Origin of the sequence: Klebsiella sp. JN_Kp127 (genome assembly GCF_040062505.1) — a bacterium.
Lineage (GTDB): Bacteria > Pseudomonadota > Gammaproteobacteria > Enterobacterales > Enterobacteriaceae > Klebsiella > Klebsiella quasipneumoniae.
The window spans coordinates 1-57,320 of the sequence record NZ_JBEAHS010000004.1 but is presented as its reverse complement, the minus strand read 5'-3'; the positions used below and the strand labels follow the sequence as shown (position 1 = coordinate 57,320).

The 57,320-nt window shown below is 58.1% G+C and carries 51 protein-coding genes and 1 tRNA gene (1 of these 52 running past the window's edge); 24 read left to right on the top strand and 28 right to left on the bottom strand.

All coding sequences use genetic code 11. The features are described from left to right. The 4 genes from lldD to ABLV04_RS02880 all read right to left on the bottom strand — a co-directional run. Window positions 1–51, bottom strand: partial view of an FMN-dependent L-lactate dehydrogenase LldD gene (gene lldD, locus ABLV04_RS02895; RefSeq protein WP_004205042.1) — the beginning only. The gene continues 1,134 nt to the left of window position 1, outside the view; only the first 51 of its 1,185 coding nucleotides appear in the window; its start codon is at window positions 49–51; its stop codon lies beyond the left edge, outside the window. Next, window positions 51–824 carry a transcriptional regulator LldR gene (gene lldR / locus ABLV04_RS02890; protein WP_004205041.1) on the bottom strand — a complete coding sequence of 258 codons (774 nt, stop codon included), beginning with the start codon at window positions 822–824 and terminating at the stop codon, window positions 51–53. The genes lldD and lldR overlap by 1 nt, the downstream gene beginning before the upstream one ends. After that, window positions 821–2,476 carry an L-lactate permease gene (gene lldP, locus ABLV04_RS02885; protein ID WP_044525040.1) on the bottom strand — a complete coding sequence of 552 codons (1,656 nt, stop codon included), beginning with the start codon at window positions 2,474–2,476 and terminating at the stop codon, window positions 821–823. Before lldP ends, lldR begins: the two co-directional genes overlap by 4 nt. Before the next feature lie 281 nt (window positions 2,477–2,757). Then, window positions 2,758–3,120, bottom strand: a complete 363-nt coding sequence (locus tag ABLV04_RS02880; RefSeq protein ID WP_002922410.1) for a YibL family ribosome-associated protein — start codon at window positions 3,118–3,120, stop codon at window positions 2,758–2,760. A 272-nt stretch (window positions 3,121–3,392) separates the two neighbouring features. Between ABLV04_RS02880 and ABLV04_RS02875 the strand changes: the two genes are divergently transcribed. Next, window positions 3,393–3,617, top strand: a complete 225-nt coding sequence (locus tag ABLV04_RS02875; protein WP_044525039.1) for a hypothetical protein — start codon at window positions 3,393–3,395, stop codon at window positions 3,615–3,617. On the opposite strand, the gene mtlR is transcribed toward ABLV04_RS02875, so the two are convergent. From mtlR to mtlA, 3 genes are all read right to left on the bottom strand, one after another. Next, window positions 3,606–4,202, bottom strand: coding sequence for a mannitol operon repressor MtlR (gene mtlR / locus ABLV04_RS02870; RefSeq protein WP_002922401.1), 597 nt, complete (start codon window positions 4,200–4,202; stop codon window positions 3,606–3,608). The two genes, ABLV04_RS02875 and mtlR, sit on opposite strands and share 12 nt — an antisense overlap. Beyond that, a complete protein-coding gene (gene mtlD / locus ABLV04_RS02865; protein ID WP_023291346.1) occupies window positions 4,202–5,350 on the bottom strand; it encodes a mannitol-1-phosphate 5-dehydrogenase in 1,149 nt (382 codons plus the stop codon). Before mtlD ends, mtlR begins: the two co-directional genes overlap by 1 nt. A gap of 100 nt (window positions 5,351–5,450) precedes the next feature. Beyond that, window positions 5,451–7,358 (bottom strand): PTS mannitol transporter subunit IICBA, encoded by a 1,908-nt coding sequence (gene mtlA / locus ABLV04_RS02860; protein ID WP_023291345.1) that lies wholly within the window; start codon window positions 7,356–7,358, stop codon window positions 5,451–5,453. A 538-nt stretch (window positions 7,359–7,896) separates the two neighbouring features. Here mtlA and ABLV04_RS02855 point away from each other — a divergent pair. From ABLV04_RS02855 to selB, 5 genes are all read left to right on the top strand, one after another. Then, window positions 7,897–8,265, top strand: a complete 369-nt coding sequence (locus ABLV04_RS02855) for a DUF3302 domain-containing protein (protein ID WP_032454354.1) — start codon at window positions 7,897–7,899, stop codon at window positions 8,263–8,265. A 3-nt stretch (window positions 8,266–8,268) separates the two neighbouring features. Beyond that, window positions 8,269–9,405, top strand: coding sequence for an HlyD family secretion protein (locus ABLV04_RS02850; RefSeq protein ID WP_023291343.1), 1,137 nt, complete (start codon window positions 8,269–8,271; stop codon window positions 9,403–9,405). Window positions 9,406–9,497: 92 nt separating this feature from the next. Next, window positions 9,498–10,106, top strand: a complete 609-nt coding sequence (locus tag ABLV04_RS02845; RefSeq protein WP_004152043.1) for a glutathione S-transferase — start codon at window positions 9,498–9,500, stop codon at window positions 10,104–10,106. A gap of 105 nt (window positions 10,107–10,211) precedes the next feature. Then, window positions 10,212–11,600, top strand: a complete 1,389-nt coding sequence (gene selA / locus ABLV04_RS02840; protein WP_023291342.1) for an L-seryl-tRNA(Sec) selenium transferase — start codon at window positions 10,212–10,214, stop codon at window positions 11,598–11,600. Further along, entirely contained in the window at window positions 11,597–13,438 is a 1,842-nt protein-coding gene (selB, locus tag ABLV04_RS02835; protein ID WP_135719390.1) for a selenocysteine-specific translation elongation factor, read from the top strand. Before selA ends, selB begins: the two co-directional genes overlap by 4 nt. 73 nt (window positions 13,439–13,511) lie before the next feature. On the opposite strand, the gene ABLV04_RS02830 is transcribed toward selB, so the two are convergent. Next, entirely contained in the window at window positions 13,512–15,461 is a 1,950-nt protein-coding gene (locus tag ABLV04_RS02830) for a glycoside hydrolase family 127 protein (RefSeq protein WP_180266199.1), read from the bottom strand. A 9-nt stretch (window positions 15,462–15,470) separates the two neighbouring features. After that, a complete protein-coding gene (locus ABLV04_RS02825; protein WP_032454349.1) occupies window positions 15,471–16,871 on the bottom strand; it encodes an MFS transporter in 1,401 nt (466 codons plus the stop codon). A gap of 251 nt (window positions 16,872–17,122) precedes the next feature. Here ABLV04_RS02825 and ABLV04_RS02820 point away from each other — a divergent pair, with 251 nt between their 5' ends. Both ABLV04_RS02820 and ABLV04_RS02815 read left to right on the top strand, forming a co-directional pair. Next, window positions 17,123–17,938, top strand: coding sequence for a helix-turn-helix domain-containing protein (locus ABLV04_RS02820; RefSeq protein ID WP_032454348.1), 816 nt, complete (start codon window positions 17,123–17,125; stop codon window positions 17,936–17,938). Between the two features lie 110 nt (window positions 17,939–18,048). Then, window positions 18,049–18,534: a 4Fe-4S dicluster domain-containing protein gene (locus tag ABLV04_RS02815; RefSeq protein ID WP_023291340.1), complete on the top strand. Its 486-nt coding sequence runs from the start codon at window positions 18,049–18,051 to the stop codon at window positions 18,532–18,534. Window positions 18,535–18,576: 42 nt separating this feature from the next. Here ABLV04_RS02815 and avtA read toward each other — a convergent pair whose 3' ends face one another. Both avtA and ABLV04_RS02805 read right to left on the bottom strand, forming a co-directional pair. Beyond that, on the bottom strand, window positions 18,577–19,833 hold the full coding sequence (gene avtA / locus ABLV04_RS02810; protein ID WP_023291339.1) for a valine--pyruvate transaminase: 1,257 nt from the start codon (window positions 19,831–19,833) through the stop codon (window positions 18,577–18,579). Window positions 19,834–20,000: 167 nt separating this feature from the next. Beyond that, entirely contained in the window at window positions 20,001–22,034 is a 2,034-nt protein-coding gene (locus ABLV04_RS02805) for an alpha-amylase (protein WP_180266200.1), read from the bottom strand. A 313-nt stretch (window positions 22,035–22,347) separates the two neighbouring features. On the opposite strand from ABLV04_RS02805, the gene ABLV04_RS02800 reads away from it, so the two are divergent. Beyond that, window positions 22,348–23,166, top strand: coding sequence for a protein bax (locus ABLV04_RS02800; protein WP_060589859.1), 819 nt, complete (start codon window positions 22,348–22,350; stop codon window positions 23,164–23,166). Window positions 23,167–23,227: 61 nt separating this feature from the next. Here the strand turns inward: ABLV04_RS02800 and xylR are convergent, their stop codons facing one another. From xylR to xylF, 4 genes are all read right to left on the bottom strand, one after another. After that, window positions 23,228–24,406 (bottom strand): D-xylose utilization transcriptional activator XylR, encoded by a 1,179-nt coding sequence (gene xylR / locus ABLV04_RS02795; protein WP_023291336.1) that lies wholly within the window; start codon window positions 24,404–24,406, stop codon window positions 23,228–23,230. 233 nt (window positions 24,407–24,639) lie between these two features. After that, window positions 24,640–25,821, bottom strand: a complete 1,182-nt coding sequence (gene xylH, locus ABLV04_RS02790; protein WP_017900029.1) for a xylose ABC transporter permease XylH — start codon at window positions 25,819–25,821, stop codon at window positions 24,640–24,642. Continuing rightward, on the bottom strand, window positions 25,799–27,340 hold the full coding sequence (locus ABLV04_RS02785) for a xylose ABC transporter ATP-binding protein (RefSeq protein ID WP_180266201.1): 1,542 nt from the start codon (window positions 27,338–27,340) through the stop codon (window positions 25,799–25,801). Before ABLV04_RS02785 ends, xylH begins: the two co-directional genes overlap by 23 nt. A 64-nt stretch (window positions 27,341–27,404) precedes the next feature. Then, on the bottom strand, window positions 27,405–28,400 hold the full coding sequence (xylF, locus tag ABLV04_RS02780; protein ID WP_023291333.1) for a D-xylose ABC transporter substrate-binding protein: 996 nt from the start codon (window positions 28,398–28,400) through the stop codon (window positions 27,405–27,407). A 496-nt stretch (window positions 28,401–28,896) separates the two neighbouring features. Between xylF and xylA the strand changes: the two genes are divergently transcribed. The 4 genes from xylA to yiaA all read left to right on the top strand — a co-directional run bounded on the left by xylA (window position 28,897) and on the right by yiaA (window position 32,783). Continuing rightward, window positions 28,897–30,219, top strand: a complete 1,323-nt coding sequence (gene xylA / locus ABLV04_RS02775; protein ID WP_180266202.1) for a xylose isomerase — start codon at window positions 28,897–28,899, stop codon at window positions 30,217–30,219. A gap of 92 nt (window positions 30,220–30,311) precedes the next feature. Further along, complete coding sequence (gene xylB / locus ABLV04_RS02770; RefSeq protein ID WP_180266203.1) at window positions 30,312–31,766, top strand: xylulokinase; 1,455 nt, start codon at window positions 30,312–30,314, stop codon at window positions 31,764–31,766. A gap of 168 nt (window positions 31,767–31,934) precedes the next feature. After that, complete coding sequence (gene yiaB, locus ABLV04_RS02765; RefSeq protein ID WP_032454341.1) at window positions 31,935–32,306, top strand: inner membrane protein YiaB; 372 nt, start codon at window positions 31,935–31,937, stop codon at window positions 32,304–32,306. A gap of 33 nt (window positions 32,307–32,339) precedes the next feature. Next, window positions 32,340–32,783: an inner membrane protein YiaA gene (gene yiaA, locus ABLV04_RS02760; protein ID WP_044525027.1), complete on the top strand. Its 444-nt coding sequence runs from the start codon at window positions 32,340–32,342 to the stop codon at window positions 32,781–32,783. A 27-nt stretch (window positions 32,784–32,810) separates the two neighbouring features. On the opposite strand, the gene ABLV04_RS02755 is transcribed toward yiaA, so the two are convergent. Next, a complete protein-coding gene (locus ABLV04_RS02755) occupies window positions 32,811–33,806 on the bottom strand; it encodes an acyltransferase (RefSeq protein WP_048335541.1) in 996 nt (331 codons plus the stop codon). A gap of 179 nt (window positions 33,807–33,985) precedes the next feature. Between ABLV04_RS02755 and ABLV04_RS02750 the strand changes: the two genes are divergently transcribed. From ABLV04_RS02750 to ABLV04_RS02730, 5 genes are all read left to right on the top strand, one after another. Beyond that, on the top strand, window positions 33,986–34,285 hold the full coding sequence (locus ABLV04_RS02750) for a YsaB family lipoprotein (RefSeq protein WP_072096573.1): 300 nt from the start codon (window positions 33,986–33,988) through the stop codon (window positions 34,283–34,285). Window positions 34,286–34,412: 127 nt separating this feature from the next. After that, window positions 34,413–35,324 (top strand): glycine--tRNA ligase subunit alpha, encoded by a 912-nt coding sequence (glyQ, locus tag ABLV04_RS02745; protein ID WP_023291326.1) that lies wholly within the window; start codon window positions 34,413–34,415, stop codon window positions 35,322–35,324. Between the two features lie 9 nt (window positions 35,325–35,333). Beyond that, a complete protein-coding gene (glyS, locus tag ABLV04_RS02740; protein WP_023291325.1) occupies window positions 35,334–37,403 on the top strand; it encodes a glycine--tRNA ligase subunit beta in 2,070 nt (689 codons plus the stop codon). Between the two features lie 324 nt (window positions 37,404–37,727). Beyond that, complete coding sequence (gene hokA / locus ABLV04_RS02735; RefSeq protein ID WP_032454338.1) at window positions 37,728–37,880, top strand: type I toxin-antitoxin system toxin HokA; 153 nt, start codon at window positions 37,728–37,730, stop codon at window positions 37,878–37,880. Window positions 37,881–38,181: 301 nt separating this feature from the next. Beyond that, complete coding sequence (locus ABLV04_RS02730; protein ID WP_180266205.1) at window positions 38,182–39,801, top strand: ATP-binding cassette domain-containing protein; 1,620 nt, start codon at window positions 38,182–38,184, stop codon at window positions 39,799–39,801. Between the two features lie 98 nt (window positions 39,802–39,899). On the opposite strand, the gene cspA is transcribed toward ABLV04_RS02730, so the two are convergent. The 4 genes from cspA to ABLV04_RS02710 all read right to left on the bottom strand — a co-directional run bounded on the left by cspA (window position 39,900) and on the right by ABLV04_RS02710 (window position 42,536). Further along, window positions 39,900–40,112: an RNA chaperone/antiterminator CspA gene (gene cspA / locus ABLV04_RS02725; protein ID WP_000014594.1), complete on the bottom strand. Its 213-nt coding sequence runs from the start codon at window positions 40,110–40,112 to the stop codon at window positions 39,900–39,902. Window positions 40,113–40,365: 253 nt separating this feature from the next. Next, window positions 40,366–40,656, bottom strand: a complete 291-nt coding sequence (locus ABLV04_RS02720; protein WP_004205010.1) for an HTH-type transcriptional regulator — start codon at window positions 40,654–40,656, stop codon at window positions 40,366–40,368. Window positions 40,657–40,900: 244 nt separating this feature from the next. After that, window positions 40,901–42,256 (bottom strand): MFS transporter, encoded by a 1,356-nt coding sequence (locus tag ABLV04_RS02715; protein ID WP_023291321.1) that lies wholly within the window; start codon window positions 42,254–42,256, stop codon window positions 40,901–40,903. After that, a complete protein-coding gene (locus ABLV04_RS02710) occupies window positions 42,249–42,536 on the bottom strand; it encodes a hypothetical protein (RefSeq protein WP_064158052.1) in 288 nt (95 codons plus the stop codon). Before ABLV04_RS02710 ends, ABLV04_RS02715 begins: the two co-directional genes overlap by 8 nt. A gap of 160 nt (window positions 42,537–42,696) precedes the next feature. On the opposite strand from ABLV04_RS02710, the gene ABLV04_RS02705 reads away from it, so the two are divergent. Further along, window positions 42,697–43,407 (top strand): DUF3053 domain-containing protein, encoded by a 711-nt coding sequence (locus ABLV04_RS02705; RefSeq protein ID WP_002921929.1) that lies wholly within the window; start codon window positions 42,697–42,699, stop codon window positions 43,405–43,407. A 108-nt stretch (window positions 43,408–43,515) separates the two neighbouring features. On the opposite strand, the gene ghrB is transcribed toward ABLV04_RS02705, so the two are convergent. The 6 genes from ghrB to ABLV04_RS02675 all read right to left on the bottom strand — a co-directional run bounded on the left by ghrB (window position 43,516) and on the right by ABLV04_RS02675 (window position 49,479). Next, complete coding sequence (gene ghrB / locus ABLV04_RS02700) at window positions 43,516–44,487, bottom strand: glyoxylate/hydroxypyruvate reductase GhrB (RefSeq protein ID WP_180266206.1); 972 nt, start codon at window positions 44,485–44,487, stop codon at window positions 43,516–43,518. Window positions 44,488–44,511: 24 nt separating this feature from the next. Continuing rightward, entirely contained in the window at window positions 44,512–45,792 is a 1,281-nt protein-coding gene (locus ABLV04_RS02695) for an MFS transporter (protein WP_004205006.1), read from the bottom strand. 104 nt (window positions 45,793–45,896) lie between these two features. After that, window positions 45,897–46,832 carry a sugar kinase gene (locus tag ABLV04_RS02690; protein ID WP_147733967.1) on the bottom strand — a complete coding sequence of 312 codons (936 nt, stop codon included), beginning with the start codon at window positions 46,830–46,832 and terminating at the stop codon, window positions 45,897–45,899. A 3-nt stretch (window positions 46,833–46,835) separates the two neighbouring features. Beyond that, window positions 46,836–47,585 (bottom strand): xylose isomerase domain-containing protein, encoded by a 750-nt coding sequence (locus ABLV04_RS02685; RefSeq protein ID WP_049013063.1) that lies wholly within the window; start codon window positions 47,583–47,585, stop codon window positions 46,836–46,838. A 111-nt stretch (window positions 47,586–47,696) separates the two neighbouring features. Beyond that, entirely contained in the window at window positions 47,697–48,713 is a 1,017-nt protein-coding gene (locus ABLV04_RS02680; protein WP_023291318.1) for a LacI family DNA-binding transcriptional regulator, read from the bottom strand. 103 nt (window positions 48,714–48,816) lie between these two features. Next, window positions 48,817–49,479 (bottom strand): OmpA family lipoprotein, encoded by a 663-nt coding sequence (locus ABLV04_RS02675; RefSeq protein ID WP_023291317.1) that lies wholly within the window; start codon window positions 49,477–49,479, stop codon window positions 48,817–48,819. A gap of 166 nt (window positions 49,480–49,645) precedes the next feature. Between ABLV04_RS02675 and ABLV04_RS02670 the strand changes: the two genes are divergently transcribed. Beyond that, complete coding sequence (locus ABLV04_RS02670) at window positions 49,646–51,976, top strand: molybdopterin guanine dinucleotide-containing S/N-oxide reductase (RefSeq protein WP_180266208.1); 2,331 nt, start codon at window positions 49,646–49,648, stop codon at window positions 51,974–51,976. Here ABLV04_RS02670 and ABLV04_RS02665 read toward each other — a convergent pair. Then, the gene (locus tag ABLV04_RS02665) at window positions 51,945–52,385 is read right to left on the bottom strand and encodes an N-acetyltransferase (protein ID WP_180266209.1); all 441 of its coding nucleotides are present in this window, start codon (window positions 52,383–52,385) and stop codon (window positions 51,945–51,947) included. The genes ABLV04_RS02670 and ABLV04_RS02665 overlap by 32 nt on opposite strands. Continuing rightward, the gene (tag, locus tag ABLV04_RS02660) at window positions 52,363–52,944 is read right to left on the bottom strand and encodes a DNA-3-methyladenine glycosylase I (protein WP_064158048.1); all 582 of its coding nucleotides are present in this window, start codon (window positions 52,942–52,944) and stop codon (window positions 52,363–52,365) included. The genes ABLV04_RS02665 and tag overlap by 23 nt, the downstream gene beginning before the upstream one ends. Before the next feature lie 142 nt (window positions 52,945–53,086). On the opposite strand from tag, the gene ABLV04_RS02655 reads away from it, so the two are divergent. The 4 genes from ABLV04_RS02655 to ABLV04_RS02640 all read left to right on the top strand — a co-directional run bounded on the left by ABLV04_RS02655 (window position 53,087) and on the right by ABLV04_RS02640 (window position 57,283). Next, window positions 53,087–53,731, top strand: coding sequence for a lipase (locus tag ABLV04_RS02655; protein ID WP_023291313.1), 645 nt, complete (start codon window positions 53,087–53,089; stop codon window positions 53,729–53,731). 241 nt (window positions 53,732–53,972) lie between these two features. Further along, complete coding sequence (locus ABLV04_RS02650; RefSeq protein ID WP_180266210.1) at window positions 53,973–55,178, top strand: MFS transporter; 1,206 nt, start codon at window positions 53,973–53,975, stop codon at window positions 55,176–55,178. 242 nt (window positions 55,179–55,420) lie between these two features. Next, window positions 55,421–57,115: a kdo(2)-lipid A phosphoethanolamine 7''-transferase gene (gene eptB, locus ABLV04_RS02645; protein WP_023291311.1), complete on the top strand. Its 1,695-nt coding sequence runs from the start codon at window positions 55,421–55,423 to the stop codon at window positions 57,113–57,115. A gap of 91 nt (window positions 57,116–57,206) precedes the next feature. Beyond that, a tRNA-Pro gene (locus ABLV04_RS02640) sits at window positions 57,207–57,283 on the top strand. Window positions 57,284–57,320: the final 37 nt, after the last annotated feature.

Sequence of the window (57,320 nt, the reverse complement as noted above, 5' to 3'; positions counted from 1 at the left end):
CAGGATACGCTGGGCGGCGGCGCGATAGTCGCTGGCGGCGGAAATAATCATCACGAATTCTCCCTGGAATTATCAATAGCATCGCCGGGCAGGCGGGTAATTCGCGCCTGGCGGGCCTGGTCTTCATCAAAACGTTTAATGGTGGCGTGGACAAAACCTAAGTGGGCCATCATCGCCTGGCGCGCCGCCTCGGCGTCGCCGGCGACAATCGCCTCCATGACGGCCTGGTGCTGTTCGGTCAGGCGGGCAAAAACCGGCGGCACCAGATACATCCGCTGACGGCTCTGCTTGACGGAGGAGTGCAGCAGGTCGAAAAAGCCGCGCATGGTTTGCAGGAGCACCACGTTATGCGAGGCTTCGGCGATGGCCAGATGAAAGCGGACGTCCGCCTGCGAGGCGATATCCGGGTCTTCGCTCTGGGTCGCTTCAAAGCACAGGCGAATTTTTTCTTTATCGGCGTCGGTGGCCCGCATCGCCGCGTGCCACGCGGTGCTGGCTTCGATGGCGTGGCGGGCCTCGAGGATGTCGAAGCTGTAGTCAGGGTCATCGGCCAGCAGCGTCTTCAGCGGCTGGACGATGTTTTGCTCCGACCACGGCTCATGCTGAAAGCGGACGAAAGTGCCGCCGCCGCGACGGCTCAGCAGCACCCCTTCATTGACCAGCATCGCCAGCGCTTCGCGCAGGGAATTGCGCGAGACGCCGAGCTGAGCGGCGAGCTGGCGCTCGGCGGGCAGTCGCATGCCCGCCTCCAGCTGTTGTTCTTCAATCAGCGCCCGGACGCGACGCGCCACGTCGTCGGCCAGGCGTTTAGGCATCACTATCACGGTATCATCCAGGTTAAAACGTAGGCCTGCAGCGTAGTGATCAGACCCACCATGCAGGTGAAGATCAGGCTGTGTTTGACGGTAAAGCGGAACAGATCCGACTCTTTACCCACCAGGCCTACCGCGGCGCAGGCGATGGCGATCGACTGCGGGGAAATCATCTTGCCGGTGACGCCGCCGGTGGTATTGGCCGCGACCAGCAGGATATCGGAGACGCCAATCTGCTGCGCCGCCGTTGCCTGCAGCGCGGCGAACAGGGCGTTAGACGAGGTGTCCGAACCGGTCAGGAATACCCCCAGCCAGCCCAGGAACGGCGAGAAGAAAGTAAACGCGTGGCCGGTATGGGCCAGCGCCAGGGCCAGGGTCGACGACAGCCCGGAGTAGTTGGAGATAAAGGCGAACGCCAGCACCATGCCGATAGAGTAGATCGGCAGCGCCAGGTCCTTCAGCGTTCCGGCGAAGGTGGTCAGCGCGTCTTTCGGCTTCATGCGCAGCCAGACGATGGACAGCAGGGCGGCGAACAGAATGGCGGTGCCGGTTGCCGACAGCCAGTCAAACTTATAGATGGCGGCGTAAGGCGTCGCGGCGCTGACCACCGGCGGCATGCGGGCGACCATTTTGTCGAGGAACGGCACCGAAATATTGATGACGAAGTCATACATCGCGCCGCCCGGTGCGAACAGCGCTTTGAACGGCGGCACGCTCCACAGGGTCACGGTGGCGGTCAGGAACAGGAACGGCGACCAGGCGCGGATCACTTGTCCCGCGGTGTAGCGCGTGCGGGCCAGCGTCATATCCACCTGCGAGGCGCCGATATCGCCAAAGCGGAAGATGCGCACCGGCTGCCAGCGTTTGAGGAACAGGGTCAGGCAGACCAGGGAGACCAGCGATGAGATGATGTCCGGCAGCTCCGGGCCAAGGAAGTTAGAGCTGAGGTACTGGGCGATAGCGAACGAGCCGCCTGCGACCATCACCGCCGGCCAGGTCTCTTTGATGCCCCGCCAGCCGTCCATAATCGCCATGATCCAGAACAGCACGATAATGGTCAGGAACGGCAGCTGGCGACCCACCATCTGGCCGATGGCGAAGCTGTCGATACCGGTCACCTGACCGGCTACCAGGATCGGGATGCCCATCGCGCCGAAGGCCACCGGCGCGGTGTTGACGATCAGGCACAGGCCTGCGGCATACAGCGGGTTAAACCCGAGGCCGACCAGCAGCGCCGCGGTAATCGCCACCGGCGCGCCAAATCCCGCCGCCCCTTCGAGAAAGGCGCCGAACGAGAAGCCGACGATCAGCATCTGCAGGCGCTGGTCAGGCGTAATCGACAGGATCGACGAGCGGATAATGTCGAACTGTCCGGTCTTCACCGAGATTTTATAGACGAAGACTGCGGCAATAATAATCCAGGCGATGGGCCACAGTCCGTAGAAGAAGCCATACACCACCGAGGCCAGGGCGCGGTCCACCGGCATTTTATAGAACAGCAATGCGACGGCCAGGGCGATCGCAACGGTCCAGGTAGCGGCGAGATAGCCTTTCAGTTTGAGCTTTATCAGCGCAAAAAAGAAAAACAGAATCGGTAGCGATGCGATAAGACTGGATAACCAGATATTACCGGCGGGATCGTAGTTTTGTTGCCAGAGATTCATGCAGGGTCTCCATCGGGCCGCCAGGACGGGTGGGCTGAGTCTGCGCTCTTTGCCGACCCGTCGTAGGTAAAATTGGCCCGGCCAATTAGGGATAGCAGGGTTGATGACAACGAATGGTTAACCAGATGTTACTCTTAGGCAACGGGTTTGTGATGTATTTTGATGGATTTGTGAACTGCCGGGGGTAGATAAAATTATTGGTTGGACCAATCGGCCGGGCAGGGAACGAAAAAGGGGGGGGAAGGACAGAATAACCCTCTCCGAACGGAGAGGGCTGGGGATCAGAATTCGCTGCGGGCGAAACCGGTCATCTCTTTCAGGCCCATTTCCCGGCCCAGGGCGGTCATCGGATGGACGACCACCAGGCCGCGGACGCTTTTCTTCAGCTTACCCATATCGGCCTGCTCTTTTTTGGTAATCGCGCGGCGGAACGGCAGGCTCATCAGCTTCTGCGCCTCTTTGCTCAGCTTCTGGCTCTGGACGGAACGCAGACGTTCAATCTCCGTTTCCAGAGTGGCTTTTTCTTTCTCCAGCTCCGCGTATTTATCGGCAGCTTCCACCAGCGACAGCTCGGCCTGCTGGTGGCGGATGGCGTCGAGACGATCGCTCAGACGTTTGATTTCATTCTTTTCGACTTCTTTCATGGTGATTTGATCTGTTAATAAAGGGGCTTCATTCGCCTATAGTATGTGCCGTGACCGCTATTGTTGATAGCTATTTATCAAAAATTCGCCGTTTATCGCCGTCAGAATACAATACCTTAATCTGCTAATAATTTGAATTTTATAATTATTCCTTCCGATACCCGCGCTAATTTCATTTCTGTGAAGCCTGTCGGCAGATAAGCACGTTTTCCTTAACCCACGCCGGTGAATTGGCTAATGCTTAATCAGATTATTCCCAAAAGGAGGACGTGATGGCAAAGATCGGCGACGGCGTACCACGTTTAATCGACAAAGCGGTTGATTTTATGGCTTCCAGTCAGGCGTTTATGGAGTATTTGAAAAAGTCTCCGCGGCTGCAGCATGTACCGCGAGATATCCCTCAGGATAAGGAAGCGTTGTTTCTGCAGCGTCTGGAATATTATCGTCAGCTTTACCGGCCGACCTGCGACCAGACGGCGCCGGAATCAGAGCGTTGATTTCTGGAAGGCTTTTTTTAAGCTGATTCGTGAAATCAGCTCAGTCAGGGACAACACCATCGTTGAACGCACCATCTGCTGGTAACGCAGTTTCTGCATTGCCAGCAGTTCGGCGTCGCTGTCATCAAACTGCGGCGTTGGCGGCAGGGCGGCGACGCAGTGCAGTTCGCCGAACGGACCGATAATTTCGTCGTCGGTAAAGCTGTACTCATTGCCGTCGTGATTAAGCTCTTCGCGCAGGGCCATCAGCAGCTCGGCGTCTTCATATTCGGCACGACTTATCACCCCAAGGCCATAAATCAGCTTCAGGCGTACTGAGAGATCGCCGAGCGGCCCGCTGCCCTCCAGCAAGGGCTCGACGGCGTATTTCACCGCGTAGTCGTCTTTACGGAACACCTGAAGCACCAGAATATTGACCGCTTCCGTTAACAGCTCGACGGTGGCGATCAGGAAGCTTCGTACGGTTTTGCCAGCATTCAGACGCTCAAGCACACGGTTTTCAAATGCTTGTGTTTCTTCCATCATTGCCTGCATATCTGACAGGAGTCGTAATGGGCGCGACGTCGGCCGCGCCAGGTTGTGCATCATTTTACCGCGTTATAGTCGTTAACGGCCTCCGCGACGACATCGCTTGCCGCGTCAAGGCCGGAAATCTGCGCCAGCGCGGCCTGCGGCCCTTTGTCGGCGATCAGTGTCGCCAGCTCCTGCGCCTGCGGATCGTCTTCGCTACGGAAATGCATCGCCGCCGCAATCCCTTTCACCAGATTGCGGTGCGGCAGGCCGTATTCCAGCGTACCCAGCAGCGGCTTAATTAAACGGTCGCCGGCGCTCAGTTTGCGCAGCGGCTGACGGCCTACGCGCTCGACATCGTCTTTCAGGTACGGGTTCTCGAAACGGCCAAGAATTTTCTGGATGTAAGCCGCGTGCTTCTGCGGGTCAAAGGCGTAGCGTTTGATCAGCACCGCGCCGCTCTCCTCCATCGCGCCCTGCACGACGGCCCGAATTTTCTCGTCGAGGATCGCGTCGCGAATCGTCTGGTGGCCCGCCAGTTTTCCGAGGTAGGCGGTTATAGCATGCCCGGTGTTCAAGGTGAAGAGCTTGCGTTCGACAAATGCCATCAGGTTATCAGTTAATTCCATTCCCGGGATGGTCGGCAGTTCGCCCTTGAACTGGGTTTTATCGACGATCCATTCGCTGAAGGTTTCCACGGTGACTTCCAGCGGGTCATGGGTAGCGGACGCCGATGGCGGCACAATACGGTCAACGGCGGAGTCGACGAAGCCGATATGGGTTTCCACCCAGGCCTTATCTTCCTCCGCCAGGGCGTTAAATACGTGGCCTTTTAACTGCGTGGTGCCGCGCACCATGTTTTCGCAGGCGATAATGTTCAGCGGGCGTTCGGTGCCCTGCGCCTTGCGCTTCGCCAGCCCTTTGGCGATGGCCGGGGCGATGCGCTCAAGAACGACGGGACCGACGGCGGTGGTCACCAGGTCGACGCTGGCGATCAACTCCACTACCTCGTCGCCAATGCTGCTGACGGCATTCACGCCGGAGACGGTATCCACCTGCTCATTTTCGCCAACGACGTGAACCTGGTAGCTATGACGGGCATTCAGGGCATCAAGTACGGTCTGATTGACATCGGCAAACGTCAGGTCGATGCCCGCGTCGGCCAGCAGTTTACCGATAAAGCCACGTCCGATATTACCTGCGCCAAAATGTAATGCTTTCATAGTATTAACCTTCAATTAATGTTTTTACCTGAGAGGGCTGGGGTGAGGCTTTTTCCCTCACCCCAACCCTCTCCCAAAGGAGAGGGTTGGATAGCGCTGATTATTTATTCAGCAGCGCCAGTACGTCGTCGACGCTGGTGGTTTTCGCCAGGCGCTCAATCACCGTTTCGTCATCCAGCGCATTGGTCAGGCTGGTAATCACCTGAATGTGCTCGTTGTTGCGGGCGGCGATGCCGATCACCAGGCGGGCAACATCGTCTTCATCTTCCCCAAAGCGCACCCCTTCCGGGTACTGGCAGAAGACGACGCCGGTTTTCAGCACGCGGTCTTTCGCTTCGATGGTGCCGTGCGGCACCGCGATGGACTCGCCGAGATAGGTCGAGGTCAGTTTTTCGCGGTCCAGCATCGCCTGCACATATTCCGGCTCGACGTAGCCGCCTTTCACCAGCTGCTCGCCGGCGAAGCGAATGGCTTCTTCTTTGGTGGCCGCTTTGCGACCGAGGAAGATGTTATCCGCACCCAGCTTGAACAGGTTTTTGTCCGTATCATCAAAGCTGTCTTTCAGGCTATCGGTGACTTTAACTTCGTTGTCGATGTGGCGCTGGGCCGCCACCAGACGCTCGGTCAGGCTGGTGTACAGACCGCTGTCGAGGAAGTTGGTCAGCGAAATATGCTGCGCCTGCGGTACCTGGCGCATGGCGCGCTCGGTCAGGTCGCGGTGGGTGATCACCAGGTCAACATCCGGCGGCAGGTTATTGATGGCGCTGTTGGTGACCGAGATGTTGCTCAGGCCGGCATCCTGCACTTTCTTGCGCAGTACCCCGGCGCCCATGGCGCTGGAGCCCATCCCGGCGTCGCAGGCGACGATGATTTTACGCACATGGCTCAGGTCGTTGGTGACATTGCCAGCCGCCAGCGGGTTGGCGCCTTTGGATTCCGCTTTCATGTCATGCATACGACGGGTCGCGGCTTCGATATCGTCTTCTTCTTTGACTTTGCTGGTCTTGAGCAGAACCGCAGAGACGACGAAGGAGACCGCCATCGCGGCGATAATGGCTGCGATGTTCGCGAAGTAGGCCCCTTTCGGCGTCATCGCCAGCACCGCCAGGATAGAGCCCGGGGAAGCCGGAGAGACCAGACCGCCGTTGAGGATGGTCAGGGTGAAGACACCGGTCATCCCGCCGAGGATAACGGCCAGGATCAGACGTGGGTTCATCAGCACGTACGGGAAGTAGATTTCATGGATACCCCCCAGGAAGTGGATGATAGCCGCCCCGCCTGCAGACTGTTTAGCGCTGCCGCGGCCAAAGAACATGTACGCCAGCAGAACGCCCATCCCCGGACCCGGGTTAGCTTCAATCAGGAAGAAGATGGATTTACCCAGCTCGTGGGACTGCTGAATACCCAGCGGCGAGAAGATACCGTGGTTGATGGCGTTATTGAGGAACAGGATTTTTGCCGGTTCCACGAAGATAGACGCCAGCGGCAGCATGTCGTGCGCCACCATGAAGTTAACGCCAGCCGCCAGAATTTTCGACAGAACTTCTACCGCCGGGCCGATGCCGAGGAAGGCGAGAATGGCGAGGATCATCCCGATGATGCCGGCGGAGAAGTTATTCACCAGCATTTCAAAACCGGATTTGATCTTACCGTCTACCCAGTTATCGAATTTCTTGATGCAGTAGCCGCCCAGCGGGCCGGCGATCATGGAGCCGAGGAACATCGGCATATCCGCGCCGACGATAACGCCCATGGTGGTGATCGCCCCGACCACGCCGCCACGTTCGCCGCCGACTAATTTACCGCCGGTGTAACCGATCAGCAGCGGCAGCAGGTAGGTGATCATCGGACCGACCAGCTTCGCCAGCGTTTCGTTTGGCAACCACCCTGTCGGAATGAAAAGCGCGGTGATGATACCCCACGCGATAAACGCGCCGATATTCGGCATCACCATATTGCTGAGAAAACGACCAAAGCTTTGCACTTTGATCTTGATATCGGATGACATAAAACACCCCTTCTTCTGTTTTGCGTATCGCGCAGGCTAAAAGCCCGAGGTTTGTTGTTAATGTGGCGGCAGAGGTAGCCGGGCCCTGATTGATAGTGCGAAATCTGGCACTGAATCGTTTAGCTGTCCAGCCAGCGCCCTTAAGTGTGAGTTAGATCACATGAATATAGGGGGCGGAGCGGGTTTTGTAGTGATTGCGATCACATAATAGCTGTGTAAAAAAACAACAGACCGCCGTTTTTGCCGCTAATCTGCGTTTTTGTGTGATATTTGTCACAATTTTGTTTCGTGTTTTTGTTGTTTGTTTGTGATTTTGATCACAAAGAATTTCACGGTGGATTTTTACCGCTGTGATCTCGGCCCGGTTTTGCGGCCAGGGCGAGGCGGCGCTGTAACTAAGCAACCATGTTTGTTAAATAACTTTTTTCCGCCGGATGGCAAAAATGAAAGGGGTGAATTATGCTCAAATCAGCGGTCCGGATATCAGTGGGCCGTGATTAAAATTCATATAAATTATTAGCGTAAAGCCGAGGGAATTATGTTTCTCAATTATTTTGCGCTGGGCGTTCTGATCTTCGTTTTTCTGGTCATTTTTTATGGAATTATCATTATTCACGATATTCCTTATTTGATTGCCAAAAAACGCAACCACCCCCATTCCGATGCTATTCATGTCGCCGGATGGGTCAGTCTTTTTACTCTCCACGTCATCTGGCCGTTTTTATGGATATGGGCCACGCTGTACCAGCCTGAGCGCGGTTGGGGCATGCAGCATAAGGCGAATACGGATCCCGACGAACCTGAAAAAGAGACGGATATACAACAGCTTCGCCAACGACTGAGCGACCTTGAACATCAGGTGGCGGCCATCCAGCGGCCACAGTCCACCGCTGCGGCGGAGAAATAAACTATGGATCTGTTGATCATTTTGACCTACGTGGCCATCGCCTGGTCGATATTTAAAATCTTCAAAATACCGGTTAATAAATGGACGGTTCCCACCGCGGCGCTGGGGGGCGTATTTATTGTTAGCGCGCTTATTTTATTAATGAACTATAACCACCCTTACACCTTTCTGGCGCAAAAGGCGGTAATATCTATTCCTATTACGCCGCAGGTGACCGGGGTCGTCAGCAGCGTCACCGACAAAGCGAATCAGCGCGTCGAAAAGGGCGAGGTGTTATTTACCATTGACCCGGCGCGCTACCAGGCGCGGGTCGATCGCCTGCAGGCCGACCTGGTGACAGCGCTGCACAGTATTAACACCCTCAAGGCGCAGCTCTCTGAAGCCCAGGCCAACACCACCCGCGTGTCGGCGGAACGCGATCGCTTATACAAGGACTATCAGCGCTACCTGAAAGGGAGCCAGGCGCGGGTGAATCCGTTCTCGGAAAGCGACATCGATAACGCCAGGCAGAATTATCTGGCCCAGGACGCGCTGGTCAAGGCGTCGGTGGCGGAGCAGGCGCAGATCCAGAGCCAGCTGGATAGCATGATCAACGGCGAACAGTCGCAAGTGGCCAGCCTGCGCGCCCAGCTGGCGGAGGCGAAATATAATCTCGATCAGACCACCGTGCGGGCGCCCAGCGATGGGTATATCACTCAGGTGTTGATCCGTCCGGGGACCTACGCCGCCTCGCTGCCGCTACGGCCGGTGATGGTGTTTATCCCCGAGCAAAAACGGCTGATCGTCGCCCAGTTCAGGCAAAATTCGCTGTTAAGGCTGGAGAAGGGCGACGACGCGGAAGCGGTGTTTAATGCCCTGCCCGGACAGGTGTTCCACGGTAAACTGGTGAGCATTTTACCGGTGGTGCCCGGGGGGACCTATCAGGCGCAGGGGGCGTTGCAGTCGCTGACCGTAACGCCGGGCAGCGATGGCGTGCTGGCGACCATCGAGCTCGATCCGAATGCCGAAATTGATGCGCTACCCGATGGCATCTACGCTCAGGTGGCGGTCTACTCCGACCATTTCGCCCACGTTTCGGTGATGCGTAAAGTGCTGCTGCGCATGACCAGCTGGATGCACTACCTCTATCTCGACCATTAATGCGATCGGCGGCAGGTTGAGCGGGATGCTCACCTGCCTTTTACCTCGCCCTGAGCCATACTCATATCTTTGTTGGCGATAAGGAGCAGGCTATGAAACTGATCGGCAGCTACACCAGTCCCTTTGTGCGCAAAATATCGGTGATCCTGCTGGAAAAGCGCATCCCTTTTGAGTTTGTCAACGAATCCCCCTACAGCGAAAGCAACGGCGTGGCGCGCTATAACCCGCTGGGCAAGGTGCCGGCGCTGGTGACGGATGACGGCGAATGCTGGTTTGACTCCCCGGTTATCGCCCAGTATCTCGAGCTGCTGGGCGTGGCGCCGCCGATGATCCCCGCCGATCCCAGAGCCGCTCTCAGGATGCGCCAGCTAGAGGCGCTGGCGGATGGGGTGATGGAGGCCGCCCAGGCGCTGGTGCGCGAAAAGGCTCGCCCCGCGGCCCAACAGTCAGAGCAAGAGCTGCTCCGTCAGCGGGAGAAAGTGGCGCGCGGCCTCGACAGGCTGGAAGCCTGTGCGGCGGACGGGACGCTGCGCGGCGACGAGGTCAATCTGGCGACCATCTCCACGGCCTGCGCCATCGCCTATCTGAACTTTCGCCGGGTGGCGCCGGGCTGGTGCGCCACCCGGCCTCAACTGGTGAAGCTGGTGGATGCGCTGTTCCAGCGCGCCAGCTTTGCGCGCACCGAACCGCCGCGGACTTGACCCAGACAGGTAACAGTTTGCGCAAGGAGGCGTTACAATCGCCGCTGATTGTTGACTCCCTCTCCCGTCGGGAGGGGGGAAAATAACTTACCGCCAGGCCCATTGATGACTACCGAAATTCGTGCGCTTTATACCCGGCTTCCGGCCATTGACCGCTTACTCCGCGACCCCGCTTTTTCCTCCCTGCTGACGCAGCACGGCCATTCGCAGGTGGTGACGCAACTGCGCCAGATGCTGGACGAGGCGCGGGAACAGATCCGCCAGTGTCAGACACTGCCTGACTGGAGCCATGACTGGCTGAGCGCCTGCGCGCAGCGGCTGACCGCCAGAAGGCAGAGCGCCCTGCGTCCGGTGTTTAATCTCACCGGTACGGTGCTGCACACCAATCTCGGGCGCGCCATCCAGGCTGAGGCGGCGGTGGAGGCGGTCGCCAGCGCGATGCGCGCGCCGGTGACACTCGAATATGATCTCGACGACGCCGGGCGTGGCCATCGCGATCGCGCCATTGCCGATCTGCTGTGCCAGATCACCGGCGCGGAAGATGCCTGTATCGTGAACAACAACGCGGCGGCCGTTCTGCTGATGCTGGCGGCTACCGCCAGCGGCAGGGAGGTGGTGGTCTCCCGCGGCGAGCTGGTGGAGATCGGCGGGGCGTTCCGCATCCCCGACGTGATGCGCCAGGCGGGTTGTCAGCTGCACGAAGTGGGCACCACCAACCGCACCCATGCCAAAGACTATCGCCAGGCGGTGAATGACAATACCGCCCTGCTGATGAAGGTCCACACCAGCAACTACAGCATTGAAGGCTTTACCAAAGCCGTCGACGAAGCGGAGCTGGCGGTCATCGGCCGCGAGCTGGACGTCCCGGTGGTGGCCGACCTGGGGAGCGGGTCGCTGGTGGATCTCAGTCAGTATGGCCTGCCCAAGGAGCCGATGCCGCAGGAGATGATCGCCGCCGGGGTGAGCCTGGTCAGTTTCTCCGGCGACAAACTGCTTGGCGGCCCGCAGGCCGGAATTATCGTCGGCAAACGCGCGCTGATTGCCCGCCTGCAAAGCCATCCGCTGAAGCGGGCCCTGCGCGCGGATAAAATGACCCTCGCGGCGCTGGAAGCCACGCTGCGCCTCTATCAGCATCCGGAAGCGCTGCGGGACACCTTACCGACGCTGCGCCTGCTCACCCGCCCGGCGGACGAAATCCGCCGGCAGGCCGAACGTCTGCAGCCTGCCCTGGCGGCACACTATGCTGATTTTGCCGTCAACGTGGCAGCCTGCCAGTCGCAGATTGGCAGCGGCTCGTTACCTGTCGACCGTCTGCCTGGCGCGGCGTTGACCTTTACCCCGCATGACGGCCGCGGCAGCCGGCTGGAGGCGCTGGCGGCCCGCTGGCGCGCGCTGCCGTGCCCGGTGATTGGCCGCATTTATGACGGTCGGCTCTGGCTGGACCTGCGCTGTCTGGAAGATGAAACCCGGTTTATGGAGATGTTGTTACGATGATTATTGCCACCGCTGGACATGTTGACCACGGCAAAACGACGCTGCTGCAGGCGATAACCGGCGTAAATGCCGATCGTCTGCCGGAAGAGAAAGCGCGGGGAATGACGATCGATCTCGGCTATGCCTACTGGCCGCAGCCGGACGGGCGGGTGCTGGGATTTATTGACGTGCCCGGGCACGAAAAGTTTTTGTCCAACATGCTGGCGGGGGTGGGAGGGATCGACCATGCGCTGCTGGTGGTGGCCTGCGATGACGGCGTGATGGCGCAAACCCGCGAACACCTGGCGATCCTGCAGCTGACCGGAAAGCCGACGCTGACGGTAGCGCTCACCAAGACGGACCGCGTGGCGGCCGCCAGGGTGGCGGAGGTTCAGGCGGAGGTCGAGCAGACCCTGCGCGAACTGGGCTTTGACGCCGCCGCTTTCTTCCCCACCGCGGCGGTGGATAACATCGGTATTGCCGAACTGCGCAGCCATCTGCTGCAGCTTGCGGAGCGCCCCCATCCACAGCAGCGGCGTTTTCGCCTGGCGCTGGATCGCGCCTTTACCGTCAAAGGGGCGGGGCTGGTGGTCACCGGGACGGCGCTCTCCGGCGAAGTTCGGGTCGGGGATACTTTGTGGCTCACCGGCGTCAACACGCCGATGCGCGTCCGCGGCCTGCATGCCCAGAATCAAGCGGTTGAGCAGGCGCACGCCGGGCAGCGCATTGCGCTGAATATTGTCGGCGATGCGCAGAAAGAGGCATTGCACCGCGGCGACTGGCTGCTCTCCTCACCGCCGCCGGAGCCTGCAGAGCGGGTGATTGTCGAACTGCAGTGCCATACGCCGCTCAGCCAGTGGCAGCCGCTGCATATTCACCACGCTGCCAGCCACATCACCGGCCGGGTGTCGCTCCTGGAGGGCGGCCTGGCGGAGCTGGTGCTGGATACTCCGCTGTGGCTGGCGGATAACGACCGGCTGGTGCTCCGCGATATCTCCGCTCGCTTGACGCTGGCCGGCGCACGGGTGGTGACGCTGGATCCCCCGCGCCGCGGCAAGCGTAAACCGGAGTATCTGCAGTGGCTGCACGCCCTGGCGGCGGTCGGCGCTGACGATGTACAGGCCCTGGAGCTGCATCTGCAGCGGGACGCCGTCCGGCTTGAGCGCTTCGCCTGGGCGCGGCAGCTGAGTGAAGCCGGAATGGCGGCCTTGATCCAGCGACCGGACTATCTGCAGGCCGGACAGCGCCTGCTTAGTGCGCCGCTTGCCGCCCGCTGGCAGCGAAAATTGCTGGATGCCCTGGCGCGCTACCATGAGCAGCATCGCGACGAGCCGGGCCCTGGCCGGGAGCGCCTGCGCCGCATTGCGCTGCCGATGGAAGAGGAAGCGCTGGTGCTGCTGCTGATTGAGCAGATGCGCGAGAGCGGATTAGTCCACAGCCATCACGGCTGGCTGCATCTGCCCGAGCATAAAGCCGGGTTTACCGACGAGCAGCAGGCGGTCTGGCGGAAGGTGGAGACCCTGTTCGGCGATGATCCCTGGTGGGTGCGCGATCTCGCGCGCGAAGTCCATGTTGAAGAGTCCCTGATGCGCGCGGTGCTGCGCCAGGCGGCGCAGCAGGGGATGATTACCGCGATCGTCAAAGATCGTTACTACCGCAACGATCGCATTGTGCAGTTCGCCCAGCGGGTGCGCGAGCTGGATCAGCTGCGCGGCTCAACCTGCGCGGCGGATTTTCGCGATACCTTAAACGTAGGGCGGAAGCTGGCGATCCAGATCCTCGAGTATTTCGATCGGATTGGCTACACCCGCCGTCGCGGCAACGATCATATCCTGCGCGATAAAGCATTGTTTCTTTAATCATTAACGCCTGTTCCCCGGCGGACAGCGAACGGTGTGTTGCCGGGGAAGAGGGGGCGCGTTGTGCCTGGCCTTATTCGGCTTCCCGAACCCAGATACGCATTTCGCCTTCTCCGCGGTTTGCCCAGCTAAACCAGGGAATAAAGGTCAACGTCTGTGAATGGGGGGTGGCCAGAGGGTGATCGTAGCTCCACAGCTTCTGCGCATCGGCGTTTTCTGCATGTTTTCTGTAGCCTGGGGCCTGAATCAACATTTTGTGAGCAAACAGCCCCTTTCCTTCAAACACCGTGAACCTGGCATCGCGTGGCAGCAGTAGGTTATGCAGCGCCTCACCGTTATCAGCTTGTTCAAGACAATAAACCAGTGGACCGCGTTGCAGCGCCACCTGGCCTGCCTGGTGGCGAACCAGCGGATTACCATATACCCGGCGAACCGGCATCGGCAACGTTAGCATCAGGGTGTCGCCTTCCTGCCAGAGATGTTGGATATGCAGATAGCCCTGGCGTATATCCTGCGTGACCGGCGCGCCGTTCAGGGTGAGCTGTGCCCCCTCGCACCAGTCCGGGAGACGCAGCGCCAGCGTATGGTTCAATGCTGACGGAGACTCGATGACAATTTTGACCTGTTCCTGCCAGGGATAGTCACCGCTGATACGCAGACGTAACGTCTTTTCTCCTACCGGGATCTCAGCCTGATTACCGACGTAGAGATTGATATACAACGCCTCTTCGCGTGGCGTATAGATATAATGTCCCAGCGAGGTCAGGAGACGAGCGATATTCGGTGGGCAACAGGCACAGCCGAACCAGCGCTGACGAACAGGCTTAACATGGTCATAAATATGATTGAATTTTAAAGCCTTGGGCTGCACTTCCAGTGGGTTGACGTAGAAGAAATGTTTACCGTCCAGCGCCATACCGCCCAGAACGGTATTGTAAAGTGCGCGCTCCATCACATCAGCATATTGGCTGTCGGCTTCCAGTTCCAGCATGCGGCGCGCGAACATCATCAGCCCGATAGAGGCGCAGCTTTCCGCATAAACGGTATCATTCGGCAGATCGTAATCGCTGCTGAAGGCTTCCCCGCTGCTCTGTGAGCCAATGCCGCCCGTAATATACAACTGACGCTGGACCATGTTTTTCCATAACCGCAGGCAGTCCTGGCGTTTGCCTTCGTTCTTGCTCAGGCGTGCAAGGTGCGCTACGCCAGTCATTAAATAAACAAAGCGAACCGCGTGACCCACAGCGGTGGTCTGTTCGGCAAGCGGCAAATGCGCCTGGCTGTAGGGTTTATCCATCACCATCCACGCCGGCCCATAGGTATTCCAGAAGGAAGTTTTGCCGCGTTTTTCATATTCGATGTCATAGAAATGCGGCTGTGTTCCACGCTGTTCAACGAAGTAATTAGCCAGCGCCATATAGCGTGGTTCCTGAGTCACATCGTACAAACGCATTAACGCCAGCTCTATTTCAGGGTGTCCCGGGTAGCCGTGCAGCTGATTGCCGTCCGGACCAAAGATGCTGTCGATATGATCGGCGAGGCGACATACCACCTCCAGCAGGCGGCGTTTACTGGTTGCCTGGAAGAATGCCACCCCAGCCTCAATCAAGTGACCGGCACAGTACAATTCATGGCATTCGGCGAGATTGGTCCAGCGTTCCCCGGGCGCTTTCACCGTAAAATAGGTGTTCAGATAACCATCTTCACATTGCGCGGCGGCAATCAGCTCAATCACCTCGTCGGCGGTTTTTTCCAGTTCCGCATCTGGCTTCTGACACAATGACCAGGCGACTGCCTCCAGCCATTTCGCCACATCGCTGTCCTGGAACACCATTCCGTAGAATTCCCCTGCCTGCTGACCTGCGGCGATACGGAAGTTTTCTATCGCATGGCTGGGTTCAGCCTCGGCGATCCGGTCATTGAGGGCCTCCCACTGATAGGGAATGACGACATCACGCACCAGTTGCTGATACTGACCCAGAAACGGATCGTTAACTTTCAGTTTGTGCAGATCGACTTCCATGATTTCTCCTTAAGACTGAATGTGACGTGCGCGCAGATCGGTTGCAATGCGCGACATCATGGGATTGTTGAGCTTACAGGCGCGGATAGCGAAGGCCAGCAACAGATGGAACAGCGCGGGCAGCAGGGTTTCCATCGCCGTGATCCCCGATAGTGAGGATGGAGTCTGGTTGCTGGCGCCGGGTTGATAAGCAACGTAGATAAATACCAGGCTGATAATGCCCGCACTGGAGGCCCATGCCAGCTTGATAAAGAACAGGTTGAAAGCAAAGTTCATCCCTGACGAACGGACACCCGTCTTCCATTCACCATAATCATCAGAGAAGGCCATCAACGAAAAATGCAGCGGTAGGGTAAAGCCCAGGATGATGCCATTGCCGAGAATGACCGCCAGCCATAGCGTTTGCCAGGACGGACCGGTTGGCAGGAACCACATCCCCACCGCCAGTAAGGCCAATACCAGATTGGTGTAGTAATAGAGCTTGACGGTATCAACGTGGCGCGACAGCCAATTGACGATCGCGGCGCCCAGAATCGAGGAAAAGGTGACCATGGTGAAAAACAGCGATGTATAGCCAGTAGAGCCGCCCAGTACATAGGTAATAAAGTACATGTAGCCGCCACCGCGAATGTTAAACACGTTGATCAACAGGAATGACATCGCCAGCATGAGTAACAACTGATCGTTTTTACGCAGACCGGCGATATGTTCGCGCAGGGTGAATTTGCCGAGCATCTCCAGGGAAACACGCTCACGTACCCAGAAAAAGCAGCACAAAAACATCACCGCCGCGATGGCGCAGAGTACGCCGACACCATACTGATAACCCTGGGCGGTATTCCCCTGACCGAGCGCTTTAACCAACCACGGCAGGCCCACGGAGACCAGGAATCCTGCCACGCCGCACAGTACAAAGCGCCATGCCTGGCAGGATATCACCTCGCTATGGCGAGTGGTCATCGTATTAATGAGCGCGCAGTAGGGGACGTTAATCGCGGTATAGCTGACTGAAAGCAGCAGGTAAGTGCCGAAGGCCCAGGCGATTTTTACCCCCATGCCGGCATCCGGCACGGTAAAGGTCAGCACCCCGATCGCTGCAATAGGAACCGCAATCCATAGCTGCCAGGGGCGAAAACGTCCCCATCGGCTTTGGGTCCGATCGGCGAGGACGCCCATGATCGGATCGGAAATAGCATCAAACACGCGCAGCGCAAGGAACAGAGTACCGACCAGCGCCGGGGTGAGCCCAAAGACGTCAGTATAGAAAAAAGTGAGAAAGTTCATGATCAGGCAGGTGATGACCGTTCCACCGGCGTCGCCCAGACCATAGCCTATTTTTTCACGGAGAGATAATTTGGCGTCCTGCACGTGCTTCGTGAGGTCGCTTGTCGTAATCGGAGCCGTAGTCATAAATAACTCCCGAAGATGATGTTCAGAATTATTCCGCTGTCTGACCGGCGGACATTTTTTGTCTTTTGCAAATACATTAATTATTTTGCACCGAATAAACGAGGCAACAAGGGAAGGGAAAAGTATAAAAAGAGGACGATTCCGACTTCGTCATAAAAGTGTGATTCCGATCCGAAAAGGCGTTAATTTATGATTAATAATCAGTTGGAAAGAGATTTTTTATCGTTTCGTTAGCGGAAAATTAAATATATATGCTTGAATTATCCATGCCTCTCCCGATTCGCGTACAAAATGGCGGCTTATTTATTTCCCGTGGCGTCGGCAGTCATCCGGCGCGTAAACTGCAGTCCTGGGAAATTATTTTTGTCGAAAAGGGGACGTTAACGATTTGCGAGGAGGGTGAAATATTTAACGTTAATGCAGGGGAGAGTTTACTGCTGTGGCCAGAACGTTCTCATGTTGGGGTGGGGGAATTTCCCGCCGACCTGAAATTTTATTGGCTGCATTTTGAAGTATTAACGGACAATGTCCGGTCTCTGCCGCCTGCGCTGCTTAACGTTCCGCAACATACCCGCGTCAGCGATCCACAATACATTATTTCGCTGTTTCGCCAGTTTCTTCGTGAACAGGAGAATATTCACCGCAGCCTGGCGCTGGAGCTCCTGTTATTGCTGATACTGCAGCAGATTGCCGCGGCGGCAAGCGAAAAACCGGACGACAGTCCCGGCGCTGCGCTGGCCTGGAAAGCGCAGCAGATCATCCATACTCGTTACCACTTGCCTGTTTCAGCATCGACGCTGGCGAAAGAGCTGCACTGTAATGCGGACTATTTAGGACGCGTCTATCGTCACGTTTTTCGCGTGACGTTGACCGAAGCGCTGCATCGTCAGCGGGTCAGAGCGGCGGAAAAGCTATTGATCAGTGATTCACTGTCGTTGACCGAAGTCGCGAGCCAGTGCGGCTTTAATGACGTCGGTTATTTTCGCAAGATCTTTCGCAAGCACACCAGCCTCACGCCTGCAGCCTGGAAGCGCCGCTACTGTAAGGAGCACATTAATTCAGCGTAATGAAAAATCACTTGTGCTAGTGACTAAAAACAGCGCTGATTCCATTCAGGATCAAAGCGCGGGCAGGGATTATTCTGGCACCCTGCGGTTTTATCCCCAGGGAGCAGAGGATGAACCGGTTTCTTATTGCCAATGCCCAGCAGTGTATTGGCTGTCGTACCTGTGAAGTGGCCTGCGCGGTGGCGCACCAGCAGGCGCAGGATCTCTCCATGCTGTCGACAGGCCATTTCACGCCGCGTATCCGGGTGGTGAAAAGCGGCGAGATATCAACGGCGACGGCCTGTCGGCAGTGCGAGGATGCGCCTTGCGCCAGCGTCTGCCCGCAGGGGGCGATTCGTCGGGAGGAGGACGTTTGGTGGGTCGATCAGCGCCGCTGCATCGGCTGTAAAAGCTGCATGGTGGCCTGCCCGTACGGCGCAATGACCGTCACGGTGGTGAACCAGCAGGCGCAGGCGCTGAAATGCGATTTATGTCACCACCGCGCCGAGGGGCCGGCCTGCGTAGCCGCCTGCCCGACGCAGGCGCTGCGGGTGATGGCTCCCGCGGAGCTGGAGGCGCTATGCGCGCAAAAACGCCAGCGGCTGGCGCTGGCGTGAGCGGGTCCGCTAACGGGCGTTTCCCGTCAGCGGCGTCAGGGATTAGGCTTCCTGTTCGCGCCAGGCGAATTCAACCTCTTCGGCGAGAATTTTCACCCCAGCCTCGATTTTTTGCGGGTCCGGCACATAGTTCATGCGCATGCACTGGTGGGTATGCGGCCACGGTTTATCGAGTCCCGGGAAGAAGAAATCTCCCGGCACCATCAGCACGCCGCGCTTTTTCAGCCGCTGATACAGCAGCTCGGTGGAGATCGGCAGATCCTTAAACCACAGCCAGAGGAAGATCGCCCCCTCCGGTTTGTGAATAAGGCAGCGCTCCTCCGGCAGATAGCGGCGAATAATGGCGATGGTCTCCTGCACCCGCTGGTAATAGAAGGGTTTGATCACTGTCTCTGACAGGCGCAGCAGATCCTGACGTTTAATCATTTCACACATCATTGCCGGCCCGATACCGCCGGGCGCGAGGCTGATAATGCCGTTCATGTTGCTGATGGCGGTGATGATTTTCTCGTTGGCGATGATAATCCCGCAGCGGCTGCCCGGCAGGCCCAGCTTGGACAGGCTCATACACAGCACGATGTTCGGATTCCACAGCGGTCGGGCGTCGCTGAAAATAATGCCCGGGAACGGCACGCCGTAGGCGTTATCAATCACCAGCGGGACCCCATGCTGATTCGCCAGCGCATCCAGTTTGATCAGCTCTTCATCAGTGATGACGTTGCCGGTCGGGTTGGTGGGACGCGAGACGCAGATCATCCCGGTCTCTTCCGTCACCTGCAGATGCTCAAAATCAACGTGGTACTTGAACTGGCCTTCCGGCAGCAGTTCGATATTCGGCCGGGTGGCAACGAACAGATCCTCTTCCAGGCCGGCATCGGCATAGCCGATATATTCCGGCGTCAGCGGGAACAGCACCTTACGGGTGGTGCCATCTGCCCGACGGCCTGCGAACAGATTAAACAAGTAGAAAAATGCGCTCTGGCTGCCGTTTGTTAGCGCAATATTCTGTGGTTCGATCTCCCAGCCCAGCTCGTCGCGCAGCATCTTCGCCAGCAGGCTCAGCAGCTCGCTTTTGCCCTGCGGACCATCATAATTACAAAGCGCATCAAGGGCTTTGCCATTATCCAGCATGTCGGAGAGCAGCTGCTGGAAGTAGTCATTCATCTCCGGGATCTGAGCGGGGTTGCCGCCGCCCAGCATAATAGCGCCCGGCGTGCGCAGACCGTCATTAAGGTCTTCCATCAGGCGGGTAATGCCTGAATGACGGGTGAATTTGTCGCCGAAAAGGGAAAATGTCATCGCGAATCGTCTGTCGGTGGTTCTGGAAAGTGGCTAACCATAACGCCAGCGCCAGCGTGGTGCAAATCGAAGGGAAGGGGGATGTTTTTGTTTTTATCCTGTGAATCGATATTTTATCAGCGTATTGTGCTGACTGGCTCCCCGCCGGGCAGGGAGCCACTCCTGCTTTACTGCTGTTGTCCGGCCCAGATGACCATCACTTTGTCTTCACCGCTCTCGCGCACGAATCCGTAACCCCGCGGCATTGACAGCGTTGTCTGTTTGCCCATACCGATCGCCGGATGGCGCGCGCGGAACTGGCCGATCTTCTGCCAGTGGGTAACGCTGCGGGCCGCTTTACCGTTGACATCCTGCCAGTTCATCTCTGAACGGGTGCCCTGCAGCGGGTCCGAGCCGGTGGGGCCGAACGGGCGTGACGACTCGTCACCATAGAAGATCTGCACGGCGCCAGGGGCCAGCAGCAGCAGCTCTGCCGCCGTGGTGCCGCCTTCGCGGAACAGGCGCGTATCGTGCGAGGAGAGGTAGCTCAGGACGTTAAAGCTCTGCAGCTTGTCCGCCATTTGCTGCCAGGTGAGGTCAATGTTGGCCATGCAGTTAGCCGCTTTCGCCGCCTGGTCCTGGTAGTCGAAATTGATCATCGCATCAAAACCGTGGCGATAGTAATCGCTCTCCATCACCCCGTGTCCCCAGGCTTCGCCGGTCATCCAGAACGGCGCCGCATCCAGCGCTTTATCCGGATTAGCTTTCTTCCACTCCGCCAGCGCGGCGGTGGCCTGGGTTTTTAACTGCTGCCAGGCGTCCATCTCCACATGTTTAGCGGTATCGACGCGGAAGCCGTCGATGCCGTAGTCGCGCACCCACTGGCTCAGCCAGTGCGTCAGGTAGTCGCGCGGCGTATAGCCCGGGATCGCTTTCGCCGCAGTGTCCGGTTTATGGCTGTAGAAGTTCGGCAGGCCCGGTGCCTCCTTCGATTCGGTTTTCAGATCCGGCAGGAAGGCCAGCGACATGGTGAGATCGTCATAGCCCGGGTTGTCGTAATCGCCGATATCGGTGCGGATCCACTTCTTGCCCCACCATTTCTCCCATCCGGCTTTATCGCTGAAGTTGATATAGTCGTTAAAGCTGTGCCAGGTCTGGCCCGCGCCGGGCTTCCAGTCCGTCCAGCGCTCGCCGAGGGTTTTTTTCAGCTCATCCCCTTGCAGATACAGAGAGCCGAACTGGAATTCCTGCATGTCGGCCAGGGTGGCGTAACCGGTATGGTTCATCACCACGTCGAACAGAATACGTATTCCGCGCTTATGCGCTTCATCCACCAGCCGACGGAGATCGGCTTCGGTCCCCATATTGGCGTCCAGTTTCGACCAGTCCTGGGTGTAATAGCCGTGGTAGGCGTAGTGTGGGAAATCGCCTTTCGTCCCGCCGCCGACCCAGCCGTGGATCTGCTCGAGCGGGGAGCTGATCCACAGGGCATTGACCCCCATCTGCTGCAGATAATCCAGCTTGCTGGTTAATCCCCGCAGGTCGCCGCCGTGGAAGGTGCCGATCTCCTGCATGCCGTCTTTGTGTCGGCCATAGCTATTGTCGTTGGCCGGATTACCGTTCACGAAGCGGTCGGTCAGGACGAAGTAGACGGTGGCGTTGTGCCAGTCGAACGGCGCCGGCGCGGCCGTCTCGGCGCGCTCGAGCAGCAGCAGACCATTGCTGCCGAAGGCGGGCTGCAGCGTGATTTTGCCGCCGCTGACGGTCGCGACATTGCCGCTGTAGAAATCGCGAACTTTGCTGCCCTCGGGGAAGGTTTTACTGACGTCGAGGGTGAGAGGTTTTCCATCCCACTTCGGACACTGGCGGATCTGCGGCGCCGCGGCGCTGGCCTCTTTTTCTTCCAGCGAAATCATCATCGTCGGCGTGCCGGAGCGGGTATCCACTTCCAGGGTATACAGACCCTGGCGGAAGATGCGCCATTGCGGCGGCGTGCCGCGACAGGGTTCCATGGAGAGCATCTGGTTGAGCTTAATGCCGCCGGAAGGCTGCCAGCACTGTTGGTCAAAATTTAGCTGCAGGGGACGTGTACCCTTCTCAACCACTTTCTGGCTGATGAAGCGACCCGTCCCTTCTTCGGTAAAAGCAGGGAAGTCGGCGGTAGTCCAGGCGGCAAAGGCCATCCCAGGCACGAATAACGTGGCAAGCGCAGCGAGTTTCATTGCGGGATCCTTGAGCGGTTTTTAGCTAGTGTGCCTTGTTGCCGCGCGACTGAACTCCTCCCGGCGGACGTTTTACCAGGAGGATGAAAAGGGGTGAGTGACACCGCTCAAAAAATAGGCTAAAAATGAGACGAAGCTAGCATTTTCGCGCTAGCGATGCGGCGCAGAAACCGATTTCAGATGACAGCAATTCGGAATTGGACTATTTCTGTTGATGCTCTCAGTGCGTATTTTTGATACTATTAGCGATTCAGCTATCGTTTTTTTGTGAAAAACAAGGTGTTGGAATGCATATATCCGACCAGGAGACCTGATGATATCGAATCCCATACGACGATATGGGGCCGCCATACTTATGTTACTAACCTGCGTCTTTTCAGGTAGTGTGTTGGCAACAACGCACACAGCAACAAAGAGTCATAAAGCCCCAACGGTTAAGAAGATAAGTAGTACTAAGGTAAGCAGTAAACAAGAGTATTCTCGCAATAGTGTAAAGAGCAGTTCACTTCCTGACTTGCGAAAATACCCTTCCGGAACACCAAGGAAAAAAGCGTTTCTCCGGACGGTCATGCCTTATATTACCAAGCAGAATCAGGCGATTACTGCGGATCGTAACTGGCTTGTATCCAAGCAGTACGATGCTCGCTGGTCGCCGAGCGAAAAGGCGCGCCTGAAAGACATCGCGACACGTTATAAGGTGAAGTGGTCAGGCAATACGCGTCATGTGCCCTGGAACACGCTGCTTGAGCGTGTCGACATTATTCCGAACAGCATGGTCGCGACCATGGCGGCGGCGGAAAGTGGCTGGGGTACTTCCAAGCTGGCGCGTGAGAACAACAATCTGTTCGGCATGAAGTGCGGCGCTGGTCGCTGCCGCGGCGCGATGAAAGGCTACTCGCAGTTTGAGTCGGTGGAGCAGTCGGTGCAGGCTTACGTCACAAACCTGAACACTCACCCGGCCTATTCCTCTTTCCGCAAATCGCGCCTGCAGCTGCGCAAGGCGGATCAGGAAGTAACGGCCAGTACCATGATTCATAAGCTGAAGGGCTATTCGACCAGAGGGTCGAGCTACAACAACTATCTCTTCGCGATGTATCAGGATAACCAGCGGTTAATTGCCGCGCACATGTAATGTGCTTATCTACGTGATTATTCATGCCCGGCGCGCAAGCCCGGGCATTTTTCTTTGCTCTCTACATCATGACTTCGCTGTGCCGGTCACGGTACTCCTTCGGCGTCACGTCGTACTCTTTCTTAAACACCGAATAGAAATATTGCAGCGACGGGTAGCCGCACATTTGTGAAATTTCATTGATCGACAGGCTGGTGGATACCAGCAGGCTGCGCGCCTTTTCCAGTTTCTCGCTGTGGATCACCGTGTGGATGGTCTCCCCGACCTCCTCTTTAAAGCGTTTCTCCAGGTTGGAACGTGAAATGCCGACGGCGTCGAGCACCTGCTCCACCTTGATGCCTTTACAGGCATTGTTGCGAATGTAATGCATCGCCTGAATCACGGAGGGATCGTTTAACGACCGGTAGTCGGTGGAACGTCGTTCAACGACGCGCATCGGCGGGATCAGCTGGCGCTGCAGCGGGAGCGCCTCGTTATTCAGCAGCCGGTGGAGCAATTTTGCCGCCTGATAACCCATCTGGCGGGTGCCCTGGGCGACGGAGGAGAGGGCGACGCGCGAGAGGTAGCGGGTCAGCTCCTCATTATCGATGCCAATAACGCACAGTTTCTCGGGCACCGGGATATGCAGCAGCTCGCAGGCCTGCAGGACGTGGCGGGCGCGCGCGTCGGTGACGGCGATAATGCCGGTTTGCGGCGGCAGCGTTTGCAGCCAGTCGGCGAGCCGGTTTTGCGCGTGCTGCCAGTTTTCCGGCGCCGTCTCCAGCCCCTGGTAGACCACGCCGCGGTACTTCTCCTTCGCCACCAGCTGGCAGAAGGCATACTCGCGCTCTACCGCCCAGCGTTTACCGCTGGAGGTGGGCAGTCCGTAAAACGCGAAGCGGTGTACCCCTTTTTCCTTCAGATGAAGAAAGGCGCTTTCCACCAGCGCGGTGTTGTCCGTGGCGATATAGTGGACCGGCGGGTACTGCTCTGGCTGATGATAAGAGCCGCCGACGCCGACGATGGGGACGTTGACATCGGCCAGTAGCTTTTCGATTTCGGGATCGTCATAGTCGGCGATAACGCCATCGCCTAACCACTCTTTGATGTTTTCGATTCGTGCCCGAAAATCCTCTTCAATAAAGATATCCCACTCCAGCTGAGAGGCCTGCAGATACTCGCCGACACCCTCAACCACCTGGCGGTCATAAGCTTTGTTGGCGTTAAATAACAGCGTAATACGGTGACGCTTTTCAAACATAGATGATGTTCCTGCTCTAACCCCGGTCATACCCCTTCATTCATGATGTTGCCGATGGCCTGGCTTTCTCATTCACCCCAGCCACGTACGCGATACGCGGCTGGGATGCGCCGTCTGCAACCCGAATGCTGTTGGGTATACACTACCGGCTAATGCCCGAGATATTTCAAGCGCCTTATGGCGAAGTTTGGTGGTAGCGCAAAGAATTCAGACATTCTTCAGAGAGCGCTTCCTTACGCGCGCCGCTTGGTGGCGGAGTCCATCCACACCGCCAGCAGCAAAATGGCGCCTTTGACGATATATTGCCAGAAGGTGGCGACGTCCATCATGCTCATGCCGTTATCCAGGGCCGACATAATAAACGCCCCCATTACCGCCCCGGCGACACTGCCGATACCGCCCGCCAGGCTGGTACCGCCGATGACGCAGGCGGCGATGGCGTCCAGTTCGGCGATGTTGCCCGCCGAGGGGGAGCCCGCGCCAAGGCGCGAGCTGAGGATCAGTCCGGCAATGGCGACCATCAGGCCGTTAATGGCAAACACCGCCAGCTTGGTACGCTCGACGTTAATCCCGGACAGGCGTGCCGCCTCCAGGTTGCCGCCGATGGCGTAGATGCGGCGGCCAAAGGCGGTGCGAGTGGCCATGAACAGGCCTGCCAGCAGCAGGGCGGCGAGGATCAGTACCGGCGTCGGCACGCCGCGATAGTCATTGAGCAGCCAGATTGCGCCCAGCACAATCACCGCGGTAATGGCCTGGCGGCCAACGGCCGCGGTGGAGGACGCGGTCGCCAGACCTAACGCCTGACGGCGCATTCGTCCGCGCCACTGCCAGATAATGAACGCCGCCATGCCGACAACGCCGATGCCAAAGCCAATGCCATCTGGCAGGTAGCTTTGGCCGATCTGCGCCATCGCCGGGCTGGTGGGCGAGACGGTGGTCCCGTTGGTGATGCCGATCAGAATGCCGCGAAACGCCAGCATCCCGGCGAGGGTGACGATAAACGAGGGGACCTTGCGATAGGCCACCCACCATCCGTTCCACGCGCCGAGCAGCAGCCCCATCACCAGCGTCACCAGAATGGTGAGCGGCAGCGGCCAGCCGAGCCAGACGTCAAAGATCGCCGCGGCGCCGCCCAACAGCCCCATCATCGAGCCGACGGAGAGGTCGATTTCTGCCGAAATAATCACAAACACCATGCCGACGGCGAGGATGCCGGTGATGGCCGTCTGGCGCAGCAGGTTGGAGATATTGCGCGCGCTCAGGTAGGCGCCATCGGTAACCCAGGTGAAAAACAGCATAATGACGACGATCGCGGCGATCATCACGAAGACCTGGAGGTTCAGCCCCTTCAGCGCCGGCAGGGCGGTGGGGGCGGTTGGGGTAAGTTTGATTTCAGACGACGTGTTCTTCGACATGGCGTTCGCTCCTCAGCGCGGCTTCCATCACCTGTTCCTGGGTCAGATGTTGATTAACCAAATTGGCTTTTAGCCTGCCTTCGTGCATGACCAGCACCCGATCGCTAAGACCAAGCACCTCGGGCAGTTCGGATGAAATGACAATGACCGCGATGCCCTGCTGCACCAGCTGGTTAATCAGTTTATAAATTTCATACTTCGCCCCGATATCGATGCCGCGGGTGGGTTCGTCGAGGATCAGAATGCGTGGATTCAGCAGCAGACAGCGGGCCAGAATCGCCTTTTGCTGGTTGCCGCCGCTCAGGCGGCCAATCGCCAGCTCCGGCGAGGAGGTTTTAATTTTCAATCGCTGAATGGACTGCTCAATACAGTGCTGCTCGGCGGCGTCGTCCAGGCTGCTCATCGCGCCGGTGAACTGGCTGAGCGCCGCCAGGGTAATGTTCTTACCCACCGCCATCACCGGCACGATGCCGTCTTTTTTGCGGTCTTCCGGCACCATGGCGATGCCGTGGCCAATGGCCTGCTGACAGTTATTGATGCTGACCGGCTGGCCATCAATGAAGATCTCCCCCTGCCAGCGCCCCGGCCAGACGCCGAACAGGCACTGCACCGCCTCGGTCCGTCCGGCGCCGACCAGCCCGGCGATGCCGAGGATCTCCCCGCGATGCAGGGAAAACGAGACGTCGTTGACCCGTTTAATATGACGGTTTACCGGGTGCCAGGCGGTTAAATGTTCGACCCGCAGGATCTCCTCGCCGTGGGCGTGCGGTTCGCTGGGATAGAGCGCGGTGAGCTCCCGGCCAACCATCATGGTGATGATGTCGTCTTCGCTCATGCCGCTGGCGTCGCGGGTGCCGATATGCTGGCCATCGCGGATCACGCAGATCGTATCGGAGATCGCTTTGACCTCATTGAGCTTGTGCGAAATATAGATGCAGGCGATATCGTGGTTTTGCAGATCGCGAACGATCGCCAGCAGCGTCGTGGTCTCTTGTTCGGTTAAGGAGGCGGTTGGTTCGTCGAGGATCAGCAGGCGCACCTGTTTATTCAGCGCCTTGGCGATCTCCACCAGCTGCTGCTGACCGAGGCCGAGGTCGCCGACGCGGGTGTCGGGCGAAATAGGCAGATTGACCTGCGCCAGCAGCTTCTGGCAGCGCAGCGTCATGGTTTCATAATCCAGCAGGCCGTGGCGGGATATTTCGGCGCCGAGGAAAATGTTCTCCAGCACGGTGAGATGTTTCACCAGCGCCAGCTCCTGATGAATAATGGCGATGCCTTTGCGTTCGGTATCGCGAATATGGTTTGCCTGCAGCGTTTCGCCGGCAAAAATAATCTCGCCCTCATAGCTTCCGTGCGGATAGATACCGCACAGCACCTTCATCAGCGTCGATTTTCCCGAACCATTTTCACCGCATAACGAGACCACCTCGCCAGCGTTCAGGCGCAGGCTGACATTGTCCACGGCCTTAACGGCGCCGAAGGTTTTGGTGATGTTCTTCATTTCGAGTAGCCAGGCCATAAAGACTCCGCAAAAGTGATATCCGGCGGGACGAAAATGACGCCCCGTAGCGGGGCGTCAGCCATTACAGTTCACTCTTTTTATGGAAACCGTCTTTAATCACCGTGGCGTCGATATTCTCTTTATTCACTTCAATTGGCGTTAACAGGCGCGAAGGGACATCTTTTAAGCCGTTATTCAGCGTGGTGTCAGACTTCGGCTGCTTATCGTTGCCCAGCTCAACGGCGATTTCGGCGGCGTTGGTGGCCAGGGTGGTAATCGGTTTATAGACGGTCATCGTCTGGGTACCGGAAATAATGCGCTTCACGCCCGCCAGGTCAGCATCCTGACCGGAGATCGCCACTTTGCCTGCCAGCCCCTGGGCGGTTAAGGCCTGGATGGCGCCGCCGGCGGTTGCGTCATTGGAGGCCACCACCGCATCGATTTTGTTATTATTCGCCGTCAGCGCGTTTTCCATTATTTTCAGCGCGTTTTCCGGCAGCCAGCCGTCAACCCATTGATCGCCGACAATCTTAATTTTGCCCTCATCGACATACGGCTTGAGGATCTTCATCTGGCCGGCGCGGAACAGCTTGGCGTTATTATCCACCGGCGAGCCGCCCATCAGAAAATAATTACCCTGCGGCACTTTGTCGACCAGGCTTTGCGCCTGCATTTCGCCGACTTTTTCATTGTCGAAAGAAATATAGAAATCAATATCGGCATTATTAATCATGCGATCATAGGCCAGCACTTTAATACCTTCCTGCTTGGCCTCTTTAATAACGTTACTGAGCACCTGACCGTTATAAGGAATAATGACCAAGACATCGACGCCGCGGTTGATCATGTTTTCAATTTGCGACATCTGCGTTTCTTCATTGCCATTGGCGGACTGGACAAAAACTTTGGCGCCTAAGGATTCCGCTTTATTGACGAAAATATCGCGGTCTTTCTGCCAGCGTTCCAGACGCAGATCGTCGATGGCCATGCCAATCTTCACTTCTTTCGCCATCCCCGCCATGCTGGCGAGCAGGAGGGAGCTGGCGCAAAGCGTAAGGCAAAGGTTCTTTATCTTCATAATAACGATACCTTTTTTGTAAGGGTAGGTAAGACGAACGGAAAAATAATGTTTGATACATGAGGTTGCGGATACGTTACAGATTCTTAACGCGGAAAGCAGGGCTGGCAATTACCGGTTCTTATTTTGCAGTTATGAAATTTCGTTTAATGCGCAAATTATGACGGCGATCGTATTTTATTCATGCACACTCTTATTATTGCACTGGACCTCTCTGACAGGACGGCAGAAGAACGCGCCGATATTATTTTTTGCGAGCTGGCGCACGTTTGTGGATTCTCTCAATGGCGGTGTGAAATAACGTAATTGAGGAAAATGAAAGCGAAATTCTATATTGGCTTAAACCCGTCATACTTCAAGTTGTAGGTGTGTTGGTGACATTCGTTGCTTCGCCCCCTGGTTATCGGGGACTCGCGCTCCTGCCGCCTTCCTGCAACTCGAATTATTTAGGGTACCTGATTGGTTATTCGCCGCATCTCTGAATATGGAGTTCTCTATGCAGACCTATTTCGATCAACTCGATCGCGTTCGTTACGAAGGCCCGAAATCCGCTAACCCGCTGGCTTTCCGTCATTACAACCCGGATGAACTGGTGCTGGGCAAACGGATGGAAGATCATCTGCGTTTTGCGGCCTGTTACTGGCACACCTTCTGCTGGAATGGCGCCGATATGTTTGGCGTGGGCTCCTTCGACCGCCCATGGCAGCAGCCTGGCGACGCCCTGGAGATGGCCAAACGCAAAGCCGATGTGGCGTTCGAATTTTTCCATAAACTCAACGTGCCTTACTACTGCTTCCACGACGTTGACGTCTCGCCGGAAGGGAGTTCGCTCAAGGAGTACAGCAATAACTTCGCCCGGATGGTCGAGGTGCTGGCGGAGAAGCAGCAGCAGAGCGGCGTCAAGCTCCTGTGGGGGACCGCAAACTGCTTCACCAACCCGCGCTACGGCGCCGGCGCGGCCACCAACCCGGACCCGGAAGTGTTTAGCTGGGCGGCCACCCAGGTGGTTACCGCCATGAATGCCACCCATCAGCTGGGCGGCGAAAACTATGTCCTGTGGGGCGGTCGCGAGGGCTATGAAACCCTGCTGAATACCGACCTGCGCCAGGAGCGTGAACAGATTGGCCGCTTTATGCAGCTGGTGGTGGAGCATAAGCATAAAATCGGCTTTAAAGGCACGCTGCTGATCGAGCCCAAACCGCAGGAGCCTACCAAGCATCAGTATGATTATGACGCCTCTACCGTGTACGGCTTCCTCAAGCAGTTTGGTCTGGAAAAAGAGATTAAACTGAACATTGAAGCCAACCATGCGACCCTTGCCGGCCACTCGTTCCATCATGAGATCGCGACGGCCATCGCGCTGGGGCTGTTCGGTTCCGTCGACGCCAACCGCGGCGATCCGCAGCTGGGCTGGGATACCGACCAGTTCCCGAACAGCGTCGAAGAGAACGCGCTGGTGATGTATGAAATTCTCAAAGCGGGCGGCTTCACCACCGGCGGCCTCAATTTTGATGCGAAAGTGCGCCGTCAGAGCACCAACAAATACGATCTGTTCTACGGCCATATCGGCGCGATGGATACCATGGCGCTGTCGCTGAAGGTCGCGGCGCGGATGATCGAAGACGGTGAGCTGGATAAACGCGTGGCCAAACGCTACGCCGGCTGGAACGGCGAGCTGGGGCAGCAGATCCTTAACGGGCAGATGACCCTCAGCGACATTGCCCAGTACGCCGCTCAGCATCAGCTGGCGCCGCAGCATCGCAGCGGCCAGCAGGAACAACTGGAAAACCTGGTCAACCATTATCTGTTTGACAAGTAATCATGCGGCGGCGCCCGGCGTGACCGGGACCGCCACCAGGATGCTCTGTTCGCGCCACGCTCAGCCGTGGCGCGCGTTTAAGGAGAGGTAGTATGTATATCGGCATCGATCTGGGGACATCGGGCGTCAAAGCCATTCTGCTCAATGAGCAGGGTGATGTGGTGGCATCGCATACCGAAAAACTCACCGTCTCGCGTCCGCATCCGCTGTGGTCGGAACAAGATCCCGAGCAGTGGTGGCAGGCTACGGACACGGCGATGAAAGCCCTGGGCGCGCAGCATAGTCTGCGCGACGTGAAGGCGCTGGGGATCGCCGGGCAGATGCACGGCGCCACCCTGCTGGATAAATCGCTACAGGTGCTGCGTCCTGCCATTTTATGGAATGACGGCCGCTGCGGCGAAGAGTGCCAGCTGCTGGAGGAAAAAGTCAGCGCTTCCCGGCAGATCACCGGCAACCTGATGATGCCGGGCTTTACGGCGCCGAAGCTCTTGTGGGTGCAGCGCCACGAGGCGGCGGTGTTCAGCCAGGTCGATAAAGTGCTGTTGCCGAAGGATTATCTGCGTCTGCGGATGACCGGCGAGCTTGCCAGCGATATGTCTGACGCCGCCGGTACCCTGTGGATGGATGTCGCCCGACGCGACTGGAGCGATGAGATGCTCGCCGCCTGCGATCTCAGCCGGGACGCGATGCCGGCGCTGTTTGAAGGCAGCGACGTCACCGGGCAGCTGCGTCCGGAGGTGGCGCAGGCGTGGAATATGCCACAGGCGCTGGTGGTGGGGGGCGGCGGCGACAACGCCGCTGGCGCGGTCGGGGTCGGCATGGCCGATGCCGGTCAGGCGATGCTGTCGCTGGGCACTTCAGGTGTGTATTTCGCGGTCAGCGAAGGGTTCCTCAGCAAGCCTGAAAGCGCAGTGCATAGCTTTTGCCATGCGCTGCCGGGCCGCTGGCATCTGATGTCGGTGATGCTCAGCGCGGCCTCCTGTCTGGACTGGGCGGCGAAATTAACCGGTCTCGCCAGCGTGCCGGCGCTGATTGCGGCGGCGCAGTCAGCCGACGAGAGCGCTGGTCCGGTGTGGTTCCTGCCCTATCTGTCGGGCGAACGCACGCCGCACAACAACCCGCAGGCCAAGGGCGTCTTCTTCGGCCTGACGCATCAGCATGGGCCGGCAGAGCTGGCGCGGGCGGTGCTGGAGGGGGTGGGCTATGCGCTGGCGGACGGCATGGACGTGGTTCACGCCTGCGGCATCAAGCCGCAGAGCATCACCCTTATCGGCGGCGGGGCGCGTAGCGCTTACTGGCGACAAATGCTGGCGGATATCAGCGGCCAGCAGCTCGATTACCGTACCGGGGGCGACGTCGGCCCGGCGATGGGGGCGGCCAGGCTGGCGCAGCTGGCGGTGCACGGCGAAGCCGACCGCGCCGGGCTGTTGACGCCGCTGCCGCTTGAGCAAGCGCATCGCCCGGACGATCGCCGAGTGGCCCACTATGCGCCACAGCGGGAAACCTTCCGCCAGATTTATCAGCAGCTGAAACCGCTGATGTCATAGCCTCAGTCCGTCCGGCAACGCCGGGCGGATTACTTCCCTGAATGTCCCGGCTACATCCATCCAAAAAAGCGTATTTGTTTATTCCGAAATCTCCGTTTGGCCGTGCGTAACCTGAGGCATCGCCGGGGGAGTCGGTCATAATCAGCCCCTGTCGACCAGGGAGGTGAGATGAACACAAAACGCAATATTGCCAGGGTGATGATGGCAGCAGGATCGCTGGTTTATCTGCTCGGTATCTGGCGAACCTGCCCGTTGTTTAGCGGTAAAGGTTATTTTCTCGGCGTACTGGTGATGGGGATGTTTGCCGTCCTCGCCCATCAGCGCGCCAGACGGTGGCAGGAACAGGACGACGGTTTTATTGCCTTATGCCGGTTGGTGCTGCTGCTATCGGTCGGCCTGCTGCTAGTGGGCGCCTGGTATGTGCCGGCAGGCTGGCATGAAAAAGCCGTCTATATCGCGGCATGGTTTGTCTGCTTATATGGCGCATCGGCAACCCCCGAACGGATCCGCGTCGCCTGCGCGATGCAAAAAACGGAATAAGCGCCATCCGTGGGCGCGTAAGAGGTAAAAGTAATGGAAAACAAGCACGCGACGTATTCTCCGGCCTTTCATTTAATCTCCTGGATTGCCCTGATCGGCGGCATCGCCACCTATCTGGTCGGCCTGTGGAATGCGGATATGCAGTTGAATGAAAAAGGCTATTATTTTGCTGTCCTGGTGCTGGGGTTGTTTGCCGCAGCGTCTTATCAGAAGACGGTGCGCGATAAATATGAAGCCATTCCGACCACCGCGCTGTACTACACCACCTGTCTGGTGGCCTTCGTCATCGCCGTTGGCCTGCTGGTTATCGGGTTGTGGAACGCCAGTCTGCTGCTCAGCGAGAAAGGGTTCTATGGACTGGCGTACTTTTTGAGCCTGTTTGGCGCCGTTGCGGTGCAGAAAAACGTGCGTGATGCCTGGGACCCGACCCGTGTAAGAGAGCCTCTCAGCGTGCAGGAAGAGGGGCCTGAACTGTGAGTCGGGCCCGCTCTCGGCGGCAGGTCGTTAACTGACCAGCCGCCGGCTATCAACCCGCTGCACCAGGCCGGACAGCAGCAGGCTGCCGAGCAGGGCGGCGCTGAAAATCCACACAATATCCAGCAGCGGCCAGCGGCTCAGTTCCAGATGGCTGGCGCGCAGCGCATGCACAATCAGGGCATGGAAGCCGTAAATTCCCAGAGAATGACGTGCAATACATTCGATACCGGGCAGGGGACGCGCGTTCAGCCAGTTTTTGGCGAGCGTCAGCAGGGCGACCGCGCAAACGAACACCGCCGGCCCGCAGTAGAGATACCAGGTGTCGCCGAAGTCCCCGCGCCAGCGTAGCTCATGCAGCGTGCCGCGGGAGATGACCCACACGGCGGCGAGGAACAGCGCGGCGCAGAGCGGGGTCAGCCATTTTTTATCGGTATCCAGGGTGCCAATGGCCCTGCCCAACACGCCGTAGAGCACGTAATAAAAGGTGTCGCCATTGATATAGAGGTTGACCGGCAGCCACTCAATCCCGGCGGCTTTGACGCCAACCATGTTGGGGTTGGCCAGAATGCCGAGGATCGCCATCAGCGCCAGCAGCATTTTGCCGTTGACGGATTTAACCTGAATAAGCGGCGAGAGCAGATAGATAACGGCGATAGCAAAGAAAAACCACAGGTGGTAGAAGACGGGCTTCTGCAGCAAATTCTTTAACGACAGCTCGACGTTGATATGGGTAAACAGCGCGATATATAGCAGAGACAGCGCGCTATAGAACGCAATGCACAGGCCAATCCGCCAGAAATGGCGCGGCTGAGCGCTGCGTTCCCCAAAAAACAGATACCCCGAGATCATAAAAAACAGCGGCACGCTGACGCGGGAGGCGGAATTGAGCAGATTGGCGATATCCCATTGCAGCAGGGTAATCGCATGCGGATGAGTGATATACCAGCTGGTACTGTGGATCATCACCACCATCATGCAGGCAATGCCGCGCAGGTTGGTGATCCAGTGTATCTTTTCTTGCATCAGTCCCTCAAAGTCTACTGGCGATATAAGGTCTGACCCGCCTTATACCCCGGTGTCGCACGAGATTAGTCTGAGTTTTTGATCACAGACTTGTCGCTGTTTCATGATATTCGCAAAATACCTGTAATACTGGATCTTTGCGATAACAACTTGCTGACAAGGCGGTGGAGGAGAACGTAGTGAAAGGTGTCGTTTCCATAATGCTGGCGCTGCTCCTTGCGGGCTGCAGCGAGACCGTTTCCCCGCCGGCGCAAAAGGCGCAGCGCGCGCATATTACACCGCAAACTACGCTCAATATGGCGCAGCTTTGCAAGGATCAGGCCGCTATCCGCTATAACACGCAAACGCAGTTAGTTGACGTGAACCATCTTGAACAATTCCAGGCGAGCTATGAGCTGTCGGGTCGTACCGGCAAGAATGAACGTTTCATCTGTTCCTTTGACCCCGACGGCCAGTTTATGCATCTTTCGATGCGCTGAATCGACCCCGCCTGGCGTAAATTTCGTCCGTTTTCCTGAAACTACGCCGTTTCGTACTGTATATCTCGCAGCCAGCGGGTATACTGACTCCTTCCTTTAAATCCACACGTATCCAGCACGAAATCATATGCAAAAGTTTGATACCAGGACCTTCCAGGGCCTGATCCTGACCTTACAGGATTACTGGGCTCGTCAGGGCTGCACCATTGTTCAACCACTGGACATGGAAGTCGGCGCCGGCACCTCTCACCCGATGACCTGCCTGCGCGCGTTAGGACCGGAGCCGATGGCGACCGCCTACGTACAGCCTTCCCGTCGTCCAACCGATGGCCGCTATGGCGAAAACCCGAACCGTTTACAGCATTACTATCAGTTCCAGGTGGTGATTAAGCCTTCTCCGGACAACATCCAGGAGCTGTACCTCGGGTCGCTGAAAGAGCTGGGTATGGACCCGACCATTCACGACATTCGCTTCGTCGAAGACAACTGGGAAAACCCGACGCTGGGGGCCTGGGGTCTGGGTTGGGAAGTGTGGCTCAACGGCATGGAAGTGACGCAGTTCACTTACTTCCAGCAGGTGGGCGGCCTGGAGTGTAAGCCGGTGACCGGCGAGATCACCTACGGCCTGGAGCGTCTGGCGATGTACATCCAGGGCGTCGACAGCGTCTACGACCTGGTCTGGAGCGATGGCCCGCTGGGTAAAACCACTTACGGCGACGTGTTCCACCAGAACGAAGTGGAGCAGTCCACCTATAACTTCGAATACGCCGACGTCGATTTCCTCTTCTCCTGCTTCGAGCAGTATGAGAAAGAGGCCCAGCATCTGCTGGCGCTGGAGACCCCGCTGCCGCTGCCGGCCTACGAGCGCATTCTGAAAGCGGCTCACAGCTTCAACCTGCTGGATGCGCGTAAAGCCATCTCCGTCACCGAGCGTCAGCGCTATATCCTGCGCATTCGCACCCTGACGAAAGCAGTGGCGGAAGCGTACTACGCTTCCCGTGAAGCGCTCGGCTTCCCGATGTGCAACAAGAATAAATAAGAGGCGGCCATGTCTGAGAATACTTTTCTGGTGGAAATCGGCACTGAAGAGCTGCCACCAAAAGCGCTGCGCAGCCTGGCGGAATCTTTTGCTGCGAACGTGACCGCGGAGCTGGATAACGCCGGCCTCGCGCACGGTAAAGTGGAATGGTTTGCCGCCCCGCGTCGTCTGGCGCTGAAGGTGGCCAACCTGGCGGCGGCGCAAGCCGATCGCGAAGTGGAAAAACGCGGCCCGGCCGTTGCCCAGGCGTTCGATGCCGAAGGCAAGCCAAGCAAAGCGGCCGAAGGCTGGGCGCGCGGCTGCGGTATTACCGTCGATCAGGCCGAACGTCTGACTACGGACAAAGGCGAGTGGCTGCTGTATCGCGCCCATGTGAAGGGCGAAAGCACCGAAGCGCTGCTGCCGAACATGATTGCCAGCTCGCTGGCGAAGCTGCCGATCCCGAAACTGATGCGCTGGGGCGCGTCTGACGTCCACTTCGTGCGCCCGGTTCACACCGTCACGCTGCTGCTGGGCGACAAGGTGATCCCGGCTACTATCCTCGGTATCCCGTCCGATCGCGTGATCCGCGGCCATCGCTTTATGGGCGAGCCGGAATTCACCATCGACCATGCCGACCAGTACCCGCAGATCCTGCTGGAGCGCGGTAAAGTCATCGCCGATTACGAACAGCGTAAAGCCAAAATCAAAGCCGATGCGGAAGAGGCGGCGCGTAAGATTGGCGGTCAAGCCGATCTGAGCGAAAGCCTGCTGGAAGAAGTCACCTCGCTGGTGGAATGGCCGGTGGTGCTGACGGCGAAGTTCGAAGAAAAATTCCTCGCGGTGCCGTCTGAAGCGCTGGTTTACACCATGAAGGGCGACCAGAAGTACTTCCCGGTTTACGACAACGCCGGTAAGCTGCTGCCGAACTTCATCTTCGTCGCCAACATCGAGTCGAAAGATCCGCAGCAGATCATCTCCGGTAACGAGAAGGTGGTCCGTCCGCGTCTGGCCGACGCCGAGTTCTTCTTCAACACCGACCGTAAAAAACGTCTGGAAGACAACCTGCCGCGTCTGGAAACCGTGCTGTTCCAGCAGCAGCTGGGTACGCTGCGCGACAAGACCGATCGCATTCAGGCGCTGGCGGGCTGGATTGCCGAGCAGATTGGCGCTGACGTGAACCACGCGACCCGCGCGGGCCTGCTGTCCAAGTGCGACCTGATGACCAACATGGTCTTCGAGTTCACCGACACCCAGGGCGTGATGGGGATGCACTACGCGCGCCACGATGGCGAAGCGGAAGATGTGGCCGTGGCGCTGAACGAACAGTATCAGCCGCGCTTTGCCGGCGACGCGCTGCCGTCTAACCCGGTGGCCTGCGCGGTGGCGATTGCCGATAAGATGGACACCCTCGCGGGTATCTTCGGTATCGGCCAGCACCCGAAAGGCGATAAAGACCCGTTTGCGCTGCGCCGCGCCGCGCTGGGCGTCCTGCGTATCATCGTCGAGAAGAACCTGAACCTCGATCTGCAAACGCTGACCGAAGAAGCGGTGCGTCTGTACGGTGAGAAGCTGACCAACGCCAACGTGGTTGATGACGTGATCGACTTTATGCTGGGCCGCTTCCGCGCCTGGTATCAGGACGAAGGCTACGGCGTCGACACTATCCAGGCGGTACTGGCGCGTCGTCCAACCCGCCCGGCGGATTTCGATGCGCGCATGAAAGCCGTATCGCACTTCCGTACCCTGGAAGAGTCCTCTGCGCTGGCGGCGGCGAACAAACGTGTCTCCAACATCCTCGCGAAATCCGACGAGACGCTGAACGACATCGTTCACGCTTCCGTGCTGAAAGAAGCGGCGGAAATTAAGCTGGCGGGCAATCTGGTGGTGCTGCGCGACAAGCTGCAGCCGTACTTCGCCGCAGGCCGCTATCAGGATGCGCTGATTGAGCTGGCCGCCCTGCGCGAGCCGGTGGATGAGTTCTTCGAAAACGTGATGGTCAACGCCGAAGACAAAGATGTCCGCATCAACCGTCTGACGCTGCTGTCCAAACTGCGTGAACTGTTCCTGCAGGTAGCGGATATTTCTCTGCTGCAGTAAGCGTATCGGTAATAAAAAAACCTGCCTCAGGGCAGGTTTTTTATACCTGAAATATAAGTAGTCGAACCGATAATAATTCAGGTATTGATATTTTCATTATTTGCATTGATCAATAAAAAATATTTTAAGAATATATAAACATAATTCCGCAAGTTATTTACGCTAGAATGGCGGCGGGTGCTTGAGACTGTGTGTCTCAGGTATTCAGCGGGAGACAGACAGAGAAAAGCCCCACCTGATAGTCATCAAAGTGAGGCTCCCCTAATGCATGAACACCATAAGCGTAGCCTCTTACTTGTTGAAAATCAACACGGTAGGCGAGGAGTGTCGCGAAAGTATCTGTTGTTTGGCTTAATAGTGATTTGCTTCACTGTTTTATTATTGACCTGGATGGTTCGTGATTCGCTATGTGAATTACAGCTCAGGCAGGGAAATAGTGAGCTGGTGGCATTCTTAGCCTGTGATAGTAAACAGTAAGAGCATCTGGCGGGGATCTATCCCCACTATGCTTGCAGTGTCAGGCATTCTCAATGCACCCTTTCATTGTTCACCAAATAAATCATTTGCCTCCTGATATCAGGAGGCCTTTTTATTTTTAAACGATTGTTGAATTAAACGGGCTTGAAATTCATAGCGGAGTGTGGCTATCCTATGCCCCGACGAATCCCTCGTCTCACTGGAGCGCGCCCTACAAATGAACAAACACGACTGATGAACTTCACGCCTTACCTCGCAGACGTTGCGGGTAGGGGAGTATTGATTTCATTCAGGAGTGCTTATGGCTCATTGCGCCCACATCCCCGCTTTTGTTTTACATCAGGTCACCTGTCAGTTTGCGACGGGGCAGACCCTGTTTGGTCCTCTCAGCGTCTCGCTGGAACCGTCCCTTTGCGGTCTGGTCGGCCGGAACGGCGTCGGTAAGTCGCGTCTGTTGCGCCTGCTGGCGGGCCTTGATTCTCCTGCCGGTGGCCATATCGAGCGCGCGGCTTCCATTGCCTGGGTGGCGCAGCAGCCGACGCTTACGCTGGAGACCACCCTCGCTACGCTGCTGGGCTATGCGCCGGTCTTTGACGCCTTGTACCGCCTTGAACAGGGTCATGGACTGGCCGACGATTTCGAGCTATTGGATGGCCACTGGGATCTCCCCGATCGGCTGAGTTTAGCTTTCCGTGATGCCGGTCTCCCGCCGTTCTCTGCCGATCGTCCCGCTTTTTCACTCAGCGGCGGCGAGCGGATGAAGGCCCTGCTGTGCGGCGCCTTTGTTTCGAGCGCCGATTATCTGCTGCTGGATGAGCCCACCAACCATCTGGACAGTGAGGGGCGAGAGTGGCTCTATCAGCAACTGGAAAACTGGCACGGCGGAGCTTTGATCGCCAGCCACGATCGTCAACTGCTGGCGCGGATGCCGAGGATCATCGAGCTGACGCCGACGGCGCTGCGCAGCTACGGCGGCAGCTATGACGAATATCAGCGGCAGCGCGAGGCGGAGCAGCAGGCCGCGCGCGCGGCGCTGGACCATGCGACGACCGAGCGGCGACGCACCCGCGCGCGAATGCAAAAAGAGCATGATGCTGCCCAGCGGCGCTCGGCGCAGACACTGCGTACCGTTGATACCCTGAATATCGCCTCTTTCGAACGCGTGAAGTACAAAGGCGCGGCAAAAGAGCGTCCGGGAACGCTGCGCCGTCAGCATCGTGAACAGAACAGCAGCCTGAATGGCGCTGTGCAGCAGGCGCGAGAGCGGGTGGAAGAGGATACGCCGGTGATGTTCACCCTGCCAGGCAGCGAAGTGGCGGCGGGCAAGCAGGTGCTGGTCGTGGAAGCATTGCAGCTCGCCCATTCCCCCGCTGCGCCGCTGGACTGGCGCATGGATGGTCCGATGCGCGTCGCGCTGCGAGGGCCGAACGGCTGCGGCAAAACTACCTTGCTGAAAACGCTGCTGGGGCTGGAGCAGGCCGCCTCAGGCGATGTCCGGCTGTCGGTGAGCGCCGCTTATCTGGATCAACATCTGACGCAGCTGGATCTGTCGTTATCGGTGATAACGCATCTGAGCCTGGAAGATACTCCGCTGGATGAGGGGCTGCTGCGGACCCGTCTGGCGCAGCTGCAGCTGGGCGCCGATAAGGTCAACCTGCCGCTGGCGGCGCTCAGCGGCGGCGAACGCCTGAAAGCGGCCCTGGCCTGCGTGCTCTGGCGACGCGATCCTGCCCAGCTGCTGTTGCTCGATGAGCCGACCAACCATCTCGATTTAGCGTCGACACAGGCCATTGAGTGTGCGCTGGCGACGTTTCCCGGCGCGTTGGTGGTGGTGTCGCATGACGAGGCGTTTCTGCAGGGGTTGAAACTCACCCACAGCCTGACGTGGGGGGAAACGGGCTGGCACTATACCCGACTCTGAATGCCCGGCAGCCGCCATCGTATGCTGGCGGCGGCTGGCGACAGATAAAAAAAATCCCCGCCATCAGGCAGGGATTCTCGATTCTTAGCGGCTTGAACTTACAGAGAAGTTACGTTGCCAGCTGCCGGGCCTTTAGCGCCGCTTTCGATGGTGAAGGAGACTTTCTGACCTTCATCCAGGGATTTGTAGCCATCGTTCTGGATAGCAGAGAAGTGTACGAACACGTCTTTAGAGCCATCGTCAGGAGTGATGAAGCCGAAGCCTTTGTCAGCGTTGAACCATTTTACGATACCAGTCATTTTACCGGACATAGTGAATTACCTTTAAAAAAATAAGTGAGCCTTGCGGCGTAGCGGTCTGGACTACAGATTTAAAGCGATAAAGGGAAAGTTCACTACGGGGGTATCTTTGGATAACCTTAGAAGGACTGCTCTATTCGACTGCTCTGTGGTCTGTACATCAAACCTGCGAGCATTAACGCACGTTCAGCACCTGATAGCAAACTTTTTTTTTACGGCGCAGCGGCAAAAGCTCCCTTACTGGCCCTTGCCGCTGCGCGCTGGATTAATCGAGTAACTGTCTTGAAAGCTGCGGATTGGCCTGAATCAGGCGCATTAATTTCAGCTCTGTGGGGGACGGTCTTACCCGTCTCGACTCCCACTCTCTTACCATGGCGACGCTCACGCCCATGGCGTTGGCGAAGTCGTCAATCTTAAGTCCAGTGCCTTTACGCAGCTGTTCAAATTCACTAAACACAGTGGACTTACGGTTTGAGGTAAGTGTCTGATTATCGTCCTTAAAAACGATGTGTTCCAGGCTGCTCAGCAGTTCAAACACGGGATCTTTATATTCCATTGAGAACTCCTTTTATCACACAGCGGAAGAGATTTTTCTAAAGCTCTTTAAGAATAGTCAGAAAAAGGCGTAAAGGATGGTAACGTCCGTGATTATTTGCCAGCAGGTTATCGAATCGGCCCCGTCAGCCAAACGGCAACGGGGCCTAAGAGAATGATTACTAACGCGATGGCGTGGCTTCGAAAATTTTTGTAAACGGATAAGAAAAAAGCGGCAAAGCCGGCGCGGGCCGCCGGCTTATCGATCAGGCTTTCTGCAGACCTCTCGCGTCCTCTGTCGCCACGGGCGCTGATTTACTGACCCGGTATTTAATCAGCAGCGCGATGGCTGACAGGAACGCCGGGATGGCCAGCAGAGTGAAAATGGTCTCAAAAGAGAGCTGGGCCTGCATCAGGAAGGCGCCGCTGAACGCACCGAGGATCCCGCCGAAGCGGCCGATACCCAGCATCCAGGCGACGCCGGTGGCGCGCCCTTGCGTCGGGTAGAAGCCTGCCGCCAGCGCCGGCATCGACGACTGCGCGCCGTTCATAATACTGCCGGCGATAAACACCATCACTCCCATCAGCGCCAGGCTGCTGGTGGAGAAGCCGACCAGACAGACGAAAACGCCGGTCAGCAGCCAGCCGACGGCCACTACCTTATTGGGGTTGATCTTGTCCATCAGGGCGCCGAGGATCAGCACGCCAATTCCGCCGCCGAGCGGGAACAGAGCGGTGATAATTGAGGCCTGACTCATCGATGCGCCGGTTTCACGGATCAGCAGCGGCAGCCAGCTGGTCAGGAGATAGAAGATCAGCAGACCCATGAAGTAGGTCAGGCACAGCATCACGGTACCCACTGCGTAGCGCGGGGAGAAAATGACGCCGATAGCCGACTTCTCTTTCACCTGGCCTGCTTCGCGCAGCTCAAATTCCACCGCCTCCGGCAGCGGCGCGATACGCCGCAGGATGGCGGCAATGCGCTGCGCCGGCTGACGCTTCACCACCAGATAGCGGGCGGACTCCGGCAGCAGGAAAATTAAAGCCACCGCCAGCAGGAGAGGCATCACGCCGCCCAGCACCAGCACGCTCTGCCAGCCATAGTGCGGGATCATCCAGGCGGATAAAAAGCCGCCCAGCGACGATCCCATCGGAAAGCCGACGAACATCAGGTTCACCAGCAGCGCCCGACGGCGCTCCGGCGCATATTCGCTCATTAACGTGGCGGCATTGGGCATCGCTGCGCCAAGGCCCAGGCCGGTCAGAAAGCGCAGCAGCGTCAGTTGGTTAAGGCTGGTGGCAAAGGCGGTGAGCAGGCTGAATCCGCCGAACACCACGATCGACATAATCAGCACTTTCTTGCGGCCGATACGATCAGCCAGCGGTCCCGCGGTTAACGCGCCGACGGCCAGGCCCACCAGCGCGGCGCTCATCACCGGGCCGAGGGCGGATTTTTCCACGCCCCACTCCTGGACCAGGTCGGAGGCGATGAATCCGATGATCGCGGTGTCGAACCCGTCCATCGCGACGGTGATGAAGCAGAGCGCGAGGATCATCCACTGGTAGCGGGTGAAGGGGTGCTCGTTGATAAAGGCCTGAATGTCGATGGTTGTCTTAGTCATACGGCTTTCCTGGCAGACTGAGCGAGGGACAGAGGTTTGTTATTATCGTCGCCTTCGCGTCATTGAGTTTGATTTGTGCGATAATCGAACGCATCGCCGTTAATCGCTCATTCATCAAATCATTGAAGCGCTGACCAGGCAATCCGGGCGCGCGCCAAAGCGTGCGATTATCGTCCGCTTCCGGGCGAGGCGCCGGTTGATGGATTTTTTGTTTAAAGAATATCAATAAGTTACGTGATATGCGTCGGCCTGATTTAAAGCGCATATTTGTGATGCGCATAACAGACGCGCCAGGCGGTGATAGCGGCGTATGGAATGGCGTTTTTCCTGCGTAAGATTAGCAGTAAAGGGTATCCTGCGAGGCCGAGCTGGACTATCCTTGTCAGCGTCTGGCACGTGTGTGTCTTTGTGCGCTTTTTTTGGCTGAAAGGAGTAAAAAAATGGCGACAGGAAAGTCCTGCTCTCGCTGGTTTGCGGCTATGGCGGCCTTATTAATGGTGGTTAGCCTGAGTGGGTGTTTTGATAAAGAGGGCGATCAGCGCAAAGCGTTTATCGACTTCCTGCAGAATACGGCGATGCGTAGCGGTGAACGACTGCCGACGCTGACCGCCGATCAGAAAAAACAGTTTGGGCCGTTTGTCTCTGACTACGCGGTGATCTACGGCTACTCGCAGCAGGTGAGCCAGGCGATGGACGCTGGTCTGCGCCCGGTGGTGGATAGCGTCAATGCGATCCGCGTTCCGCAGGACTATATGACCCAGCGCGAGCCGCTGCGTCAGGCGAACGGCGCGCTGGGCGTGCTCAGCCAGCAGCTGCAGAATGCCAAAATGCAGGCTGATGCCGCGCATGGCGCTCTGAAGCAGGCTGACGATCTCAAGCCGGTCTTCGATCAGGTATACGCCAAGGTCGTCACCGCGCCAGCCGACGCGCTGCAGCCGCTGATCCCGGCCGCGCAGATCTTTACCCAGCAGCTGGTTCAGGTGGGGGATTTTGTCGCTCAGCAGGGGACCCAGGTGAGCTTTGTGGCCAACGGCATTCAGTTCCCGACCTCGCAGCAGGCCAGCCAGTATAATGCGCTGATTGGGCCGCTGGCGGCGCAGCATCAGGCGTTTAATCAGGCATGGACGGCGGCGGTGAACGCCACCCGCTAATGCCCCGTCTGGCTGACGTGAACTGCGGCGAACGGGCTGGATGACGGACAGAATGCAAAAAGAACCCGGGGAGGGCGATGGCCGCCGCTACCCGGGTTTTTTTATGGCTTATTTTACCTGCGGATTGACGCAGTTTTTCTCGACCTTGCCGTTCAGGGCATCGATCAGGTTATCCACCGCGCAGGCCGCCATGTTGTAGCGCGTCTCATGGGTGGCGGAGCCGATATGCGGCAGCGCGACGACGTTCGGCATGCTCAGCAGCGGCGAATCTTTAGCCAGCGGCTCGTGCTCGAAGACATCAAGGCCGGCAGCGTGAATCTCCCCCGCCTGCAGGGCGGCGATCAGCGCCTGCTCATCGACCACCGGGCCGCGCCCGGCGTTAATAAAGATGGCGGAAGATTTCATTTTGGCGAACTGCGCCTGACCGAACAGATGATGGGTCTCTTCGCTCAGGGGCAGGATCAGGCAGACAAAATCGGCTTCCTGCAGCAGGGTATCGAGATCGCAATAGCGGGCGTTGAAGCGCTCTTCTGCCTGTGGATGCTGGCGGCGCGCGTTGTACAGGATCGGCATGCCGAACCCGAAGTGGGCGCGCTGCGCCAGCGCCATGCCGATGCGGCCCATGCCGACGATACCTAAGGTTTTATGGTGTACGTCGGTGCCGAACCAGTCTGGCCCAATGCTCTTCGTCCACTCGCCCGCTTTGACGCGCTCCGCCACTTCCACCACCCGGCGGGCGGTGCTCAGCACCAGCGCCATGATCGTGTCGGCGACGGTCTCGGTCAGCACGGTCGGGGTATGCATCAGCAGCACCCGGCGGGCGTTCAGCGCCTCGACGTCGAAGTTGTCATAGCCAACGGACACGGTGGAGGTCGCACGCAGCTTCGGCATCTTCTCCAGCAGCGCGGCGTCAACCTTTTCGCTGGAGCCCAGCAGGCCCTCAGCCTGGGCGAAGGCCTCAGCGTGCTGCGAAACGGTCTCCGGCCGCAGGTTTTTCACCTGAGTGACGGAAAAGTGCTCCTCCAGACGCTGTAGCAGGTCGTCGGGAAGCGTTTTATAGAGAATGACAGACGGCTTCATGCGAATCTCCGTAGTGTGAGTCGTTCAGGCGTGATGAGCGCCAAGTGGAAGGTTTTGATTATTAGCAGGCTTAACAATCAAAGTCAGCCATACTGAGGCGAAAAGCGCCACCCCCATAAAAATATAGGAAGCTGCGGGGCTGCCGGTGGCGCCGTTCAGGTAGCCAACAAACCACGAGCCGCAGAAGGAGCCCAGGGCGCCCATGCTGTTGATCAGCGCCATCGCGCCACCGGCGACGTTGCGTGGCAGCATTTCCGGAATAATGGCGAAGAAGGGGCCGTAAGGCGCATACATTGCCGCACCAGCCACCACCAGCAGGGTGTAAGAGACCCAGAAGTGGTTGGCGCCGACCGCCCAGGAGCCGATGAAGGCCAGTCCGCCAATCAGCAGCAGCGGCCAGACGAACAGTTTACGGTTCTGCATTTTATCGGAGGCCCAGGAGACCACGATCATGGCGATAGTCGCCGCCAGGTACGGAACCGAAGAGAGCCAGCCCACTTCCACCATCCCCATATTTTCGCCGCCGCTGCGGATAATCGACGGCAGCCACAGTACAAAACCGTACACGCCGATGCTCCAGGCAAAGTACTGAGCGCAGAGCAGGATCACGTTGCGGGAGCGGAAGGCCTCGCCATAGTTACGCACCGCTTTGATGCCCTGCTGTTCACGATCCAGTTGTTCCTGCAGCGCGGCTTTTTCACTCTCCGCCAGCCAGGATACCTGCGACGGTTTATCTTTCACCAGCACCCACCAGCAGAAGGCCCAGATCACCGCCGGCACCCCTTCGATGATGAACATTTCCCGCCAGCCGAAGGCCTGAATCAGGTAGCCGGAGACCACCGACATCCACAGGACCGTCACCGGGTTGCCGAGGATCAGGAAGGTATTGGCCCGCGAGCGCTCGGATTTGGTGAACCAGTTGCTGATATAGATCAGCATCGCCGGCATCACCGCCGCTTCGACGACGCCGAGGATAAAGCGAATGGCCGCCAGCGCCGGGATATTATGCACAATCCCGGTCAGGGAGGCGCAGCCGCCCCACAGGATCAGGCAGATAAAGATCAGTTTGCGAACGCTGCGGCGCTCCGCATAGATAGCGCCGGGGATCTGGAAGAAGAAGTAGCCGAGGAAGAACAGGGCCCCCAGCAGGGAGGAGATCCCCTTGGTGATGCCCAGGTCTTCGGTAATGCCTGCCGCGGAGGCGAAGCTGAAGTTGGCGCGGTCGAGGTACGCCAGGCTATACGTGATAAACACGATAGGCATGATGTACCACCAGCGTTTCGTTGCATTTGTTGAGCTATTCATAGGCTTGCCTCTGTCAATGAGGTGACATACGTCCGTCGAAACGGACGCTGCTGTGCCGCGCTGCAGGTAGGGTACAGGACGGCTGTTATTGTTGCGTATAAATGTTATTCGCCCAGCGCGTCGCGGGTGGGCAGCCCCTCGCTGTCGCCCTGGACCTGAATGGCCAGCGAACCGATTTTATTGCCGCGGTTCACCGCCTGACGCAGGGTTTTGCCTTCCAGCAGGGCGCTAATCACCCCGACGGCAAAGCCGTCGCCGGCGCCGACGGTATCGACGACGTTTTCGACTTTAATGGCATCAACCGTTCCCTGTTCGCCGCTGGCGCTCTTGAACCAGGCGCCGTCGCAGCCGGTTTTAATGACCACCGCCTTGACGCCGCGCGAGAGATAGAAATCGGCGATCCCCTCCGGGGTCTGCTGGCCGGTGAGGATGACGCCCTCTTTTAAGCCTGGCAAAACCCAGTCAGCCTGGAAGGCGAGACGGTTGAGTTTCTCCACCATCTCGGCTTCGCTTTTCCACAGCACCGGCCGCAGATTGGGGTCGAAAGAGAGGGTTTTGCCCTCGGCTTTCATGACCTTCGCCGCATGCTCCAGCAGCGCATATGAGCTTTCAGAGAGCGCGGCGGCCACGCCGCTCAGGTGCAGATGACGGGCGCTGGTGAAGTAGTCGGCGCGAAAATCGTCCGGCGACAGATGGCTGGCGGCAGAACCTTTGCGGAAATATTCCACAATGGGATCGGTTCCATTTTCGACTTTCGATTTCATCTGGAAACCGGTAGCGAAGCGGTTGTCGATGGCGACAGCGTGGCTATCGATCCCCTCTTTCGCCAGCGATTGCAGTACGAAGCGGCCAAAGCTGTCGTTGCCGACGCGGCTGACCCAGCCGACCTTCAGACCCAGGCGCGCCAGGCCGGTGGCGACGTTCAGCTCAGCGCCGGCGACACGTTTCATAAAATGCTCCACCTCGGCCAGATCGCCGGTTTCGGTGGCGACAAACATGGCCATAGCTTCGCCGATGGTGATGACATCTAAATTTTCCACGGCTTATTCCTCGCGTAACAGGTTGACGTAGCGGCGGGTCACGGCCGTCAGGTCATGGCCAGTCAGCGGAAACTCGATTCCACGCGGCGCGTCGGCGGGAAGATTATCGAGCAGGGCCAGCCAGCGGTCGGCGGCCTGATCCGGCGGCACAGCGCGGAATTTCTCCTGATGAGGCTCCGCCGCTTTTACATGAATATAGCTGACCGCCGGCGCAAGATGGCGGGCGGCCTCTTCCGGCGAATCGCCGACCCACAGCCAGTTGCCCATATCAAACGTTAAGGTGATCGGCAGCTGATGGACCCGACAGGCGGCTTTGAAGCGCTGCATCGGCGCCAGCTGGCCGCAGTCGGTCTGGTCATTCTCCACCACCAGCGCCATGCCGCTGTCGCTGAGGATATCGCGCAATTCGTCGAGCTGCTGGTTGTGGCGGAAATGGCCAAGGGATAGCTTCAGCCACAGGGCGTTAAGAGTCTGCGCTTCCGCGAGCAGCGTCGGGAGATGCGGGTTAAGCTCGCCGTTGTCGGCGAACAGCGCCTGGGGCGCGGAGTAGCAGGCCAGCAGGCCGTGGCGCTCAATGGTGGCGGCCAGCGTCGGCAGGGCGTTGAGCTCTTCGGCGCTGAACAGCTCGCGGCGGATTTCGACGCCGTCCGCGCCGGCGTCGGCGATAAACGGCAGGACGGCGGCCTGGCCGCCTAAGGATTTAACATGGTCATTACCATACGCAGCGGTAACGACAATAATTTTTCTGGCCATCGCGCTCTTACTCCCGGCGTTTGTTGCTTAATCTCCTTATTACGCTAGATGGTATCGGTTCCATAAGAAAGGGTGAGATGTTTAATTTATGATCGGCATCACGAAGGATCGTTAACGGGAAGTTGATCCGCGGACGATAAGCTCGCCGGAGAAGACCCGCTCGCAGATGGGGTCGTTACTGCCAGCAATGCGCCGAATCACCTGTTCCACCGCCGCGTAGCCGATCTGCCACGTCGGCTGTTTGAGGGTGGTGATGCCGACGCCAGCCAGCTCCGCCCACTCCAGTTCGTCGAAGCCCAGCAGGCCGATATCGCTGCCCCAGATCAGGCCGACGCGCTTCAGGGCGCGGGCTACCTGCAGCGTCAGCGCGCCGTTGGCGGAGATCACCGCTTTGCGCATCCCGCGGTGGCGGGCGTGGAACTGGCGCAGGACGTTGTCCATCATCGCGCCGTCGTTGAGCTGCACTTCGGCGTTTTCGGCCACCACGCCGTGGTGGCGGGTGAGCGTGGCGCGGAAGGCGCTCAGGCGCTCGCGGCGGGTATTGACCGACCCCAGCGGTTCGCTAAGAAACAGGATGGCCTCAAAGCCTTTCTCCACCAGGTGTTCGGTGGCGGTGGTGGCAGCCTGGGCGTTATCAAGCCCGACCACATCGCAGGCGAAATCGGGAATTTTACGGTCAATCAGCACCATCGGCAGGGCCGACTGCTGCAGGCGGTTCAGGCCATCCTCCCGCATGCCGACCGCGTTGACGACGATGCCTTCCACCTGGTAGCTGCGCAGCAGGTCGAGGTAGTGCAGCTCCTGATCCAGCTCGTTATTGGTGTTACACACCAGCAGAGTGAAGCCCTTTTCCCGGCAAGCTGCTTCAATGCCGCTCATGACGTTGACCGAATAGGGGTTGGTGATATCGGCGATGATCAGGCCGATGAGGCGGGTTCGGCCGTGCTTGAGGCCGCGGGCCATCAGGCTGGGGCGGTAGTCGAGTTCGGCAATGGCTTGTTCAATACGTGATAACAGATCGTCGGAAAGCAGATGCTTCTCGCCGTTAAGATACCGTGAAATGCTGGTTTTGCCGGTCTTTGCGGCTTTCGCCACATCGCTAATGGTTGCACGCGCCGCTTTCGCCATGGTGGCTTCCTCTGCTGAAAATCTGCCAACACCTTAGCGCGAAAAATAGCGATATCAAGCATTTTGCCCGGCAGAGGCGCGGCCGGGCAACATGAGGATGCGCTTATTGCAGCGGGCTGAGGGTGATTTCCACGCGACGGTTCTGCGCCTTGCCTTCCGCCGTGCTGTTGCTGGCGATGGGGTTCGCCGGGCCCATGCCGGTGGTGCGAATGCGGTTGGCCGCCACGCCCTGGGTGATCAGCGCGCTGGCGACGCTGTCAGCACGCTGCTGCGACAGACGCATATTCAGGTCTTTACTGCCGGTGCTGTCGGTGTAGCCGACGACGTTAACGGCGGTTTTCTCATACTCTTTCAGCACCATGGCCACGCCGGTCAGGGTGTTGGCGCCGGCCGGTTTCAGGTTGGCGCTGTTGCTGTCGAAAGTGACGTTATTCGGCATGTTCAGCACGATGTTGTCACCATTTCGCGTCACGCTGACCCCGGTTCCCTGCATTTTGTCGCGCAGCTTCGCTTCCTGCACGTCCATGTAGTAGCCAATGCCGCCGCCCAGCGCCGCGCCTGCCGCTGCGCCAATCAGCGCGCCTTTGCCGCGGTCGTGTTTGGAGGAGGAAAGCGCGCCGACGCCGGCGCCCACTAAGGAGCCAATACCTGCGCCAATACCGGATTTGCCAGCTTCACGCTCACCGGTATAGGGGTTGGTGGTGCAGCCGGAAACGGCCAGGGTGCCGCTGACCAGAGCCGCAATCATAAGTACGCGTTTTTTCATTTAATGTCCTTAATCCTTTTTATTCTTTGCCACAGCGAACGTGACGGTTGATTATGACGCGCGAATACGTAGAAAATTCCCCGCATACCATCTCATTTTGTAAATAACATTGAACGGCGTCGATCGCGCCGTCACCACACCTGCCTTCGCTGACCAGGAGCCGCCTTTGCCAACCTCATCTGCAACCAAAACCATTTTAACCGCCGCCCACTGGGGACCGATGCTGGTGGAAACGGACGGGGAAAACGTCCTCTCCTCCCGCGGCGCGCTGGCGACGCCGTTTGCCAATTCGCTGCAAACGGCGGTGCGCGACCAGGTGCACAGCAAAACCCGCGTGCGCTACCCGATGGTGCGCAAAGGCTTTCTCGCCTCTCCGGACAAGCCCCTGGGGGTCCGCGGTCAGGATGAATTTGTGCGGGTGAGCTGGGAGCAGGCGCTGGATCTGATCGATGCCCAGCATCGTCGGATCCGCGAAAGCTATGGACCGGCCTCCATTTTTGCCGGCTCCTACGGCTGGCGTTCTAACGGCGTCCTGCATAAGGCGGCCACCCTGCTGCAGCGCTATATGAGCCTGGCGGGCGGCTACACCGGCCATCTCGGGGATTACTCCACCGGCGCGGCGCAGGCGATCATGCCTTACGTCGTGGGGGGCAATGAGGTGTATCAGCAGCAGACCAGCTGGCCGCTGGTGCTGGAGCACAGCGAGGTAGTGGTGCTGTGGAGCGCCAACCCGCTGAACACGCTGAAAATTGCCTGGAACGCCTCCGACGAGCAGGGTATCCCGTGGTTCGACCGGCTGCGCCAGAGCGGCAAGCGCTTGATCTGCATCGATCCGATGCGATCGGAAACGGTCGATTTCTTTGGCGATTCGATGGAGTGGATCGCGCCGCATATGGGCACCGACGTCGCGTTGATGCTGGGTATCGCCCATACGCTGGTGGAGAATGGCTGGCAGGACGACGAGTTTCTTGCCCGCTGCGCCAGCGGCTACGAGATTTTTGCCCGCTATCTGACCGGCGAAAGCGACGGCGTGGCGAAAACCGCCGACTGGGCGGCGGCTATTTGCGGCGTCTCAGCTGATAAGATCCGCGAACTGGCGAAACTTTTCCACGAAAACACCACCATGCTGATGTCTGGCTGGGGCATGCAGCGCCAGCAGTATGGCGAGCAGAAACACTGGATGTTGGTCACCCTGGCCGCGATGCTGGGGCAGATTGGCACCCCGGGGGGCGGGTTTGGGCTTTCCTACCATTTCGCCAACGGCGGCAACCCGACCCGCCGCGCGGCGGTGCTGGGCTCGATGCAGGGGAGCGTGGCCGGTGGCGTGGACGCCGTGGAGAAGATCCCGGTCGCGCGGATTGTCGAGGCGCTGGAGCATCCGGGTGCGGAGTATCAGCACAACGGAATGGCGCGGCGCTTCCCCGATATTCGCTTTATCTGGTGGGCCGGCGGCGCCAACTTTACTCATCACCAGGATACCAATCGCCTGATTCAGGCCTGGCAGAAACCAGAGCTTATCGTCATCTCCGAATGCTTCTGGACCGCCGCCGCGCGTCATGCCGATATCGTTCTGCCGGCGACCACCTCGTTTGAGCGCAACGATCTGACGATGACCGGGGACTACAGCAATCAGCATCTGGTGCCGATGAAGCAGGTGGTCGCCCCGCGGGGTGAAGCGCGCGATGATTTCGCGGTCTTTGCCGACCTCAGCGAACGTTGGGAGGCGGGCGGCCGCGAGCGCTTTACCGAAGGGAAGAGCGATCTGCAGTGGCTGGAGACCTTCTATCAGATGGCCGCCCGGCGCGGCGCCCAGCAGCAGGTGGCGCTGCCGCCGTTTGCCGAATTCTGGCAGGCTAACCAGCTGATTGAAATGCCGGAGGCGCCGGAGAATGCCCGTTTCATCCGCTTCGCCGCCTTCCGCGACGATCCCCTGGCCAACCCGCTGAAAACGGCGAGCGGTAAAATTGAGATCCACTCGCCGACCATCGCCGCCTTTGGCTACGCCGACTGCCCGCCGCACCCGATGTGGCTGGAGCCCGACGAGTGGCATGGCAACGCCGAGGCGGGGCAACTGCAGCTGCTGTCGGCCCATCCGGCACACCGTCTGCACAGTCAACTGAACTACTCCGCGCTGCGCGAACGCTATGCCGTCGCCGGACGCGAACCGTTGACTATTCATCCGCAGGATGCCCGGGCGCGGGGGATTGCCGATGGCGATCTGGTGCGGGTGTGGAACGCCCGCGGTCAGGTGCTGGCCGGCGCGGTGGTGACGGAGGGGATCCGCCCGGGGGTGATATGCCTGCATGAAGGGGCGTGGCCCGACCTGGATCCGGTGGCGGGCATCTGCAAAAACGGGGCGGTGAATGTCTTAACTAAAGATATCCCGACATCCCGGCTGGGCAACGGCTGTGCCGGGAACACCGCCCTGGCGTGGCTGGAGAAATATACCGGCCCGGCGCTGCCGCTTACAGCATTTGATCCGCCGGCCAGCGCATAATCCAGGTGGGGTGCTGAGTATCGTCCTGCCATGCGCAATCTTCAATGCGGAAGCCTTGCGCATGGTAGAAACTGACCGCTGATTCGTTTTTCTGATAAACCTCAAGGCTAAGCCAGGCGTAGTGCTGCTTGATTTCATCCAGCAGCGCCCGGCCAATGCCCTGGCGAATGGCGTCCGGCGCGACGAACAGCGCGCCGACGAAGCGGGACTCCAGCACGCTGACAAAGCCTTTTAGCTCTCCGTCGCGCTCCCAGACCCAGGTGCTGGCGGCGGGAAGATAGACGTCCCGTACCACCGCGACGCTGTCGCGCCAGTAGCTTTCGCTGATAAAGGGATGGGCATGGATCGTACTATCCAGCCACAGGGCCAGCAGCGGTGTATTATCTTTAGCGACCCACTTGCGGATCATCCTGACCTCCCGGGTGACAGAAGCAGCCGGTGACATGGTCGTTGACCAGCCCGCAGGCCTGCATAAAAGAGTAACAGATTGTCGAACCGACAAACTTAAAGCCGCGTTTTTTCAACGCTTTAGAAAGCGCATCAGAGGCCGGCGTCGTGGTCGGGATCTCCGCCAGCGTCGCCGCGCGGGTGACCTGCGGCGCATTGTCGACGAAAGACCAGACAAAATCAGTGAACGACTCGCCATTTTCCTCCATCGCCAGATACGCCCGGGCGTTGCCGATAATGGCCTGGATTTTTCCCCGATGGCGGATAATCCCGGTATCCTGTAGCAGCCGCTCGACATCATCGTCCCCCATCGCTGCCACGCGCACCGGATCGAACTGGTGAAAAGCCTGGCGATAGTTCTGCCGTTTTTTTAACACCGTGATCCACGACAACCCGGCCTGCTGGCCTTCAAGGCAGATCATTTCAAACAGCCGCTGGGACGCTTTTTGCGCGACACCCCATTCGGTATCGTGATACTCGATATATAACGGATCCTGACTCACCCATCCGCAACGCTGCATAGCTATTTCTCCCTCTGCGCTAAAAAAGTGGACGCCCCGGCTTGACGACTGAAAGATAAAGATAATAGTTAATACAGGGAAATCGTATCCCCAAAAAAACACAGCAATAATGCCGATTCGGCTCTTTTCTGGAGTCGCATTAATGATAATAAAGAAATGCAATGGCCTCCGGGGGTTCTTGTTCCCGGTGTGCGTATCCGTCTGGGTATCGTGTGTCTCTGGAGCGAATGCCTGGCAACAGGAATATATCGCTATCGATACAAAAAGTAATACGTCGGAACGTTATACATGGGATAGCGATCACCAACCACGCTATGAAGATATCCTCGCCGAGCGGATGAAGTCGTCTGAAACGCCGGGCGGACTGGCGTTAAACCAGGGGCTGGCGCCGCCGGACAGCAGCCGTGGGATGAGCGTCGGCTGGAATTATCTGCTGGCAAACGGCATGACCTCCGGGCCGGTGGCCAGCCTGCGCAGCGACTACAGCGCGCCGGCGACGAAAAGCGTTGGCGAGACGGGATATGTCAACACGCTCGGCTGGCGTATGGATTATCAGTCGCTGTGGGGCGTGCACCCCTGGGCTCAGGTGAGCTATAACCAGTCGCTCGCCAGCGATGCCTGGTCGCCGACCACTCGCGCCAGAGAGGGCGGCTGGAGTGATGTCACCCTGGGCGCCGATATGCCGCTGGGATCGCATGTGGCGGCATGGGCCACCCTGTCGCAGGCGGATAATGTCCCGTCGGGGGAAAATACGCTCTATCTGATGGGGGTCAGCGCCAACTTTTGAGCGGGGATTGTTACGCGTTTGAAACGATGCGGTTATTGTTAAATCTCAGTAATGGCGCATTTCTGTGAGATAGCGCACACTAACTTTTTTGCTGATATTCGCGGAATGAATGTCATGCAATGCCATTCATTCCGCCATTAATGCATTTCATTCCCTGCTGATGGCAGTTCATGCCTTTTTCCCCCACTGGATGAGGGGCCTTCGCTATTGTGGCGGCAGTTAATTTATCAGGACAACTGCTATGAACGCTGCAAACCGTCAATCGACCCGCTGGCTTACGCTTATCGGCACCATCATCACCCAATTCGCTCTCGGTTCGGTTTATACCTGGAGCCTGTTTAACAGTTCACTGTCTGACAAACTGGGCGAACCGGTCAGCCAGGTCGCCTTCTCCTTTGGCCTGCTGAGCCTCGGGCTGGCGCTCTCCTCGTCGGTCGCCGGCAAGCTGCAGGAGCGTTTCGGCGTGAAGCGCGTCACCATGGCCTCCGGGATCCTGCTCGGACTGGGCTTCTTCCTGACCGCGCATTCCAACAGCCTGATGATGCTGTGGCTGAGCGCGGGCGTGCTGGTGGGGCTGGCGGACGGCGCCGGTTATCTGCTGACCCTGTCGAACTGCGTGAAGTGGTTCCCGGAACGCAAAGGGCTGATTTCCGCCTTCTCCATCGGTTCCTATGGTCTCGGCAGCCTGGGGTTCAAATTCATTGATACTCATCTGCTGGCCACCGTCGGTCTGGAAAAAACCTTCGTCATCTGGGGCGCTATCGTGCTGGTGATGATCGTCTTTGGCGCGACCCTGATGAAAGATGCGCCAAATCATACGGCGACCACCGCGGCCAACGGCGTCGTGGAAAATGACTTTACTCTCGCCGAATCGATGCGTAAACCGCAGTACTGGATGCTGGCGGTGATGTTCCTGACGGCCTGCATGAGCGGTCTGTATGTGATTGGCGTGGCGAAAGATATCGCGCAGGGGATGGTCCATCTGGATGTCGCCACGGCGGCTAATGCGGTAACGGTTATCTCAATCGCTAACCTTAGCGGTCGCCTGGTGTTAGGTATCCTGTCCGATAAAATCTCCCGCATTCGCGTGATCACCCTCGGTCAGGTGGTGTCGCTGGTGGGGATGGCCGCGCTGCTGTTCGCTCCGCTGAATTCCATGACCTTTTTCGCCGCGATTGCCTGCGTCGCCTTTAACTTCGGCGGAACCATCACCGTCTTCCCGTCGCTGGTCAGTGAATTCTTCGGTCTGAACAACCTGGCGAAAAACTATGGCGTCATTTATCTGGGCTTTGGTATCGGCAGCATCTGCGGTTCCCTCATCGCTTCGCTGTTCGGGGGCTTTTACGTCACCTTCTGCGTGATCTTCGCTCTGCTGATTATTTCGCTGGCGCTTTCCACCACCATTCGTCAGCCGAAAGGCAGTGTCTATAGCGAGGCGCACGCCTGAAACCTACAGCGTGAAACGTGCCCCTGATTAATACCCTAAGCAAATAGTGCCAATCCAGCCAAATGTTTTGTAAATGTTTGGCTGGATCACATTCCCTCCTGATACTTTTCCCGTTCCCTGTGGTCTACTTATCGCGCTTTGTAGAGGTTTCTGATAACCAACCCTAACGCACCCTATTAGCCTACTGACTCATGCCACAGCGTCAGGCGGTGTTTTATTCTTCTTTTTCCAGGTTTGCTTGCATGAAATATATTAGAACGATGACGCAGCAGAAGCTTAGTTTTTGGCTGGCGCTGTACATCGGCTGGTTTATGAACGTCGCCGTTTTTTTTCGGCGTTTCGATGGTTATGCTCAAGAGTTCACTTTCTGGAAAGGGCTTTCCGGTGTCGTTGAACTGGTGGCCACGGTCTTTGTCACCTTCTTCCTGTTACGTCTTCTGTCGCTGTTCGGCCGCCGTATCTGGCGCATTCTGGCGACGCTGATTGTTCTGTTTTCCGCCGCCGCCAGTTATTACATGACGTTCCTCAACGTGGTGATTGGCTACGGGATTATCGCCTCGGTGATGACCACCGATATCGACCTTTCGAAAGAGGTCATCGGCTGGCATCTGATCCTCTGGCTGGCGGCGGTGAGCGCCCCGCCGCTGCTGTTTATCTGGAGCAACCGTTGCCGTCATACGCTGCTGCGCCAACTGCGTACCCCGGGTCAGCGGGTTAAAAACGTGCTGATCGTGGTGCTGGCCGGCCTCATCGTCTGGGGCCCCATCCGCCTGCTTGAGCTGCGCCAACACGATGTAGAGCGCCATTCTGAAGTGGATATGCCGAGCTACGGCGGGGTGATCGCCAACTCCTACCTGCCATCGAACTGGCTGTCGGCGCTGGGGCTGTACGCCTGGGCGCAGGTGGATGAATCCTCAGACAACAAATCGCTGATTAACCCGGCGAAGAAATTTACCTACGTCGCCCCGGAAGGGCTCGATGACACCTACGTGGTGTTTATCATTGGCGAAACCACCCGCTGGGATCATATGGGCATCCTCGGCTATAGCCGCAACACTACGCCAGAGCTGGCGAAAGAGAAGAATCTGGTCGCCTTCCGCGGCTACTCGTGCGATACCGCCACCAAGCTGTCGTTACGCTGCATGTTTGTGCGTCAGGGCGGGGCAGAGGATAATCCGCAGCGGACCCTCAAAGAGCAGAACGTCTTTGCGGTGCTGCATCAACTGGGCTTCAGCGGCAATCTGTACGCCATGCAGAGTGAGATGTGGTTCTACAGCAATACGATGGCCAACAATATCGCCTATCGCGAGCAGATTGGCGCCGAACCGCGTAACCGCGGCAAGAGCGTTGACGATATGCTGCTGGTGGATGAGATGAAGCGCGGTATGGCGCAGGGCAACGCCTCCGGTAAGCACCTGATCATCCTCCATACTAAAGGCTCGCACTTTAACTATACCCAACGCTATCCGCGCAGCTTCGCCCAGTGGAAGCCGGAGTGTGTCGGCGTCGACAACAAATGTTCTAAAGCGGAGCTGATTAACTCCTACGACAACAGCGTGACCTATGTCGATCACTTTATCGTCAGCGTCCTCGACCAGCTGCGGGATAAGAAAGCGATTGTGTTCTATGCCGCCGACCATGGCGAGTCGATTAACGAGCGCGAACATCTGCACGGTACGCCGCGCAAGATGGCGCCGCCGGAGCAGTTCCGTGTGCCGATGATGGTCTGGATGTCGGATAAATATCTGGAGAATCCCGATCATGCCGCCGCGTTCGCCCATCTGCAGCAGCAGGCCGCGATGAAGGTGCCGCGACGCCACGTCGAGCTGTACGACACCATTATGGGCTGCCTCGGCTATACCTCGCCGGATGGCGGGATCAATGAGAACAACAACTGGTGTCGCGTGCCGGCTTCGAAGAAAGCGGCGAAGGAATAGCAATAGTGGTGAGATTCTCGCCGCTTGATTGATTTTTTGCTAATAAGGCATTGACGGGGGTGCATCCCAGCAGTAAGATGCGCCCCGCATTCGGTGATTGGCGCAGCCTGGTAGCGCACTTCGTTCGGGACGAAGGGGTCGGAGGTTCGAATCCTCTATCACCGACCAAATTCGAAAAGCCTGCTCAACGAGCAGGCTTTTTTGC

What these genes read in the sequence shown, in the direction of transcription:
- lldP (WP_044525040.1), bottom strand. Translation starts at nt 2,476, where the DNA reads ATGAATCTCTGGCAACAAAACTACGATCCCGCCGGTAATATCTGGTTA.
- ABLV04_RS02880 (WP_002922410.1), bottom strand. Translation starts at nt 3,120, where the DNA reads ATGAAAGAAGTCGAAAAGAATGAAATCAAACGTCTGAGCGATCGTCTC.
- ABLV04_RS02875 (WP_044525039.1), top strand. Translation starts at nt 3,393, where the DNA reads ATGGCAAAGATCGGCGACGGCGTACCACGTTTAATCGACAAAGCGGTT.
- mtlR (WP_002922401.1), bottom strand. Translation starts at nt 4,202, where the DNA reads ATGCACAACCTGGCGCGGCCGACGTCGCGCCCATTACGACTCCTGTCA.
- mtlD (WP_023291346.1), bottom strand. Translation starts at nt 5,350, where the DNA reads ATGAAAGCATTACATTTTGGCGCAGGTAATATCGGACGTGGCTTTATC.
- mtlA (WP_023291345.1), bottom strand. Translation starts at nt 7,358, where the DNA reads ATGTCATCCGATATCAAGATCAAAGTGCAAAGCTTTGGTCGTTTTCTC.
- ABLV04_RS02855 (WP_032454354.1), top strand. Translation starts at nt 7,897, where the DNA reads ATGTTTCTCAATTATTTTGCGCTGGGCGTTCTGATCTTCGTTTTTCTG.
- ABLV04_RS02850 (WP_023291343.1), top strand. Translation starts at nt 8,269, where the DNA reads ATGGATCTGTTGATCATTTTGACCTACGTGGCCATCGCCTGGTCGATA.
- ABLV04_RS02845 (WP_004152043.1), top strand. Translation starts at nt 9,498, where the DNA reads ATGAAACTGATCGGCAGCTACACCAGTCCCTTTGTGCGCAAAATATCG.
- selA (WP_023291342.1), top strand. Translation starts at nt 10,212, where the DNA reads ATGACTACCGAAATTCGTGCGCTTTATACCCGGCTTCCGGCCATTGAC.
- selB (WP_135719390.1), top strand. Translation starts at nt 11,597, where the DNA reads ATGATTATTGCCACCGCTGGACATGTTGACCACGGCAAAACGACGCTG.
- ABLV04_RS02830 (WP_180266199.1), bottom strand. Translation starts at nt 15,461, where the DNA reads ATGGAAGTCGATCTGCACAAACTGAAAGTTAACGATCCGTTTCTGGGT.
- ABLV04_RS02825 (WP_032454349.1), bottom strand. Translation starts at nt 16,871, where the DNA reads ATGACTACGGCTCCGATTACGACAAGCGACCTCACGAAGCACGTGCAG.
- ABLV04_RS02820 (WP_032454348.1), top strand. Translation starts at nt 17,123, where the DNA reads ATGCTTGAATTATCCATGCCTCTCCCGATTCGCGTACAAAATGGCGGC.
- ABLV04_RS02815 (WP_023291340.1), top strand. Translation starts at nt 18,049, where the DNA reads ATGAACCGGTTTCTTATTGCCAATGCCCAGCAGTGTATTGGCTGTCGT.
- avtA (WP_023291339.1), bottom strand. Translation starts at nt 19,833, where the DNA reads ATGACATTTTCCCTTTTCGGCGACAAATTCACCCGTCATTCAGGCATT.
- ABLV04_RS02805 (WP_180266200.1), bottom strand. Translation starts at nt 22,034, where the DNA reads ATGAAACTCGCTGCGCTTGCCACGTTATTCGTGCCTGGGATGGCCTTT.
- ABLV04_RS02800 (WP_060589859.1), top strand. Translation starts at nt 22,348, where the DNA reads ATGATATCGAATCCCATACGACGATATGGGGCCGCCATACTTATGTTA.
- xylR (WP_023291336.1), bottom strand. Translation starts at nt 24,406, where the DNA reads ATGTTTGAAAAGCGTCACCGTATTACGCTGTTATTTAACGCCAACAAA.
- xylH (WP_017900029.1), bottom strand. Translation starts at nt 25,821, where the DNA reads ATGTCGAAGAACACGTCGTCTGAAATCAAACTTACCCCAACCGCCCCC.
- ABLV04_RS02785 (WP_180266201.1), bottom strand. Translation starts at nt 27,340, where the DNA reads ATGGCCTGGCTACTCGAAATGAAGAACATCACCAAAACCTTCGGCGCC.
- xylF (WP_023291333.1), bottom strand. Translation starts at nt 28,400, where the DNA reads ATGAAGATAAAGAACCTTTGCCTTACGCTTTGCGCCAGCTCCCTCCTG.
- xylA (WP_180266202.1), top strand. Translation starts at nt 28,897, where the DNA reads ATGCAGACCTATTTCGATCAACTCGATCGCGTTCGTTACGAAGGCCCG.
- xylB (WP_180266203.1), top strand. Translation starts at nt 30,312, where the DNA reads ATGTATATCGGCATCGATCTGGGGACATCGGGCGTCAAAGCCATTCTG.
- yiaB (WP_032454341.1), top strand. Translation starts at nt 31,935, where the DNA reads ATGAACACAAAACGCAATATTGCCAGGGTGATGATGGCAGCAGGATCG.
- yiaA (WP_044525027.1), top strand. Translation starts at nt 32,340, where the DNA reads ATGGAAAACAAGCACGCGACGTATTCTCCGGCCTTTCATTTAATCTCC.
- ABLV04_RS02755 (WP_048335541.1), bottom strand. Translation starts at nt 33,806, where the DNA reads ATGCAAGAAAAGATACACTGGATCACCAACCTGCGCGGCATTGCCTGC.
- glyQ (WP_023291326.1), top strand. Translation starts at nt 34,413, where the DNA reads ATGCAAAAGTTTGATACCAGGACCTTCCAGGGCCTGATCCTGACCTTA.
- glyS (WP_023291325.1), top strand. Translation starts at nt 35,334, where the DNA reads ATGTCTGAGAATACTTTTCTGGTGGAAATCGGCACTGAAGAGCTGCCA.
- ABLV04_RS02730 (WP_180266205.1), top strand. Translation starts at nt 38,182, where the DNA reads ATGGCTCATTGCGCCCACATCCCCGCTTTTGTTTTACATCAGGTCACC.
- cspA (WP_000014594.1), bottom strand. Translation starts at nt 40,112, where the DNA reads ATGTCCGGTAAAATGACTGGTATCGTAAAATGGTTCAACGCTGACAAA.
- ABLV04_RS02720 (WP_004205010.1), bottom strand. Translation starts at nt 40,656, where the DNA reads ATGGAATATAAAGATCCCGTGTTTGAACTGCTGAGCAGCCTGGAACAC.
- ABLV04_RS02715 (WP_023291321.1), bottom strand. Translation starts at nt 42,256, where the DNA reads ATGACTAAGACAACCATCGACATTCAGGCCTTTATCAACGAGCACCCC.
- ABLV04_RS02710 (WP_064158052.1), bottom strand. Translation starts at nt 42,536, where the DNA reads ATGCGCATCACAAATATGCGCTTTAAATCAGGCCGACGCATATCACGT.
- ABLV04_RS02705 (WP_002921929.1), top strand. Translation starts at nt 42,697, where the DNA reads ATGGCGACAGGAAAGTCCTGCTCTCGCTGGTTTGCGGCTATGGCGGCC.
- ghrB (WP_180266206.1), bottom strand. Translation starts at nt 44,487, where the DNA reads ATGAAGCCGTCTGTCATTCTCTATAAAACGCTTCCCGACGACCTGCTA.
- ABLV04_RS02695 (WP_004205006.1), bottom strand. Translation starts at nt 45,792, where the DNA reads ATGAATAGCTCAACAAATGCAACGAAACGCTGGTGGTACATCATGCCT.
- ABLV04_RS02685 (WP_049013063.1), bottom strand. Translation starts at nt 47,585, where the DNA reads ATGGCCAGAAAAATTATTGTCGTTACCGCTGCGTATGGTAATGACCAT.
- ABLV04_RS02680 (WP_023291318.1), bottom strand. Translation starts at nt 48,713, where the DNA reads ATGGCGAAAGCGGCGCGTGCAACCATTAGCGATGTGGCGAAAGCCGCA.
- ABLV04_RS02675 (WP_023291317.1), bottom strand. Translation starts at nt 49,479, where the DNA reads ATGAAAAAACGCGTACTTATGATTGCGGCTCTGGTCAGCGGCACCCTG.
- ABLV04_RS02665 (WP_180266209.1), bottom strand. Translation starts at nt 52,385, where the DNA reads ATGATCCGCAAGTGGGTCGCTAAAGATAATACACCGCTGCTGGCCCTG.
- tag (WP_064158048.1), bottom strand. Translation starts at nt 52,944, where the DNA reads ATGCAGCGTTGCGGATGGGTGAGTCAGGATCCGTTATATATCGAGTAT.
- ABLV04_RS02655 (WP_023291313.1), top strand. Translation starts at nt 53,087, where the DNA reads ATGATAATAAAGAAATGCAATGGCCTCCGGGGGTTCTTGTTCCCGGTG.
- ABLV04_RS02650 (WP_180266210.1), top strand. Translation starts at nt 53,973, where the DNA reads ATGAACGCTGCAAACCGTCAATCGACCCGCTGGCTTACGCTTATCGGC.
- eptB (WP_023291311.1), top strand. Translation starts at nt 55,421, where the DNA reads ATGAAATATATTAGAACGATGACGCAGCAGAAGCTTAGTTTTTGGCTG.